This window comes from Advenella faeciporci (genome assembly GCF_014652395.1).
GTDB classification, from domain to species: Bacteria; Pseudomonadota; Gammaproteobacteria; order Burkholderiales; family Burkholderiaceae_B; genus Advenella; species Advenella faeciporci.
Genome location: NZ_BMYS01000006.1, coordinates 1 through 57,671, shown reverse-complemented (window position 1 = coordinate 57,671; position 57,671 = coordinate 1). Strand labels below are relative to the sequence as shown.

52 protein-coding genes, 1 tRNA gene and 1 riboswitch (1 of these 54 running past the window's edge) are annotated in these 57,671 nt (G+C 49.5%); of the genes, 31 read left to right on the top strand and 22 right to left on the bottom strand.

Going from position 1 to position 57,671, the window contains the following annotated elements; all coding sequences use genetic code 11:
• From IE074_RS06020 to IE074_RS06005, 4 genes are all read left to right on the top strand, one after another.
• Window positions 1-654, top strand: the 3' portion of a protein-coding gene (locus IE074_RS06020) for a helix-turn-helix domain-containing protein (RefSeq protein ID WP_189384534.1). Its footprint begins 120 nt before the window's first position; the window shows 654 of its 774 coding nt (coding positions 121-774); its start codon lies off the left edge, out of view; it ends in the stop codon at window positions 652-654.
• A gap of 69 nt (window positions 655-723) precedes the next feature.
• Window positions 724-1,797: a uroporphyrinogen decarboxylase gene (gene hemE / locus IE074_RS06015; RefSeq protein WP_189384596.1), complete on the top strand. Its 1,074-nt coding sequence runs from the start codon at window positions 724-726 to the stop codon at window positions 1,795-1,797.
• A gap of 280 nt (window positions 1,798-2,077) precedes the next feature.
• Entirely contained in the window at window positions 2,078-4,144 is a 2,067-nt protein-coding gene (locus IE074_RS06010; protein ID WP_229793907.1) for a primosomal protein N', read from the top strand.
• The gene (locus tag IE074_RS06005) at window positions 4,141-6,222 is read left to right on the top strand and encodes a UvrD-helicase domain-containing protein (protein WP_189384533.1); all 2,082 of its coding nucleotides are present in this window, start codon (window positions 4,141-4,143) and stop codon (window positions 6,220-6,222) included. The genes IE074_RS06010 and IE074_RS06005 overlap by 4 nt, the downstream gene beginning before the upstream one ends.
• 148 nt (window positions 6,223-6,370) lie before the next feature.
• Here the strand turns inward: IE074_RS06005 and IE074_RS06000 are convergent, their stop codons facing one another.
• Window positions 6,371-6,907 (bottom strand): c-type cytochrome, encoded by a 537-nt coding sequence (locus tag IE074_RS06000; RefSeq protein ID WP_189384532.1) that lies wholly within the window; start codon window positions 6,905-6,907, stop codon window positions 6,371-6,373.
• 300 nt (window positions 6,908-7,207) lie between these two features.
• Between IE074_RS06000 and IE074_RS05995 the strand changes: the two genes are divergently transcribed.
• The 9 genes from IE074_RS05995 (at window position 7,208) to mnmM (ending at window position 15,682) form a co-directional block, all read left to right on the top strand.
• Window positions 7,208-7,282, top strand: a tRNA-Arg gene (locus IE074_RS05995).
• A gap of 418 nt (window positions 7,283-7,700) precedes the next feature.
• Window positions 7,701-8,768: a linear amide C-N hydrolase gene (locus IE074_RS05990; RefSeq protein WP_189384531.1), complete on the top strand. Its 1,068-nt coding sequence runs from the start codon at window positions 7,701-7,703 to the stop codon at window positions 8,766-8,768.
• 29 nt (window positions 8,769-8,797) lie between these two features.
• Complete coding sequence (locus tag IE074_RS05985) at window positions 8,798-9,559, top strand: hypothetical protein (RefSeq protein ID WP_189384530.1); 762 nt, start codon at window positions 8,798-8,800, stop codon at window positions 9,557-9,559.
• 67 nt (window positions 9,560-9,626) lie between these two features.
• Window positions 9,627-10,622, top strand: coding sequence for a linear amide C-N hydrolase (locus IE074_RS05980; RefSeq protein ID WP_189384529.1), 996 nt, complete (start codon window positions 9,627-9,629; stop codon window positions 10,620-10,622).
• A gap of 368 nt (window positions 10,623-10,990) precedes the next feature.
• Window positions 10,991-12,019 carry a 2-keto-3-deoxygluconate permease gene (locus IE074_RS05975; protein ID WP_189384528.1) on the top strand — a complete coding sequence of 343 codons (1,029 nt, stop codon included), beginning with the start codon at window positions 10,991-10,993 and terminating at the stop codon, window positions 12,017-12,019.
• Window positions 12,016-13,233 (top strand): four-carbon acid sugar kinase family protein, encoded by a 1,218-nt coding sequence (locus IE074_RS05970; RefSeq protein ID WP_189384527.1) that lies wholly within the window; start codon window positions 12,016-12,018, stop codon window positions 13,231-13,233. The genes IE074_RS05975 and IE074_RS05970 overlap by 4 nt, the downstream gene beginning before the upstream one ends.
• Window positions 13,230-14,270 carry a 4-hydroxythreonine-4-phosphate dehydrogenase PdxA gene (pdxA, locus tag IE074_RS05965; protein ID WP_189384526.1) on the top strand — a complete coding sequence of 347 codons (1,041 nt, stop codon included), beginning with the start codon at window positions 13,230-13,232 and terminating at the stop codon, window positions 14,268-14,270. The genes IE074_RS05970 and pdxA overlap by 4 nt, the downstream gene beginning before the upstream one ends.
• 19 nt (window positions 14,271-14,289) lie before the next feature.
• Window positions 14,290-15,075 carry a GntR family transcriptional regulator gene (locus IE074_RS05960; RefSeq protein WP_189384525.1) on the top strand — a complete coding sequence of 262 codons (786 nt, stop codon included), beginning with the start codon at window positions 14,290-14,292 and terminating at the stop codon, window positions 15,073-15,075.
• Window positions 15,076-15,109: 34 nt separating this feature from the next.
• Window positions 15,110-15,682, top strand: a complete 573-nt coding sequence (mnmM, locus tag IE074_RS05955) for a tRNA 5-(aminomethyl)-2-thiouridylate-methyltransferase MnmM (RefSeq protein ID WP_189384524.1) — start codon at window positions 15,110-15,112, stop codon at window positions 15,680-15,682.
• Window positions 15,683-15,730: 48 nt separating this feature from the next.
• On the opposite strand, the gene IE074_RS05950 is transcribed toward mnmM, so the two are convergent.
• The 9 genes from IE074_RS05950 to IE074_RS05910 all read right to left on the bottom strand — a co-directional run bounded on the left by IE074_RS05950 (window position 15,731) and on the right by IE074_RS05910 (window position 26,328).
• The gene (locus tag IE074_RS05950) at window positions 15,731-16,519 is read right to left on the bottom strand and encodes a citryl-CoA lyase (protein ID WP_189384523.1); all 789 of its coding nucleotides are present in this window, start codon (window positions 16,517-16,519) and stop codon (window positions 15,731-15,733) included.
• 40 nt (window positions 16,520-16,559) lie between these two features.
• Window positions 16,560-17,549, bottom strand: a complete 990-nt coding sequence (locus IE074_RS05945) for an NAD(P)H-dependent flavin oxidoreductase (protein WP_189384522.1) — start codon at window positions 17,547-17,549, stop codon at window positions 16,560-16,562.
• Window positions 17,550-17,614: 65 nt separating this feature from the next.
• The gene (locus IE074_RS05940; RefSeq protein ID WP_189384521.1) at window positions 17,615-18,583 is read right to left on the bottom strand and encodes a Bug family tripartite tricarboxylate transporter substrate binding protein; all 969 of its coding nucleotides are present in this window, start codon (window positions 18,581-18,583) and stop codon (window positions 17,615-17,617) included.
• Window positions 18,584-18,603: 20 nt separating this feature from the next.
• Complete coding sequence (locus IE074_RS05935; protein WP_189384520.1) at window positions 18,604-19,308, bottom strand: alpha/beta fold hydrolase; 705 nt, start codon at window positions 19,306-19,308, stop codon at window positions 18,604-18,606.
• A complete protein-coding gene (locus IE074_RS05930) occupies window positions 19,305-21,053 on the bottom strand; it encodes a class I adenylate-forming enzyme family protein (protein WP_189384519.1) in 1,749 nt (582 codons plus the stop codon). Before IE074_RS05930 ends, IE074_RS05935 begins: the two co-directional genes overlap by 4 nt.
• 16 nt (window positions 21,054-21,069) lie before the next feature.
• Window positions 21,070-22,533: a carotenoid oxygenase family protein gene (locus IE074_RS05925; protein ID WP_189384518.1), complete on the bottom strand. Its 1,464-nt coding sequence runs from the start codon at window positions 22,531-22,533 to the stop codon at window positions 21,070-21,072.
• A gap of 39 nt (window positions 22,534-22,572) precedes the next feature.
• On the bottom strand, window positions 22,573-24,285 hold the full coding sequence (paaN, locus tag IE074_RS05920; RefSeq protein ID WP_189384517.1) for a phenylacetic acid degradation protein PaaN: 1,713 nt from the start codon (window positions 24,283-24,285) through the stop codon (window positions 22,573-22,575).
• A gap of 16 nt (window positions 24,286-24,301) precedes the next feature.
• Window positions 24,302-25,864 carry an AMP-binding protein gene (locus tag IE074_RS05915; RefSeq protein ID WP_189384516.1) on the bottom strand — a complete coding sequence of 521 codons (1,563 nt, stop codon included), beginning with the start codon at window positions 25,862-25,864 and terminating at the stop codon, window positions 24,302-24,304.
• Window positions 25,861-26,328 carry a PaaI family thioesterase gene (locus IE074_RS05910; protein ID WP_189384515.1) on the bottom strand — a complete coding sequence of 156 codons (468 nt, stop codon included), beginning with the start codon at window positions 26,326-26,328 and terminating at the stop codon, window positions 25,861-25,863. The genes IE074_RS05915 and IE074_RS05910 overlap by 4 nt, the downstream gene beginning before the upstream one ends.
• An 85-nt stretch (window positions 26,329-26,413) precedes the next feature.
• Between IE074_RS05910 and IE074_RS05905 the strand changes: the two genes are divergently transcribed.
• Window positions 26,414-27,232 (top strand): IclR family transcriptional regulator, encoded by an 819-nt coding sequence (locus tag IE074_RS05905; RefSeq protein WP_189384514.1) that lies wholly within the window; start codon window positions 26,414-26,416, stop codon window positions 27,230-27,232.
• A gap of 168 nt (window positions 27,233-27,400) precedes the next feature.
• Here the strand turns inward: IE074_RS05905 and IE074_RS05900 are convergent, their stop codons facing one another.
• Window positions 27,401-27,775, bottom strand: coding sequence for a hypothetical protein (locus tag IE074_RS05900; RefSeq protein WP_189384513.1), 375 nt, complete (start codon window positions 27,773-27,775; stop codon window positions 27,401-27,403).
• 486 nt (window positions 27,776-28,261) lie between these two features.
• Here IE074_RS05900 and IE074_RS05895 point away from each other — a divergent pair, with 486 nt between their 5' ends.
• The gene (locus IE074_RS05895; protein ID WP_229793906.1) at window positions 28,262-29,155 is read left to right on the top strand and encodes an SMP-30/gluconolactonase/LRE family protein; all 894 of its coding nucleotides are present in this window, start codon (window positions 28,262-28,264) and stop codon (window positions 29,153-29,155) included.
• Here IE074_RS05895 and IE074_RS05890 read toward each other — a convergent pair whose 3' ends face one another.
• Complete coding sequence (locus IE074_RS05890; RefSeq protein WP_189384512.1) at window positions 29,156-30,091, bottom strand: LysR family transcriptional regulator; 936 nt, start codon at window positions 30,089-30,091, stop codon at window positions 29,156-29,158. It abuts the gene before it with no gap.
• 192 nt (window positions 30,092-30,283) lie between these two features.
• On the opposite strand from IE074_RS05890, the gene IE074_RS05885 reads away from it, so the two are divergent.
• The 9 genes from IE074_RS05885 to IE074_RS05845 all read left to right on the top strand — a co-directional run bounded on the left by IE074_RS05885 (window position 30,284) and on the right by IE074_RS05845 (window position 40,163).
• Window positions 30,284-31,345, top strand: coding sequence for an LLM class flavin-dependent oxidoreductase (locus IE074_RS05885; protein WP_189384511.1), 1,062 nt, complete (start codon window positions 30,284-30,286; stop codon window positions 31,343-31,345).
• Between the two features lie 30 nt (window positions 31,346-31,375).
• Window positions 31,376-32,170 (top strand): flavin reductase family protein, encoded by a 795-nt coding sequence (locus tag IE074_RS05880; RefSeq protein ID WP_189384510.1) that lies wholly within the window; start codon window positions 31,376-31,378, stop codon window positions 32,168-32,170.
• A gap of 108 nt (window positions 32,171-32,278) precedes the next feature.
• Entirely contained in the window at window positions 32,279-33,049 is a 771-nt protein-coding gene (locus IE074_RS05875) for an enoyl-CoA hydratase/isomerase family protein (protein WP_189384509.1), read from the top strand.
• Window positions 33,050-33,052: 3 nt separating this feature from the next.
• A complete protein-coding gene (locus IE074_RS05870) occupies window positions 33,053-35,185 on the top strand; it encodes an acetate--CoA ligase family protein (RefSeq protein WP_189384508.1) in 2,133 nt (710 codons plus the stop codon).
• 17 nt (window positions 35,186-35,202) lie between these two features.
• Window positions 35,203-36,405, top strand: coding sequence for an acyl-CoA dehydrogenase family protein (locus IE074_RS05865; RefSeq protein ID WP_189384507.1), 1,203 nt, complete (start codon window positions 35,203-35,205; stop codon window positions 36,403-36,405).
• Window positions 36,406-36,407: 2 nt separating this feature from the next.
• Window positions 36,408-37,367, top strand: coding sequence for an acyl-CoA dehydrogenase family protein (locus IE074_RS05860; RefSeq protein ID WP_189384506.1), 960 nt, complete (start codon window positions 36,408-36,410; stop codon window positions 37,365-37,367).
• Between the two features lie 9 nt (window positions 37,368-37,376).
• Window positions 37,377-38,135, top strand: coding sequence for an SDR family NAD(P)-dependent oxidoreductase (locus tag IE074_RS05855; protein WP_189384593.1), 759 nt, complete (start codon window positions 37,377-37,379; stop codon window positions 38,133-38,135).
• Window positions 38,136-38,149: 14 nt separating this feature from the next.
• Entirely contained in the window at window positions 38,150-39,388 is a 1,239-nt protein-coding gene (locus IE074_RS05850; RefSeq protein ID WP_189384505.1) for an SDR family NAD(P)-dependent oxidoreductase, read from the top strand.
• Window positions 39,389-39,434: 46 nt separating this feature from the next.
• Entirely contained in the window at window positions 39,435-40,163 is a 729-nt protein-coding gene (locus IE074_RS05845; protein WP_189384504.1) for a carboxymuconolactone decarboxylase family protein, read from the top strand.
• Window positions 40,164-40,233: 70 nt separating this feature from the next.
• Here IE074_RS05845 and IE074_RS05840 read toward each other — a convergent pair whose 3' ends face one another.
• Complete coding sequence (locus IE074_RS05840; protein ID WP_189384503.1) at window positions 40,234-41,214, bottom strand: Bug family tripartite tricarboxylate transporter substrate binding protein; 981 nt, start codon at window positions 41,212-41,214, stop codon at window positions 40,234-40,236.
• A 268-nt stretch (window positions 41,215-41,482) separates the two neighbouring features.
• Here IE074_RS05840 and IE074_RS05835 point away from each other — a divergent pair, with 268 nt between their 5' ends.
• Window positions 41,483-42,280 (top strand): SDR family NAD(P)-dependent oxidoreductase, encoded by a 798-nt coding sequence (locus tag IE074_RS05835; protein WP_189384502.1) that lies wholly within the window; start codon window positions 41,483-41,485, stop codon window positions 42,278-42,280.
• A 239-nt stretch (window positions 42,281-42,519) separates the two neighbouring features.
• On the opposite strand, the gene IE074_RS05830 is transcribed toward IE074_RS05835, so the two are convergent.
• The 5 genes from IE074_RS05830 to IE074_RS15105 all read right to left on the bottom strand — a co-directional run bounded on the left by IE074_RS05830 (window position 42,520) and on the right by IE074_RS15105 (window position 47,015).
• Window positions 42,520-43,746, bottom strand: coding sequence for a porin (locus tag IE074_RS05830; protein WP_189384501.1), 1,227 nt, complete (start codon window positions 43,744-43,746; stop codon window positions 42,520-42,522).
• Window positions 43,747-44,093: 347 nt separating this feature from the next.
• Window positions 44,094-45,062, bottom strand: a complete 969-nt coding sequence (locus IE074_RS05825; protein WP_189384500.1) for a Bug family tripartite tricarboxylate transporter substrate binding protein — start codon at window positions 45,060-45,062, stop codon at window positions 44,094-44,096.
• Window positions 45,063-45,441: 379 nt separating this feature from the next.
• Window positions 45,442-45,579: a hypothetical protein gene (locus tag IE074_RS05820; protein WP_189384499.1), complete on the bottom strand. Its 138-nt coding sequence runs from the start codon at window positions 45,577-45,579 to the stop codon at window positions 45,442-45,444.
• A gap of 33 nt (window positions 45,580-45,612) precedes the next feature.
• Window positions 45,613-46,710 carry a sigma-54 interaction domain-containing protein gene (locus IE074_RS05815; RefSeq protein ID WP_308429749.1) on the bottom strand — a complete coding sequence of 366 codons (1,098 nt, stop codon included), beginning with the start codon at window positions 46,708-46,710 and terminating at the stop codon, window positions 45,613-45,615.
• The gene (locus IE074_RS15105) at window positions 46,668-47,015 is read right to left on the bottom strand and encodes a XylR N-terminal domain-containing protein (RefSeq protein ID WP_308429748.1); all 348 of its coding nucleotides are present in this window, start codon (window positions 47,013-47,015) and stop codon (window positions 46,668-46,670) included. Before IE074_RS15105 ends, IE074_RS05815 begins: the two co-directional genes overlap by 43 nt.
• Window positions 47,016-47,102: 87 nt before the next feature.
• Between IE074_RS15105 and IE074_RS05810 the strand changes: the two genes are divergently transcribed.
• Complete coding sequence (locus IE074_RS05810) at window positions 47,103-47,996, top strand: SphA family protein (protein WP_189384498.1); 894 nt, start codon at window positions 47,103-47,105, stop codon at window positions 47,994-47,996.
• Window positions 47,997-48,196: 200 nt separating this feature from the next.
• Here the strand turns inward: IE074_RS05810 and gshA are convergent, their stop codons facing one another.
• Window positions 48,197-49,750, bottom strand: coding sequence for a glutamate--cysteine ligase (gene gshA / locus IE074_RS05805; protein WP_189384497.1), 1,554 nt, complete (start codon window positions 49,748-49,750; stop codon window positions 48,197-48,199).
• Window positions 49,751-49,845: 95 nt separating this feature from the next.
• Here gshA and IE074_RS05800 point away from each other — a divergent pair, with 95 nt between their 5' ends.
• The 4 genes from IE074_RS05800 to IE074_RS05785 all read left to right on the top strand — a co-directional run bounded on the left by IE074_RS05800 (window position 49,846) and on the right by IE074_RS05785 (window position 53,591).
• Window positions 49,846-50,355: a hypothetical protein gene (locus IE074_RS05800; RefSeq protein WP_189384496.1), complete on the top strand. Its 510-nt coding sequence runs from the start codon at window positions 49,846-49,848 to the stop codon at window positions 50,353-50,355.
• A gap of 39 nt (window positions 50,356-50,394) precedes the next feature.
• Window positions 50,395-50,473, top strand: a riboswitch (SAM riboswitch).
• Entirely contained in the window at window positions 50,463-51,647 is a 1,185-nt protein-coding gene (gene metX / locus IE074_RS05795; RefSeq protein ID WP_189384495.1) for a homoserine O-succinyltransferase MetX, read from the top strand. It overlaps the preceding riboswitch by 11 nt.
• Window positions 51,644-52,276 (top strand): methionine biosynthesis protein MetW, encoded by a 633-nt coding sequence (gene metW / locus IE074_RS05790; protein ID WP_189384494.1) that lies wholly within the window; start codon window positions 51,644-51,646, stop codon window positions 52,274-52,276. Before metX ends, metW begins: the two co-directional genes overlap by 4 nt.
• 61 nt (window positions 52,277-52,337) lie before the next feature.
• A complete protein-coding gene (locus IE074_RS05785) occupies window positions 52,338-53,591 on the top strand; it encodes an AmpG family muropeptide MFS transporter (protein ID WP_189384493.1) in 1,254 nt (417 codons plus the stop codon).
• Here the strand turns inward: IE074_RS05785 and IE074_RS05780 are convergent.
• The 3 genes from IE074_RS05780 to IE074_RS05770 all read right to left on the bottom strand — a co-directional run bounded on the left by IE074_RS05780 (window position 53,588) and on the right by IE074_RS05770 (window position 56,122).
• Complete coding sequence (locus IE074_RS05780; RefSeq protein WP_189384492.1) at window positions 53,588-54,373, bottom strand: exodeoxyribonuclease III; 786 nt, start codon at window positions 54,371-54,373, stop codon at window positions 53,588-53,590. The two genes, IE074_RS05785 and IE074_RS05780, sit on opposite strands and share 4 nt — an antisense overlap.
• Window positions 54,374-54,391: 18 nt before the next feature.
• Complete coding sequence (locus IE074_RS05775) at window positions 54,392-55,249, bottom strand: DMT family transporter (RefSeq protein ID WP_373297780.1); 858 nt, start codon at window positions 55,247-55,249, stop codon at window positions 54,392-54,394.
• 78 nt (window positions 55,250-55,327) lie between these two features.
• On the bottom strand, window positions 55,328-56,122 hold the full coding sequence (locus IE074_RS05770; RefSeq protein WP_189384490.1) for a DODA-type extradiol aromatic ring-opening family dioxygenase: 795 nt from the start codon (window positions 56,120-56,122) through the stop codon (window positions 55,328-55,330).
• Window positions 56,123-56,525: 403 nt separating this feature from the next.
• On the opposite strand from IE074_RS05770, the gene pyrE reads away from it, so the two are divergent.
• The gene (pyrE, locus tag IE074_RS05765) at window positions 56,526-57,194 is read left to right on the top strand and encodes an orotate phosphoribosyltransferase (protein ID WP_189384489.1); all 669 of its coding nucleotides are present in this window, start codon (window positions 56,526-56,528) and stop codon (window positions 57,192-57,194) included.
• Window positions 57,195-57,671 lie beyond the last annotated feature (477 nt).

Genomic DNA, 57,671 nt, shown 5'->3' with positions numbered 1-57,671 from the left:
ATGGAAGAAAGCTGCCCGTCTGACAGTTCTTCTTTGCCATGGCAATGTCAGGATGCTTATCCGGATCTCTCGGTGTTGACCAACCTGTCACAAAGGCTGCAGCGCTTTGATGTGATTTTGCTCCCGGTTTCCCGGGATTCTCTGGTATGGACCAGAATGCTGCTGCAGCAAACACCACTCTCCCTGTTACGTCCGGTGATGGCGTTAACGAAAGAAATACATCCTGTGGCCATGTATGATCTGGTTTGTCTTGGGGTGGCAGATTTTGCTTTTGCACCCGATAACATCGACGAATTAAGAGTTCGCCTGCTCATGCTTTTGCGGCACGAACAGGAAAGGCAATTGTTTGACGGCTCAACAACGCCAGTGTTGCAGGACAAGGCCCGTGAAGCGTCCAAAGTCTCCCGGTCTGCTACACCTGTTTTGGAAACCGACGCCTGTTGCAGGGAGCTTGTCAGTCAGGCTCACTCCTACAAAGAGGCCAAGTCCAGGCTGGTTGCTCAATTTGAAAAGACTTATATTACGACTGCCCTGTTCAAATGCGGTGGCAATATTGCCATGGCTGCCAGGGTCTCCAACAAGCATCGAAGGGCATTTTGGGCATTAATGCAGAAGCACGGCATCAAGGCAGAGCAATTCAAAGATATGCTCTAGTTCGCCACTGCCGCCCTGTAAGTGCCTGAATCAGTTAAAATCTTGGATTCATCATTAAAAGGGATTGCTGTGGTTGCCGCTACATTACAAAACGATACTTTCCTTCGCGCCTTGCAGCGTCAGCCGGTTTCTTATACACCGGTCTGGCTCATGAGGCAGGCAGGCCGTTACCTGGCCGAATACAAACAAACCAGAAGTACCGCAGGTTCTTTTCTGGGGCTTGCCAAAAATCCGGATTTTGCGACAGAGGTCACCATTCAGCCCCTGGACCGCTTTCCGCTAGATGCGGCCATTCTGTTTTCAGATATCCTGATGATTCCTGATGCAATGGGGCTGGGGCTTGATTTCGTTAACGGTGAGGGGCCACGTTTTGCGCGTCCCTTGCGTACGGAAGACGAGATCAACAAGCTGGCCGTTCCGGACATGAACGAGTTGCGTTATGTGTTTGATGCGGTTTCCCAAATCAGAAGCACCCTTAATGGCCGCGCCCCACTTATCGGGTTTGCGGGCAGTCCCTGGACGGTTGGCTGTTATATGGTGGAGGGTCAAAGCTCTGCCGATTACCGTACCATCAAAACCATGCTGTATACGCAGCCGGAATTGTTGCACAAAATTCTGGATATTACCGCTCAAACCACCACCCAGTACCTGAACGAACAAATCAGGGCGGGAGCCCAGGCCGTGATGATTTTTGACAGCTGGGGCGGTGCCTTGGCCGATGGCCTGTACCAGCAGTTTTCCCTGGCTTACATGAAGCAGGTGTGCGATGGCTTGTTGCGCGAATACAATGGCCAGAAAATCCCGGTTATTGTCTTTACCAAAGGTGGTGGCTTGTGGCTTGAAGATATTGTAACCACTGGCTGCGATGCGATGGGCCTGGACTGGACGGTTAACCTTGGCAAGGCCCGTGCCCGGGTTAACGATGCGGTCGCCTTGCAAGGCAATCTTGACCCAATGAGCCTGTTTGGTTCCGAAGCATCGGTGCGTCAGGAAGTGCGTCGGGTGATTGATGATTTTGGTCCGGTTGGAAAGGGCGGTCATGTCTTCAATCTGGGGCATGGTATTTCCCAGTTTACCAATCCGGAAAGGGTGGCTGCCCTGGTGGATGAAGTACATACCTATAGCCGGAAAATGCACGGTTAATTGAAGTTGTGCACAGTTTTAATAAAGGGTAATATTTGCCCTTTATTAAAACAAAATATAGAAATTCAAATTAAGTTGTTGATATTGCTAAGAAAAATAAGATTTTTTCAGGCTTTTTCGAAGAATTTATATTGACTGTCATCTTTTCAACAAATTATCAATATACTTTTCCCCAAAGTTATCCACAGCCTGGGGGCGGGTAACCAGTACCAATCTCAGCGCCTCTCGTCGGTATTGAAACTATCCTATCATTTGTCAGGCAATTTTCAGGAAGCAGGGTTTGAAACATAATCAATGGATTCGTGTTGCTTTGGATGTTCCTTTGGCAGGCCCATTCGATTATCGTGTGCCTGAATCCCTTCAGGCCATCAAGGGGCAACGGGTGCTGGTACCTTTTGGCAGGCGGGAGCTGGTTGGTATAGTACTGGAAACCATAGAAAGTCCTTCTTACCCCGAAGACCAGGTCAAGGACATCTTGATGGTGTTTGATGATTTATCCCCATTGCCGCAGGATTGGCTTGATTTTGGCCTGTTTGCCGCCTCGTATTATCATCGTCCTGTTGGTGAGGTCCTCTTGCCAGCCATGCCTTCTGCACTTAGAAAGCCCGGTTCTTATACCGGCAAGTTGTCCAAGGGAGGGCCGGTTGCCCGGCTTGATCGCAGAAAGAAAACAGCCATCGCGCTTGCGCCACCTGAAGACAACACGCATGTGCTTAATGAAGAGCAACAGGAAGCCGTGGATGCGGTGCTGGCCATTAAAGGATTCAAAACCGTCCTGCTGCATGGCGTTACAGGTAGCGGTAAAACCGAAGTCTATCTGCATTTGGCGCTGGATGTCCTGACTAAAGGTAAACAGGTGTTGTTTCTGGTGCCCGAAATCAACCTCACCCCGCAGTTTGAGCAGGCTTTGCTGGCCCGCTTCCAGCAGGTGGTTGGCCTGGATGGCATTGCGGTATTGCATAGCGGGCTGGCAGAAGGCGAGCGCCTGAAAGCCTGGGTCGCCATACAGCGCGGACAGGCCAGGATTGTGCTGGGAACCCGGATGGCTATCTTTGCACCCTTGCAGCAGGCCGGCCTGATTATTGTGGATGAAGAGCATGATGCTTCTTACAAGCAACAAGAGGGTTTGCGATATTCGGCACGGGATCTGGCCATATGGCGTGCGCATCAGCTGGATATTCCCGTGGTACTGGGTTCAGCCACGCCGTCACTGGAAAGCTGGCAGCATGCCAATGTTGGCAGGTATCTTAAATTAACCCTGGCAAAGCGTGCCAAAACCACGTATATGCCCGCCATTAAACTGGTTGACACCAAACAGATCAAGCTTGAACAGGGGTTTGCACCGGTGGTCTTGCACGCCATCCGGGAGCGGCTGGAACGGGGTGAACAATCCCTGGTGTTCCTTAACCGGCGTGGTTATGCTCCTGTCATTCATTGCGCCTCATGCGGCTGGATGAGCCAATGTCCGCGCTGTTCGGTTTATACGGTGCTGCACCGCATGCCCGGGCATGGCAATGTCTTGCAATGTCATCATTGCGGTTATTACGGCAGGGTGCCGGTCAAATGCCCCGATTGTGGCAATCAGGATCTGGAGATGCTGGGCAGGGGCACCCAGCGGGTTGAAGAGTATCTGCAGGCGGCTTTCCCGCAAGCCTGTGTAGAGCGGATTGATGCCGACAGCACCCGTTTGAAGGGGAGTGCCCGCAAACTGTTTGACCGGGTGCACTCTGGGGAAATTGATATCCTGGTTGGCACGCAAATGGTGGCAAAGGGGCATGATTTTCGCAAGCTTGGCCTCGTGTGTGTGCTTAATGCCGATGCCATGCTGTTTTCTTCCGATTTCAGGGCCCCTGAAAAATTGTTCGCCCAGCTTGCCCAGGTTTCGGGCAGGGCGGGCAGGCATGTGGCGGGCGGTGAAGTACTGATTCAAACCGCCTATCCCGAACAGGCGGTTTATCAGGCCCTGATACGACATGATTATGATACTTTTGCCAATGCCAGCCTTGAAGAGCGTAAAATCACCCATCTGCCTCCTTTTTCTCACCAGGTGCTTATTAGCGCCCAGGCCAAAACCGTGAATCAGGCCATGCAGTTTTTACTTGAGACCAGGCAGTTGCTGGCATCGCAGCCACAATTGAGCGGTTTTCAGGCCGCCATCAATATGTATGATCCCGTACCCTTGCGGATTGTTAGGGTGGCGCATGTAGAAAGGGCGCAGTTGTTGGTGGAGTCGGCATCACGACCCGTATTGCAGGCATTTCTTGGGCATTGGCTGCCATTGGTGCAGGAAATTGGCAAGCGCCACCGTATTCGTTACTTTACCGAAGTGGATCCACTTGAAATATGAGTACAACAAATCTTGATGGCCTGAACGCCTCCCAGCGCGAGGCTGTTTTGTACCTGGACGGACCCTGTCTGGTCTTGGCGGGTGCGGGAAGTGGCAAAACAAGTGTGATTACCCAAAAAATCGCCTACCTGATCAATACCTGCGGCTATGATGCCAAAGGCGTTGTGGCGCTGACGTTTACCAACAAGGCTGCCAGGGAAATGGCCGAGAGGATTAAAACCCTGATTGACCGCAAACTCATGAAAGGGTTGATTATCAGCACCTTTCATTCGCTGGGTGTCCGGTTCTTGCGGGAAGAGGCTTCGCACGCGGGCCTGAAACCGCAGTTTTCCATTCTGGATGCCAATGACACCTACGGTATTGTGCAGGAAATGCTGTCTACGACCGACAAGGGGCGGATTCGCATGGTGCAGCAAAAAATATCGCTCTGGAAAAATGATCTGGTTACCCCGGATATGGCCGAAAGAGTTGCGCAAACCCCTGACGAGGTGGACGCCGCGTTGGTGTATCGCAGTTATGATGCCACCCTCAAGGCATACCAGTCGGTGGATTTTGATGATCTGGTGCGCTTGCCGGCCCAATTGATGATGCAGAATGCCGAGGTGCGCGAGCGTTGGCAAAAGCGCATCAAATACCTGCTGGTGGATGAGTACCAGGATACCAATGTTTGCCAATATGAGTGGGTGAAGCAATTAACCGGTTTCCGGAATATGTTTACCGCCGTGGGTGATGATGATCAGGCCATTTATGCCTGGCGTGGTGCGACCATCGAGAACCTGGCCAAGCTGACCAAAGACTATAAAAACCTGAAACTGATCAAGCTCGAACAAAACTATCGCTCGGTGGAAACGGTGCTGAACGCGGCTAACCAGGTTATTTCAAAAAACCCCAACCTGTTTGGTAAAAAACTCTGGTCCAATTTGGGCAGGGGAGAGCCGATCCAGGTTATTTCAATGGATAACGAAGAGGCGGAAGCCGAGTCGGTGGGTATGCGCATATCGGCCTCGCGCTTTGAGCGTAATGCCCGGTGGAAGGATTATGCCGTCCTTTACCGCGGCAATCACCAGGCGCGGATTATCGAGCAGACATTCAGGCAGTTGCGTATTCCCTATACCATTTCGGGTGGACAAAGTTTTTTTGACAAGGCCGAGGTGCGTGATGTGCTGTCTTATTTGCGCCTGATTGCCAATGAGGAAGATGATCCTGCCTTTATTCGGGCGGTTACCACGCCCAGGCGGGGGGTTGGGCAGGCTACCCTGACTGCATTGGGTGAGCATGCGGCAGAAAAGAAATGCTCGCTTTTTGAAGCGGTTTTCGATGAGGAACTGGATACTAAAATTGCCAGCCGGCAGCTTGAACCCTTGCGTGTCTTTGCCAAATTCATCCAGACCATCCAGTGGCGCGCCAGCAAAGGCAAGGCAGACCCGGTCCAGGCCGTGCAACCCGCATCGGCCGATGTGTTGCTGGATGATATTCTCAAATACATGAATTATGAACACTACCTGTATGAAACCCAGGAAGAACGCGCGGCGGAAAACCGTTGGTTGAATGTGCTGGAGCTGGTGGACTGGCTCAAGCGCAAGGCGCAGGAGGACGGTCTTGACCTGATGCAGCTGGTGCAGCATATTGCCCTTATTACCATGCTGGAACGCAGCGAGGAAGAAGAAGAGCCGGATGCCGTCAAGCTAACCACCATTCACGCTTCCAAGGGGCTGGAGTATCCTTATGTGCACATGGTGGGCGTGGAAGAGGGCCTGTTGCCCCATATGGGCAAGGATGATGAATATGGCGATGCCAATAAAGACGCTGAGGCGCTGGATGTGCGTATCCAGGAAGAACGCAGGTTAATGTATGTTGGCATTACGCGTGCACAGTTCCACTTGACTCTGACCTGGTGTAAAAAACGTCGCCGGGCGCGTGAAGACCTGATTCGTGAACCATCCCGGTTTATCAGTGAAATGGGGCTGGAAAGTGGCAGGCAACTGCTGCAGGATCCATACCAGGGTATGAGTCCCAAGGAAAGGCTGGTGAAATTAAAAGAAATGCTGCAGAAAAAAGCCGGAGCCGCACAGGGCTAAGCGGTATCCGCAGCCAGTTTCAACGCTAGTAACTATCCTGGTAAACCTTGGATGCTTACTTCGTAAGTGATGTGTTTTGGGCAGGCAATAAAAAGCCTTCGGTGTAGCCGAAGGCTTTTGTGCAGTGGAAAGCTGCCAGAGCAGACTGTTACTGTGCAGCGGGTGCTTCGGGTTCAGTTAAAGAACCGCCTGATTTGTTCACCATGTATACAACCGCACGTTTTACTTCGATATCATCCAGGGAAGTATCGCCACCTTTGGCAGGCATGGCGTTGAATCCTTCCAGTGAATGCTTGAAAAGCGTGTCTTCACCTTGAGCGATGCGTGGTGCCCAAGCCGCGCTGTCACCTATTTTGGGGGCACCGGCCACACCGGCGTCATGACAGGCCATGCACAGCTTGTTGTACAGGGCCTCACCGGTCAGCAGCTGTTTGGGACCAGTCTCTTCTGCTTCGGCTACGATGGTAACGTTGTACAAGGCTACTGGCGCGATGCGGGCGGCAATGGCTTCATGAGACATGGCATCTGAGCCGTAACCAATCCTGGGTGTTGTGTCTACCAGTCTTACCAGCAGGATGATCGCGATGACAGGCACCAGGAATGACAACCCCACGACAGCAATAAGCTGCTTGGGTGATTTGATGGGACTTGTGTGTTCTTCGTTCTGTACGGTTTGTTCGCTCATGGATAAAATCCTAAGGTTTTTTGTTTGCGCAAATACGGGTGGGTAATGAAAACCGGTCATTCAGTAGGGTTAATCACATTATACTTACTAAAGGTACACGGTAGATTATAGTGATGAATTATAGCGACACTCTCTGAGTTTTGTATGAATTCCAGCGTTATACCCCCTTAAAATGCCATTTTTGCGTAATTTTTATGTGCAAACGCCTGTTTTTTATAAGCCGTTTTATCTTTTAAACAGAAAACTTATTAAACAGTAGCGGCGATTAATATTAATGAGGTACAATCACCGGTTATGTCAGTCTCCGTAGTTCAATGGATAGAATAAGAGTTTCCGAAGCTCTTGATACAGGTTCGATTCCTGTCGGAGACGCCAGATGAATGCTAAATGAAGCTTATACTGCTTGGTGGCAGTACCGAAGAAAGCCCTTACTTTCCTATGAAAGCAGGGGCTTTTTTTATATCGTTGAATAAAATACAGCCGTAAAAAAATCCCTGTATTTTTAATGCCCAACAGTCAGATCGGTTGTAAATTCACATTGACATATATCAAGAATTACAGTAAAAAACCGATACAATTTAAGCGCGTTGAAAACGGTTCACGCCAATAGATTTACCTTGTCAAGAAAACTGAACCCGGTGATGGGAATAAGTTTCGTGCAGTATACATATCTGTTCTTAATATCAGCCACGTTCAGTGATGTAAACCACGAGGTCAGGGTATGCTTTATTCTGAACAGAACCCCCTGGTTTCATAAAACAGTTACGCCCTCTATATTTAAAGGATAGTTAGCATGTCTTTATTCACCAACGCTTTACGAAAAACCGCCGCGACAGCGCTTGTGGCAACCATGCTCGTGGGAACCACCGCATTGGCTTGCACCCGATTGGTCTATCATGGCGTTGATAATCAGGTTCTTACCGCCCGCTCAATGGACTGGAGCGTTGATGTGGAAACCAATCTGTGGGTTTTCCCCCGGGGCATGGAAAGAAATGGCCAGGCCGGTGAGAACTCCCTTCGCTGGACCTCAAAATATGGCAGCGTGATTTCATCGGGTTATGACATTTCAACCACAGACGGCATGAATGAAGCCGGCCTGGTTGCCAACTTGCTGTGGCTGGTTGAGTCCAGTTACCCTGAGTTTAAGGAAGGCTCCGCACCGGGTCTGAGCATTGCTGCCTGGGGACAATATATTCTGGATAACTTTGCAACGGTCCAGGAGGCGGTTGACGCACTGCGCAAGCAGCCTTATACAATCGTCTCACGTGACGTACCGGGACAAAACAGGTTGGCCACGCTGCATTTGGCCATATCCGACGCCAGTGGTGATAGTGCCATTGTGGAATATATTGATGGCAAGGCGGTGATTCATCACAGTCGTGAATACCAGGTTCTGACCAACTCACCAACGTTTGAGCGTCAGCTTGCATTGCATTCGTATTGGACCGATATTGGTGGTACCGTCATGCTGCCAGGTACCAACCGTGCCGCTGACCGCTTTACGCGCGCAGCTTTCTATGTTAATGCCATTCCTCGTGAAGAAGACGCGCGCAAGACCATTGCCAGCGTGTTCAGCGTTATTCGCAACGTGTCTGTGCCCTTTGGCATCAGTACTCCTGATCAGCCCAATATTTCCTCAACCCGCTGGCGTACCGTGGCTGACCAGAAGCGCATGCTGTATTTTTTTGAGAGCGCATTGACGCCCAACGTTTTCTGGGTTGAGCTTAACAACATTGATTTTTCTGAAAAAACAGGCAAAGTCAAAAAACTGGATCTGGGTCCAAATCAGGCTAATACTTTCTCAGGTGTAGTCAATGATAAATTCGAGGAATCCAAACCCTTCGAATTTTTGGGTCTTTGATACCTGGTCATATTCAAAAGGATGCAGGAATGCTTCAGTCCCATCTCTGGCGCTCATGGCCAACGCTTCGGGCGGGTATTTCTGCCCTGGCCTGTTGCCTGGTTTCATCAGTGGCCTTCGCACAGAATGCCGGTTGGCAAGGGCAAATTACCCCCTATGTCTGGGCAACCGGCGTGGAGGGCAATATCACGCCTTTTTCGGGAGCGCCTGCTATTTCATACGAGCGCTCTTTTTCAGACACATTGAAAGATCTGGATGCCGCATTCTTTATTAATGGTTTTGCCAGAAAAGAACGTTTCGTGGTTACCGGAGACTTGCTATATGCCAGCCTTTCCAGAAAAGGACAGGTTTTTCCAGGTATTTCGGCCAATGGCAAGCTGCGCATGGCTGCCCTTACCCTCAACGGAGGGTATCGGGCTATTGATGATTCAGTGGTGACCCTGGATGTCATGGCGGGTGCGAGGGTCTGGCGTACCCGGGCTTCAGTCAGCGTTCCGGTCATTGGTGAGCAGAAATCCAGTATCCAGACTTTTGTTGATCCGGTGGTTGCATTACGCGCCAATTTCAGTTTGAGTCCTGACTGGTCCATTCTGGCGTATGGTGATATTGGTGGTTTGGGTGCCGGATCAGAGCTAACCAGGCAATTTGCCTTAAGTGCCAATTATCAAGTGAATGATAATATTTATGTATCAACCGGATATCGTTATCTTGACCTGGATTACAAGCGGAACGGGATGCGACTTGATACAAACTTGACGGGACCGTTTCTTGGGCTGACCTGGAAATTCTAAGGCAGATCTACGCGCAAGCCAGCTTTTGCTGGCCTTTTCATTACTTTTAAGTGGGATAACAATAGTTATGGCATGTACACGAGTGGTTTATTTGGGTGAAGAGCAACAGATTGTTACCGCTCGCTCAATGGACTGGAAAATGGATGTGGGCACCAATCTGTGGGCATTGCCCCGTGGGGTGAAACGCCAAGGGCAGGCAGGCGCAAACTCTCTTGCCTGGGAGTCCAGGTATGGCAGTCTGGTTGCCACGGGTTATGATATTGCCACCACTGACGGGCTTAATGAAAAAGGCCTGGCTGTTAACCTGTTGTGGCTGGTCGAATCAGAATACCCGACACTTACTCCAGAAAGCAAACCAGGTTTGAACATTTCCCTGTGGGCGCAATACATGCTGGATAGTTTCGCCACGGTCGCTGAAGCAGTCAAGGCACTGGAAAAAGAACCCTTTACCCTGGTGTCCGATCAGGTTCCGGGGCAGGGCCGTCTGGCAACTTTGCATCTTTCATTGTCGGATGCCTCTGGAGACAGCGCCATTATTGAATATATTGGTGGCAAGCAGGTGATTCACCATGACCGGAAATACCAGGTCATGACCAACTCGCCCGTATTTAATGATCAGCTGGCGCTTGACGCTTACTGGAAACAAATTGGCGGCACCGTGATGTTACCGGGTACTAACCGGGCTGCGGACCGTTTTGTGCGTGCTTCGTTTTATGTGGATGCCATCCCGCAAAAAGCACCTATTGCCGAATCCTTGGCCAGTATGTTTGGGGTCATCCGGAATGTTTCGGTTCCTTATGGTATTGCTTCTGAAACAGAGCCGAATATATCGTCAACACGCTGGCGAACCGTGGTTGATCACAAACATTTGAATTATTTCTTTGAATCAGCTTTCAGTCCCAACACATTCTGGGTAGACCTGAAAAAAATCGATTTTGGCCTGGATCCATCCAAAGCCCTGAAGCTGGATTTGGGGCCCATGGCAAGCAAGACGTATGCGGGTGAGGTTTCTTCATCTTTTGTGGAAACCGAGCCATTTGCCTTTTTATCGGCGGGATCCTGATGTTGATGATGGGCTGAAAGGCCCTCTACGCTAACCACTGTGAGCCCCAAAAAGCTGGACACGCTGCCTGCTTTTTGGGGTTTTTTAATGCTGATACTGACACAGTATCTAATATTTTTTTAAGCGTTTCCTCTTATAAGTCGTGTGCTATTTAATTTTATTGAATCGATAAGTCATTGGTTTAACAAATTAAATTTGTTATTGACAATTTTATGACAAAGTAGAATAATGCCACCCTGTACGTACAACTTGTGCGTACAGGTATTGGGATTCAGCAAGCCATGGGTGGCCAGTCATGAGCGATTGGGTTTCATATATATTCACCAAGTAAATTCATATTCTTAAACCAAGTGAGGCTGGGTCGGTAAATGACACAAGAGCGTTCCATATTTCCTATGTTCAAGACAATGCTTAAGATCCCCGGAGGATTGATGCTTGTCCCCCTGATTTTGGGTTCCATTCTTGGCACCTTTGCACCCGAGGCGTTGGGTATTGGCAGTTTTACAACGGCCTTGTTTAAAAACAGTGCATTGCCATTTATTGCCTTGCTGATTTTTGCCACGGGCACCCAGGTTAATATGCGTACCGGTGGCCCAATTCTGGCCACGGCAGGCACGATTCTTTTTTGTAAAACCATTATTCCGGCAAGCCTGATTGTATTGCTGGGTTCTTTTGTAGGTCTTGATGGTATTTTGGGGGTGTCCATTCTTGCCATGCTGGCAGCCTTTGACAACAGCAATGGTGGCCTGTGGCTGGCCTATACCGGGCAGTATGGTGACAATCGTGATCGCGGTGCATATGTGGCCAGTGCCGTTAACGATGGCCCCTTCTTCAGCTTGTTGTTCCTGGGCGCATCCGGTCTGGCTGATATTCCCGTGATTGCGCTGGTGGCTGCCCTGGTACCGTTCATTCTGGGGGTGATTGTGGGTAACCTGGATGTGCAGTGGCGTAAAACGCTGGAGCCGGTGCCAAATATCGTGATTCCATTCTTCGCCTTTTCCCTGGGCACCGGTATTAACCTGAGTGCGATTGTCAGCGGTGGCATGACCGGTATTGTTCTGGGTTTCCTGATCAGTCCCATCACCGGATTCCTGGTTTATTTGGGCTACAAGTATATTTTAAGAAGGGGTGGAAAAAGCGGGATTGGATTTGCTGCGGGTACCACCGCAGGCAATGCGATTGCAACACCGGCCATTGTGGCAGCTGCCGATCCGCGTTTCCTGGTTTATGTTGAAACAGCGACCGCACAGGTTGCCGCATGTGTGTTGATCAGTTCTATTATGGCTCCCGTGCTGGCTTCCTGGTTCCTGAAAAGATCCGGTGAATTGAAATCGGTAGAGGATGCTGCCGTCATTGCTGGTGATAGCCTGGCAACAGACGGTGTCGTTAAATTATGAAACCTGAAATAGCGATCATCGCCGATGACCTGACCGGGGCGGGTGATTCAGCCGTGCAGTTTGTGCGTTGCGGCTGGGAAACCCAGTTGTATGTCGGGGGTTCCAAAGAAGCCTTTTCCCAGCCTGGGATTCATGCTGATGTCGTGTCAATCAACAGTAACAGCCGGGGCTTGACGCCAGAGGCAGCCGCCCGTGCGGTTGCCAGCGAAATAAGGACGCTCAAGGCATACGGGGTGCGTCACTTATTCAAAAAAGTCGATTCCACCTTGCGTGGCCCGTTTTTGGCAGAGATTGAAGCCGCCAGGCAGTATTGGCATGACAATGCGATGGCGGTGGTTTGTCCCGCTTTTCCGGCAACCGGCAGAACGGTTGAAGCGGGCGTGTTGCTGGTCAATGGGGTTCCTGTAACAGAAACATCGGCGGGCAGCGATCCGGTTACGCCCGTCACGCAAAGTCATATTCCCAGCTTGCTTGGCTGCTCCCTGATCAGTCCGCAGGAAAGCGATACGGCTGAAACACTGGCTGAAAAAATCCGTCAAGGTGGTCATACGGTGGTGGTGGACGCTGTGACCAACCAGGATCTGAAACGTCTGGCCAGGGCCATTGTGCTGTTGGGTGAACAGGCGTTGCCGGTAGGAGCCGGTGGACTGGCCATGGCCATGGCGGCTGCCTGGGCCTATCGTATGGATCAGGAAGGGATTGTGCTGGCCGTCGTGACCTCCCAGCATAGCGCTACCCGCAGGCAAGTGCGGGTATTGCAGGAAAGGGGGGGCCTGGTCATGTTGCCCTCGCTTGAGGTCTTGAATAATCAGGCGCTCTTTAATGACTGGAAAAGCCAGGCGCTGGAAAACTGCCGACAGGTTATGCGGACCGGCCGGCATATCGTGGCACTTCTGGCGCCCGAGGGCCAGTATCCCGGTTTGTCTCCGGAAATGGTGGCATGGCGGCTTGCGCAGTTTGCGCAGGAGATTGTCAACACGTTTAATGTCAAGGGAATCATCGGGACCGGTGGTGATGGCGCGGAACAAGTCATGAAAGCCTTGCAGGCAACGGGTATTCGCCTGATTGATGAGGTTTCTGGCGGTGTGCCGTTGGGCACCCTGATTGGTGGCGATTATGCCGGTATGCCCATTGTAACGAAAGCCGGTGGTTTTGGCACCGAAGACATATTGATTCAGGCGGCAGAAAACCTGATGGAAAGGAAATTTAAATGAGTGAAAAAAGATTGCCTGTGTTGGCCGTAACCGTTGGTGATGTGGCCGGTATTGGCCCTGAAATTACGGCAAAGATGTTGCTGAATCACCCCGAACTCAGGCAGAAAGCAAAATTTGTGGTGATTGGTGATGTGGCTGCCTTGTGTAAGGCGGTGGCAGGTTTGAATGAGGATACCGGCAAGGTGCGGGAAATCCAGACACCGGCACAGGCCAGTAATGAAGCGGGAACCATAGAGGTGATTCAGGTGGGGCCGTCACTGGAAGAGGTTGAGTTGGGTAAGCTGGATGCCCGGGCCGGAGCCGGTTCGGCCCTGTTTGTGATGAAAGCCTGCGATTTGGCCCGCAAGGGTGAAGTCGATGGTATTGTGACTGCGCCTCTTAACAAGGCAGCCATGCACCTGGGTGGATACAAGTGGCCTGGTCATACCGAGTTGCTGGCCCATGAGTTTGGGGTAAAAAACTATTCACTGGTGCTGTCTGCCGGTGATCTGTATGTGTTTCATGCAACCACTCACGTTTCCCTGCGTCAGGCCATTGAAGACACCAATCCCAAGCGCATGGATGACATCCTTGAGCTGGTTCATGCCTTTGCCAAGGCCCTGAACCGTCAGGATGAGCCAATTGCCGTGGCCGGTTTGAATCCTCATGCCGGAGAAAACAATATTTTTGGTACCGAGGATAGCGCCATTCTGACACCTGCCATTGAAAAGGCAAGGGCGGCAGGCATTAACGCAGTGGGTCCGATACCTGCCGATGCACTTTGGCCCCAGGCCGTGCGTGGCAAGTGGAAATTTCTGGTTGCCTGTTATCATGACCAGGGTCATGCTCCATTCAAGGCGGTTTATGGGGATGATGGCGTGAATATTACGGTGGGTTTGCCGGTGGTGCGTGTTTCGGTTGATCACGGCACGGCATTTGATATTGCCGGTAAAAATCTGGCACGCGAAGACAGCCTGATACTGGCTGCAGAACGTGCCGCCAGCCTGTCCCTGGGCTGGTCAACCGTTTGGGAGGCCGCCTCCCGCACCGAGGCTTAAATCAATTACCGGAGGAATCGTGCTGTATCTGGAAAAAATTTCAGAAGAAAACAAAGGCAAAAATGCGTTATACAAGCAGGTGGCACAAAGCCTGAAACAGGCCATTGCCAATAACCAGTTGCCGCCAGGCAGCGCGATCCCCAGCGAGAATGCATTGAGCGCACATTTTAATGTTGCCCGCAGTGTCGTGCGCCAGGCTTTGGCAATTCTTGTTGAGGACGGTTTTATCCTTAAACAGGCGGGTCGCACTTCGGTGGTTGCACCCCGCGTCAAACACCGGCGCAATTTGCAAAACTCCCTCAGCCTTCATTCCCAACTTGAAGACAAGGGAGTGATGCTGAGAACCGAAGTGTTGCATTTGGGAAAAGGCGTGTTTCCCGATGCGGTGGCCGGGTTTTATGGGGCCCTGGAAGGGGTCTTGCTTGAGCGGCTTCGTTATATCAATGAAGAGCCCATTTCCTATGTGCAAACATGGCTGCCCATTGAATTTAACACTTTGACGGTGGCGGATCTTACCAATAATTCGTTGCATCAACAGCTGTATAAACAGTTCAAGCGTAAACCTGAACAGGGCAGAAACCAGATTCAGATTGTAGCTGCAGATAAAAAACTGGCGGCCTACCTGCAGGTTAAAAACAAAAGCCCCTTATTGCAATTGCAGGCCAGTTACTACGACCAGCACGGTTTGCCAATGGAGTGGTTTACAGCCTGGCACCGTGAAGACAAAGTTGTGTTTGATATTGCCGTTGATGCTTCTTTGGAAAACAAGATTCAGGTGAAAAATTTTCAGCGCGTGCTAAAGTAATCACTTTTCAATCATTAAAGTTATTTCGCCTGCCATGACCCAGTTAGTGCCTGTTCTTTCATTTGCCCATCAGCTCTTAAGACAGGCGGTGCAGCCTGGCGATGTCGCGGTTGATGCCACCATGGGTAACGGACATGATACGATGGTGCTGGCCCAATGTGTGGGGGCCGGTGGCAAGGTCTATGCGTTTGATGTGCAGGAGCAGGCTTTGCAAAAAACACGGCGCCGCTTGCAGACGGCGGGTCTTGATGAGCAGGTAGTATTGATTGGCGAAGGCCATCAGCACATGAATAGGCATGTGTGGAAGCGATTGTCTGCAGTGGTGTTTAATCTGGGTTATTTGCCGGGTGGCAATAAAGCACTTACCACCCAACGGGATACTACCTTGGCAGCCGTTACCCAGGGCTTGGGTTTGTTAAAGCCGTACGGTTTATTATTACTGGTTATTTATCCCGGTCATGAGGCGGGCAGGATAGAGCAGGAAGCCATCGAGGTTTTTGTTAATGGACTGGATCAGCAACATTTTCAGGTGTTACGCTATCAGTTCACCAATCAGAAGAATAACCCACCTTATTTGCTGGCAATAGAAAAAGTGTCTACCAGTTAAAGGTGGGTCAGGATTTTTTAATATCTTGCGCTTTTCACTATTTACCCATTAGCGCGAAGGGGCAATATTACGTTTGTCCTGTGCCAATACAAGGTCCCATATCTGTTGCCCAATAGAGTTATGTTTTTCTTCGTACAAATGCGCTACTAATCCTCCGGCACGTCCTACCAGCATCAGACCTCGGGCAATCATTGGATCAAGACCCATATCACAGATAATTGCACCAACGGCACCAACGGCATTAATAGGGAGTTTTTTATTGCGATCAAGAAAAAACACTTCCTGAACTGTTTGCATTAATTGCCAATGTTTGCCGTAGTAACCGAGTTCTTTGGAGAGCTGCTCAAGGACTGGAACACGGGGATCACCATTAATATGAATAGGGTGGCCGATTCCATAAATAGCTTGATTTTTATCACGGCTGGTTTGAATAAGTTGACGGGCACATTGCATTAGCGTGTCCCGATCAGGAGCGTCAGGCAGGTCTTTAGCCGCAGAAGCAAGCATTTGCGCACAATTTTGTGTCGTACCCAGAAAAACACTGCCGGCTCCCAATAAACCGGCAGCAATAGCCGCCTGAGGTGCTTCCGGAGCCCCCAGGTAGGTAAGACGGGCGGACATGGCACTGGGTGTCAAGCCATGGTCGCAGGCTGTGACCAAAATATGATTGACCATTTTTTTTTCGTTGTCATTAGGGATTTTACCAAAAATGGTAAACAGCATCATTTCAACAAAATCAAGTTTACCGAGTAAATCATCAGTTAAATTTTTACCCCTGACTGTAATGGCCTCGGGTGTTGTGTAACCTATTTCTGTTTTAAGTGGTTTATCCTGCATTCAGTGTTTCTCCATTGATGTATTAGGAATATATTGTGGTTCAGGCTTGTACGCAGGGTGGTAAAAACATGGCTGTTTTGTTTATCATCTCATCACAAGCCTGGTGAAACTCTTGTTCCAGGCGGTCAACCACATCCGATACGGGTTCTATGTGATGAATGGAGCCCAGTCCTTGACCTGCCGCCCAGATGGATTTCCAGCGTCGGGTATCAATTTGCTGGCTGCTGTCATAGTTGCGGCTTGGTGCCGTATCAAGCGTAGTCAGATCCAGGCCATTTTGTTCCAAAGAAGGCTTAAGCCAGCTGGCTGGGGTACCCGTTATCCGATCAGATACCACAAGATCATCAATCGTACTGCGGACAATCATTTCTTTATAGGCATCTGAGGCCATGCTTTCCACGGTGGGTATGAATCGGGTACCCATGTATACAAAGTCAGCGCCAGCAGCCAAGCTGCCTGCAACTCCTTGGCCATTTGTAATACCACCACCAATAATAATGTAACCGTTAAAGAACTGTTTGATGGCACTGACAAAGGCAAATGGAGACAGAAAACCGGTATGACCTCCGGCACCAGAAGAAATGCAGGCGAGACCATCTGCACCAGCGTCAGCTGCTTTCATGGCCAGTTTCAGATTAATGACATCCGCAATGACGATGCCGCCATAAGAGTGGACGATTTCAATGACTGGTTTTGGACTACCTAAGGCAGTTACAACAATAGGAGGTTGATATTTTTCAAGTAAAGCCAAATCGCCAGGTAATCTTGTATTGGATGAGTGAGTGATGACATTTGCACACCAGGGGCCAACCGGAAGATCGGGGTGTTCATGTTTGAATTCTCTCAGTGCGTTGGATATTTGTGCCATCCAGCTATCAAGCTGTTCAAGGGGCCGGGCATTGGTAGTGGGAAAACAACCAACAATGCCACTTTTACAGGCAGCAACAACCAGATCAACTCCTGAAACCAGGAACATCGGAGCTGCAAATACGGGCAGGCGTAAAGATTCAAATGGCGTAAACGTTTTCATAGTAAAAATTAATCCTGTGTGAGTTTGCAGGGAGAATAGGAGAGTCTGGCTGGATTGACTATTGATTAATTTACTTTGAATCCTGTTTCTTTTACTATTGCTCCCCATCGTTTGGATTCAGAAAGAATAAATTCATTTGTTTTTTCTGGAGAGGAGGCAATTGATTGGAAATCAATATCTTTCAAACGTTGGGTGATGGCAGGTTGCGACATGGCTTCATTAAAACGCTGGCTTAATTGCTTAATGACCATATCATCGGTATTGGCTGGCACAAGTAGTGCTGTCCACATCATAAATGTCAGATCAGGTAAGCCTTGCTCTTTGAAGGTCGCTACATCAGGTAGGGCAGAGTCACGGTTTTCACCAGAGGTGGCAATGATTTTCAATAAACCTTCTTTGTAAAAAGCTTCAAGGTTTAAGCGTTGGGCAAATAAAGAGGTTAACCGTCCTCCCACCAGATCCTGAACATATCGGGAGCCACCAGTGTAAGGTATATTAACCAGTTGTATGCCGGTTGCCTTATTCAGGATAAAACCGGCAAAATGTGATGGGTTGCCGGTTGAAAAAGAACCATAGTTGGCCTGATCAGGATGACTATTAATCCATTCAACAAATTCTTTGACATTTGTAGCCGGGACTTCTTTGTTAATTGCCATTAACATGGGAGCAGCAACAAAGCCGGTAATGGCCTTAAAGTCTTTGTCTGCTGAGTAGGGCAGCTTATCAAACGTATATGGATTAATACTTAACATACCACTACTGCCCATAAGAATCGTTTTACCATTGGGCTGTGCACGGGCAACATGCTGGGCGGCAATAGCACCGCCTGCTCCTGGTTTGTTTTCAATAATAATGAGTTCATTAAAAAGTTTGTTATATTCTTCTGCAACCACTCGCATGGCGGTATCCAGAACACTGCCAGATGAGTAAGGAACGACTACGGTAATAGAGTCGTTCCGGGCAAATACAGATGCTGAATGGGAAAATAACGTGATACCAAACGCTAAAACAGCCATTTTTTTTGTGAATTTCATTGTTGTCTCCAGTATTTTTTTTAAAAAAACTTATTTATTTGTTTTGCAATAGTCAATGGTTTTTCAAGAGGGACCATATGACCAACACCCTCAATTAAAATGGGACTGTCACACGCGAATAGCTTGGAAATTTCCTGGCTGCATTCAGGAGGGTTGATTTTGTCTTCCGCTCCGCATAATAAGGTGACAGGTACCTTGTTATGTGCCAGTGTGTCACGGCAAACAGTACGTTCGGCAATGGCTATATTCTGGCGTAATGCAACGTCCTGGCCCATGGACAACATTTTTTCTTTCATGTTGTCCAGTTGATTTGTTTTGTGGGAAAAAGATTCAGCAATCAGGAAGGGGGCAAGGCGATTTAAAAAACCGGTGAAGTCCTGCTGGATAGCTGTCATGGATTTTTTACGGATTTGTGCACTTTTTTCAGTTTCAGTATTTAAAGACGAACCTATTAAAACTGCCGCTTTTAGTGTTCTATGCGGACGGCCAAGCATTTCAAGTGCAACATAACTTCCCATCGAAAAACCGCACAGTACGATATTGTCTTCTTGATTCAGGTCACCAATAGCTTGCCAAGCATCGTCAGCCATGTCTGTAATGGAAGTTTGGCTGCTTACATCCAGTATCCGTACTTCAATACACGGGTCAATATGAGCCTTGACTTCATCCCAAATAGAGGCAGGGTTCATCAGGCCGGGAATGAGCAATACAACATTTTTCGTCATGCTATTACCTTGTCTTTTTTCAGTTGTGTGAGCGCTTCTTCCCGCAGTCGGTGCTTGATAAGTTTGCCGACCGGATTGCGAGGTAACTCGTTCATTAAAAGTAGATATTCAGGGATTTTAAAGTTGGCGATTTCTTTTTCTTCTTTCATGAAGCGTTGTAATGCCTTGAAATCTAATGTGTCATTACGAGGCACTATGCAAGCGCATGCTTTCTCGCCCAGAATGTCATCGGGTATGCTTACTATGCCGACCTCCAGTACATCATCGTAACCACTGATAATGCTTTCAATTTCTTGTGTGGATATGTTCATGCCTCCTCGAATAACCAGGTCTTTGCATCGACCGACATATTGGTAGTATTGATTACGGTCACCGGCAATTTGGAAAAGGTCCCCAAGCTTGTAATATCCTTCATCGTCAAAAGCGTTGCGAGTCATGGCGTCATTTTTGTAATAACAACTAAAAATGTTGGGGCCTTTATAGTGCATTTCTCCCGGACGGTTGGGCTCGGTAATAAGCTCGCCCGTTACGGTATCTACAAGTTTTGTCTGGATTTTTTTTGTTGTGGAAACATGCCATTCAAAACCTTCCACACCGGCACGCGGGAAGTATTTTGCCCGTAATATCGGATCGGGTATGTCACGATAACCACTGGTGAAACCAGCCCCTTCATTAGAACCGAAATGATTGATAATCTGCACATTGAATTTTTCTTTAAAAGTGCGGACAATCCAGTCGGGTAAAGGGGCTGAACCAGAGCCCAGGGTTTTTAAAATATTAAAATCAATGCCGGCTAACAGGCTTTCGTTTTTAAGAAGCTTGCTTAAAATAGTGGGAGCAACCAGGGTATATTGAATTTTTTCATCCCTGATTTGTTGCAGGAACACTTCAAGATCAAAAGGATTGTGCTGTACAACGGTTGCACACAGTTGCAGCCATGACATGAATGATAATGAAATGCCGGCCATATTGACTAAAGGAAACGGGTTTAAAATTCGGCTATGGCGCGCTAGTTCTGGACCTTCAGTCATGGAGGGAGTAATAACCAACCATTCGTTATGGCTGCGTGGTATACCTTTGGGAAATGCTTCCGTGCCTGAAGTCCAGCAAATTGTGAATACATCATTGGCGGTAACAGGGTTTGCCCGGACAACATTATGCAGATTGTTTTGTTGCGTTGCATTTAGTCCGAGTTTCATGTGCTTTTGTACGTCGACGACGAAAGGAGAATCCACAGCTCCCCAGGAAAAGACAGTACGTAAAGCAGCTACCTTGTTCTCACAAAAATCGGTAAATAAGTGTGTTGCATTGTAGGCGTGATTGACTGTGCCGATTCTGCTGCAACAGATGGCACCCACAGCGTTGCTTATTTCGAGTATTTGCCGCAGTTCATGGGCACGGTATTGTGCAGGCACCGGAGAGACGATAACACCTAGTCGAGCACATGCCAGATAGACAAGGAATTGTTCTATGCAGTTAGGCAGTTGCATTACCAGTACATCATCTTTGCGAATGCCATTTTCAATTAGAATAGCGGCGAATGTCTCGGATTCTCTGGCAAGGTCGCTCCAGGTAAGTCGACGGGCAGGGCCATCCATAAACGTATCGCGATTACTGGCGTCAATAACAGCAATTGCATGTGGATTTTCAGCACAATTTTTTTGGAATATATCCCAGATGGTGGTTGTGCCCCACCATCCTTTTTCTGTATATTCAGAAATTTTTTCGTCGCTTACCAATATCATGGTGAGATCCCCCTTTTTAATATCCGCGTTTCATCCGTTCAGCACTGACCCAGGTCGCATGGAAGCCATGAGGGACTCGTTGTGGTAAACGAATGCGTGTTATTGGTCCTTTGGTAATGTCTTTTGCATCAAAAACACAGACAAAAGAGGCTTCCAGCGTCATGTCGTACATGAAGCCCACCAGATAGCCGTCATCTTCTTCTACCCAATTATCTTTAGGAGCGAAGGGCATCTCACTGAACCATTTATCCATCCCTTCGTGGTAACTGGTTGCGGTTCCTGTCAACAAGTCTTGTTTTACCAGTCCGCAAAAACGAGGGTCTTCCCGTTGCAGGCAGCGTGCCATTAATACGTTCCAGGTATAGCGGGTTTTATAGCCTTGCATCCATGAGTTGATGACCGGAAACTCTTGATTGAAAATATCATCAAGAATACGTTCTTTGGTTTCTCCGGTACGCAAGTTGAAGCGCCATTCATAGAACATGAAGTCATGCTCGTGTGTTGCTACCAGTTTTGCAAAGCGTTCTGCTTCAATATTGCCATCCAGATCACGGGGCAAGCGAAAAGGTGTTCCGGTCATGACAATTTCTGTGCCGCCCTGTCCGTCATCCTCTTCCCAAGCATTGGAAACGTGATACATATAGGCTGGTTTGGCCTCAAACCACCTTACTTGCTCCGGGCTTCCATGACGAGGGACGATCCCAAAGCGAGAGGGCATATCGGCATAAAATTTTAGTTTGTGACGGCCAGATGCAAAGGCATCCATATCGTAGAATAGCGGCAGGTCATGGACAATACTGTAGTTCTCGGAAAAGGCCATGTCGTGTGGCAAGCGAGGACCAGGAAGCTCAATCGGGAAGAGCGTTTTCAGCTCTCCTTCCTTGCTGAGAACACCATAATGCATGTAGGGTGCTTCTTTTCCATAGGCAAAGAATAAAAACTCACCGGTTCGTTCATCAACTTTGGAGTGTGCTGATATTTGCAGGTTTTTTAGACGTTCGTCATTAGATACAGGGCCGATGGTAGACATGTCTTTGGGATTAACCAGATAGGGCATACCACCAAGCCACCACATTGAAATGAAATTGCCAGCAAAGTATTTGACATCCGTATTTGAGGTGTTTTTCATTGGCATATCAGGGCGCTCTTTACGAGGTGATTCTTTTATGCCTTTCCATAAAGCCTTGCCAGCGGCTATTTCTTCTTGCAGACCTTCGGTCATGACCCAGCGGTTTTGGTAAAACGCTTTTCCATTTTCAAATTTGACGGCATGCAGCATACCGTCACCGTCGAACCAGTGATATCTGCCTTCCGCTTTATAGTAGCGGTTTGGGCCATTGCGGACATGTATGCCATTCAGGTCTTTCGGGATTTCTCCCTGAATATCTGTTAACTCAATCGTCAGCTCTTCGTTAACTGGAGCAAATCCCCCTTGCAACGTTCGGACTTCATGTGTAGGAGTAGGTGTCAATGTATCCATGTTTATCTCTCTATGAAAATAAGTTGATTTTTAACTTGTTTAATTGGCAGAAGGCATGACGGGGCGTCTGGATTGGGTGATGCGATAACGACCGGCAATAAAAGAGGCGTCTGTTAGTGATGCATTGCCCGCAGGATTCAGACCGGTAACGTGATAGTCACTGTATGCTGCAGCGAAGTTAAGTGGCATTGGGCCGGTCAGGTTGATGGTAAGTTGGGCGCCAGCACGTGCATATTTCTGTTCACATAAATGGATGAAGGCTTCGTCTTGGGAGTAAACAAATGCAGTCAGTCCACCAAACTCATGGACATCAGTTGTGGCTTGTTCAAGTGCGTCATTTTCATCTTCACATGCAATAATAAAACTGATAGGGCCAAAACGTTCCTGGGTATACATGTCGCGTTCCGTTTTCTCAAGCTGAATCATGAGTGGTGTCGCTGTGCGTGCATGGGGGTATTCCGGGTGCAAGTAAGATTGGCTTTCCAGAATCACGGTGCCTCGTTTGTTGCCTTCTTCACTGAGCTGTTTTAATAGTGAAATCGTGTCATCTGATTGGATAACGGAAAGAATCATGGCGGCCCGTTTGGGGTTTTGTGAAATTGCCTGTATGGCGATAGCCAGTTTTTGTGCAACTTCCTGAAGAGGTACTATGCCATCAGGAGTTTGAACACCCGCTTTGGGAATATAGATATTTTGCGGACTGGTGCACATTTGCGCACTGAACATGCAAAGTGTTGTGGCAAGACTGCGCACGACAGCATCCAAATCGTTGGTGGAAGCTAGAATAACTGTATTGCAGCCAGCCGTTTCCGTATAACAAATGGCAGGATGGGCATTTTCTTCGACCCATTTGCCAAAACGCACGCTACCGGTGAAGTCTACAATGGCTGTTTTGGGATGTTTGATAATATCTTTGCCGATGGGGTGTTCAGCTGTATCCAGTGCCAGGCAAACCAGGTCAGGATTGAAACCATGTTCGGCCAGTACTTGGCGGAAAACATTAACAACGATAGCCATTGGCAGAATGGTGGCAGGATGGGCTTTGACAATAACGGCATTGCCGGTTGCCAGACTTGCCATCATAGAGGGCAGGGCATTCCAGGTAGGAAAACTGGCACAAGAAAAACAGACACTAATTCCTTTAGGTATTAAGCGATAGTGTTTTTCCATTGATATGGTGCTTGAGCCAAAAGAACGTGACCAGTACGCTTTTTGTGTGACTGATTTCATCGATTGATAGGCATAAACAAGCGCTTCAATGCCCCGGTCAAGTGCATTGACGCCTGATCCGGTATATGACATATTAAAACTTTGTCCCGTTGTATGCATGACAGCATAGGTCAAGGTAAATATATGTTGTTTGTACAGTTGCTCAATAACTTCCAGTAAAATTCCTGTACGGGTTTCAATCGAAGTGTTTGACCAGGCTGTCATTGCCTGCTCTGCCGCTTTGAATAATGTGTCCAGCTCAGAAAGCGGATAGCGTACCCCCAGCGCCTGTTTGGTGTAAGGTGATATCTCATTGCCCAGGTATCCGGCAGCGGTACCCGGCTGGTTTATGGAAAAATTTCCGTTCAGGTAGCTATTGAAATTTTCCAGTCCTTTTTGTTTTGCCGTCTCGCTATCGGGATAGCTTGCCGGAGATTCCGCAAAAGGGCTCCAGTGATGTCGTTCCAGACAAGCCTGTTGAGCTTGCTGGAAAAGATCCTGGTGCTTTGTAAAAAGATCTATAAATTCATAAAGTTTATTCATTTTCGTTTCACTCGTTTTATATAGTTGAATATGAAGCACGAAGCGATTTCTTATCAATTTTGCCAAGGCTGGTGAGCGGGAGTGTGCTGACAAACTGAATTGATTTTGGTGAACAGATTGAGCCTTTTTTTTCTTTTACAAAATCAATGAGCTCTTTCTGGTTATATTCTTTGCTGTCTTTTGTCACAATAATGGCCTTGACCGCTTCACCCCATTTGTCATCAGGTATGCCAATAACAGCAGCCTGTTCAACAGCCGGGTGGCTTGTAAGAACATCTTCAATCTCTCTTGGGTAAACATTAAAACCACCAGTGATAATCATGTCTTTCTTGCGATCAACAATGAAAAAATTGCCTTGGCTATCCTGGCGGGCCATGTCGCCGGAGTGGAGCCAGCCATCAATAATAGTGGAATCGGTGAGTTCCTGATTGTCCAGATAACCTGACATAATGAGCTCGCCACGAACACAAATTTCACCTACTTGGCCAGGCTCCACTTCTTTGCCTGATTCGTTCAGTAGCGCTACATTGAGGTTGGGAAAGGGACGACCAGCAGATTGTAAAATATTTGGTGTATCACTGAAATGTGCCGAATTATTAAGAATCAAAATGGTATTGGGTGCTTCAGTTTGGCCATATGTTTGTACTAGTGAATTTCCAAAATAGCTCATTGCTTCGCGAATTCTTTCTGGCATCATGGGGGCAGCACCATAAACAAGTGCCCGCAGGCTGGACAGATCTGCGGTTTTTATTTGTTTGTCGTTAAGCAACGCATACAGCATTGTCGGGACCACGAAGGTGTGCTGTATTTTTTCGGTCGCTACGACATTAAACCAAGTTTCGGTACTAAATTTTCGATGTAAATAGACGGTTCCCCCTCTGAATAGGGTAGGGTAAATAAATGAACCGGCACCGTGCGATATGGGAGCCATGCATAATGTACGTACACCAACCGGCCATTCCAAACCCTGTAACCATAATTTGGTATTGGTGAGCATGGAGCGATTGCTTAACATAACCCCTTTGGATTGCCCTGAAGTTCCTCCTGTAAAGGCCAGGCGTATGATGGTTTCGGCATCTCCTTTTGCTTCAAGACGGTTTGGGGGCTGGATCGACTGACTTAAGGTATGCAAACATGGAAAAGACATTTTTTCATCATGACTGAACCAGCGCGAGGGTAAATCCAGCATTTTTTTGAGCTGCATGGCTCTTTCAGCATAATGTGATTCCGTCACAATACAGGCGGGTTGGCACATTTTTATTAAGGATGCGTGGTCATCCAGACCAGCCATCGGGTGTAATGTAACAGAGCGTGCGCCCATTATATAAGCAGCAGCCATGACACAGAACATACCTATACTGTTGCCAGCTAGTTGAGCAATGACGTCACCTTGGTGAATATTTTGTTTTTCCAGAAAACAAATAAGCCTTTGGATACGCTGCTTCAATTCAGCATAGGTGACACTTTCATTTTCATCAACTAAAGCACAATGGTCCGAGTAGGTTTCAAAAGCATCCAGCATCATATCGCCAAGACGCTTTTGCTGAAGCAGTTTTTCCATGGAAAGTGGGGGGGTCATGGCAATGTCTCCGCGGGTACTGATAATGGTTGATTGTGTTGATGAGTGCTAATTAATTTTTTAAATGTTGCCATTGCTTGTGTAACAATCGTGCCATCTGTATTGGTGATTTCAGCCGAGCAAAAGGCTAAATGTTTGGTTTGCCGAATGACGTTTGCCTCTACTTTCAGTACGTTTCCTGCGGCAGCAATATAGTGTGCCGTCATGCTGGTTGTCACGACAGGCGTTATTTTTTCATTGGCGTACCCTGCGGAATAACCCATTACAACATCCAGGAGGGTGCTTAAGGCGCCACCGTGTGCAATGCCTATGCCATTGGCATGTAATAAAGAATTGAATTTCCAGGTCAGGATTGCGTGACCGGGGCGAACAGAGACTTGTTCTATGCCCATATGCTTAAGAAATGTCGGAAAGTGGTAATCCTTTACAGTTCTTCCAAGATCCAAATCAAAAAGATGTCCCAACTCATTCCCCCTATAAGTGTTTTTCTATCATTAGTAACAGTGTATACTGAAAAAAACACTTAAACAACACAAATGGTATCAACATATGGACCTTTCATTGAATAAATCACAAATAGGTGTGCAAACGGTAGGACGAGCCATGCAACTTGTCCGGTTTCTTTCTAGCAGGAATAAAGAAGGAGCAAGATTGACTGATATTGTTGAATATAGTGGCTTAAGTAAACCTACCGTTTATCGTTTGATTAAAGAATTAATGGCTTGCGGTATGGTGATGCAGGCGGCAAATAGACGTTATCACTTAGGGCATTTTGCTTATGAATTGGGATTGGTTGCCGCCAGCAATTTCAATTTGAGGGATATTTGTGAGCCGTCATTGAATCGATTGGCAGAGATTACCGGAGATACGGTATTTTTAACGGTGCGTAGTGGTGATGACTCATTTTGTCTTGATCGTAAAACAGGGCATTTTCCGGTTAAGGTGTTTTCCCTTGAAATTGGTCACCGGCAACCATTGGGGGTGGGGGCGGCTGGCTTGGCTTTACTAAGCCAAATTCCAGAAAATGAAATGAAGATAATTATTCAAAATAATGAAAGGTTTTTAGGAAGTTATGGCGGAATGAACGGTGAGAATTTGTTGCGTTTAGCACAAAACGCTCGGAAAGCGGGTTATTCTTTTTTATCCGATTTTGCGATTCCTGGCGTATCGGGCATTGGTATGGCGGTAGTCGACATGATGGGGTATCCGGTACTGTCCCTAAGTGTGACAACTATTTCCAGCCGCATGACCTTATCACATCAAAATGAGGCCCGTAATGCTTTACAAAAGGAGGTGGTTCATTTGCGTAATTTATTGTGCAGACAGAATCCGCTTTTACTTAATAAAAAACAATCTACGTGCGTGTAATATGCACAAAGACAGTAGAGGATTAAGTTGTGTATTTTGATAAAACCCAGCATTAGCAATGTAATTCTAAGGCTTGTTTGAATTGAGGCAAAGGGACTCCATCGACCCTGTTTGCCAATCAGAGTAACAACCATCTTCTCTGCTGGCAGTCAAGGCGCCGTAGGGTGCTTACAGATGTGAGAGGGTTTCCTGCGCAGATTGCGTGACGTGTTCCTTAAAGGCTGACCTGGCCCTGATTAGGTAATCATCGTTGAAGCTGGCAACATTTTTATTATTGCAGCCATCCTTGACTTGGCTGATGACATAGCTGCCCTTGGCGCAATGCCTGAGAATCAGCAAGTCATATTGCAAGGCGCTATGGGGATTGTAATGCTTGAAGATTTGCGGCAAGCCTTCCTTCAGGCCTTTTTCGCTAAGCCAGCCAGAGCGGGAATAAAATGCGGGGTTGGCCTCTTTCTGGCAAGGTAGCGCCAGGTTTATATAGAAAGGATTATCTTTGTGAACGCGGTCATCAAAGTTTCTGTACAAATAGGCAGTTTCCATGGGACACCCATATAAATCAAAATGTTATGCGGGCATTATCCTTTGCTTATGTTAAGAAACAGTGACAGTTTCTGTATGGAAATGTTTTTGTTGCAGGTCTTTCTTTGCTGCCTGTCGTGGTGTAGAGCTGGCTATATCAAACTCTTTGGCATAAGCTATTAATTCAAAGAAAGTAAAATAGTTCTGCACCAATATGGGATAACAATTGATTTAAATTAATTATATGATTGTTTCTTCAAAAAAATGAACAGACGAAAATAACTTATTGCCATATTTTTGACAAGAAATTGCCGTAGCTGATTATACATTAGCGATTTGTTTTTGTATTTAGTTACATAATGGTGTTCTTGAGGAACGTAGATGCGCAGTTTTATTGCTATAGCAATGTTGTTTGACGGTCCGCTAAGGAACATCGTTCCAACATCACTGGGCGTGGACTCTCTGAGAGAGTTGATTAACCAAGACTAAATTTTTTAAGCTTGAAATATGACGATTAATATTGAATCATTGGGTTCGGTTCGTGCGCAGCTGGGTGAATGCCCAATATGGGATGTGGGGAATCGCCAGTTATGCTTTATGGATTGCCGGGGTGGTTATATTTACCGGCTTGATCCGGCAACAGGTCAGATAATTCAAGCTTATCGTGTACCTGCTCCTGCCGGATCATTTGCCTTGAATGTAGATGGCCGTTTTTTGGTAGCCTTGAAAGAGGAAATGGTATTGTTTGATCCGGTTTCAGGTGAGATTGAATGCATTGCCAGAATTGATGATACACACTCAAATCTGCGTCTGAATGATGGTGAAGCCATGCCAGATGGCAGTTTTGTAGTTGGAACCATGCATGTTCCTCGGGAAGAAGGGCAGTACCCATTGGGAGGACTTTACCGGCTTGCTCCAGATGGTTCTTTTGAACAACAGGACAAGGGGTTTGGTGTGACTAATGGTCCATGTGTAAGCCCTTTGAATGGGCGTCTTTATGTAAGTGATAGCAGTGTGCAAACTATTTATTCTTATGAAATCACGCCTTTGGGTAAATTAACTGATCAACGTATTTTTATCAATACGGGAAAATATGGCTCCGGCCCTGATGGTTGTTGTTTTGATAGGTTAGGGGGGTTATGGATGGCATTAGTACGAGAAGGGGCAATAGCACGATTTGAAGCGGATGGTACATTAACACATAAAATTAAAATGCCAGTGTCACATCCTTCCTCATTGTGTTTTGGTGGTGATAATCTGGATGAGTTGTTTGTAACAAGCATTAGTGATAGCGGTCGTTTGCGGGCTGATGGCCCGTTCGATGGTGCCGTTTTGCGTATTCGTGGTATTGGGATACAGGGGTTTGCACCGGCTAAAACCCGTATTGGTATGTCAGTGTAGTTAACTCCCCAATTGCCTGTAAGCCAGAAAACGGCGTTCTTTGCCAGAAACCTCTTCTGCTACAAAATCCAGAAAAGCACGGATTTTGGCTGGAATGATCGGCGTGTCCTGAATCGTCGCATAAATCCCGTCCTCAAAAGAGGAGTTGGTTAAACGAAACTCCGGTAAAAGCCTAACCAGCCGACCTTGGGCAATATCGTTGGCTACCGTATAGTCATCCAGCAGGGCGATGCCTTCGCCTAGCCGTGCCAGTTCTAGCAAGGCAATGCCATTATTACTGATATGCCTTGGATTCAGAGTGGCTTCTTCAGTGCCATTGTCGGACAAATACCAGCATATATAACGTTCTCCGGGTTTTTGATAACACAGACAGGCATGATTGCTTAGCTGGGCTGGCGTAATGAGTTCTGGCATTGTTGCGATATAGTCCGGTGCGGCAACGAGATAACGCTCACTTTTGAATAGAATGCGGCGTTTGAGTCCGGCCTCTACGGGTGGGCTGATGCGAAAATCAATATCAATCTGTTGCTGGCGTAAATCGGCATGGGTTTCTGACAGAAGAAGCTCAATCTTTATATCGGGATACAGATTACGGAAGCGTGCAACAAGTGGTGTCAGTACACCCACTCCGAACATGACCCGGGAGTGAACCCGTAACAAACCCTGTGGTGAAGAACTAATGGCGGTAATGCTGTTGTGAGCGTGATTGATGCTCCACAGGATGCCTTCCAATTGGTGGGCATACTCCTGGCCAGCCTCGGTCAGCATCACCTGACGGGTTGAACGTAACAGCAGTTTTACGTTGAGCTCCTGTTCCAGTTCGGTAATCAGGCGGGACACAGACGTGGCTGACACTGCAAATTGGCGTGCGGTTTCGGTAAAACTGCCGTTGCGGGACACCGACAGAAAAAATTCCATTGCTTTAAGACGATCCATGATTACTCCAAAAAATGCAGGATAGACAATCTATTTTTGCTCATTCAGCAGGTTTTTGATTGTAATTTAATATTGGTTTTGGATTGCTGCAAAATATGCAGTTCAGATAATATATTTTTGGTTATTCCATATGGTTTTGATTGTAATTAATATTGATCCATGTCAATCAATACACAGAAAAAAGGATTTCCCATGGATTTCGGAGTATTTATTCTTGCTCAACAACGTGGCTATCACCAGACTTCCAGCCAGGTCATCAGTAATTCAGTTGAACAGACCATCATGGCAGAACAGGCAGGATTCAGTAATGCCTGGTATGCAGAGCATCACTTTAACAACTATTCATTATCTCCTTCCCCGTTAATGATGGTGGCGCACTGTGCCGGTGTGACCAAAAAAATTCGTCTGGGTACTGGCGTTTGTATTTTGCCGCTGTATCATCCGGCCCGTTTTTTGGCTGAAGTTGGTTTTGTAGATACGATTTCCAATGGTCGTCTTGATCTGGGTATTGGTTCCGGTTACCAGGCTTTTGAGTTTGAGCGTTTTGGGGTCAAAATGGAAGACGCCTTCAAAATTTATAACGAATTCCTGGATATTATTCCTATGGGCCTGCAGCAGAAATCTTTCGAATATCAGGGAGAATTTCTGTCTATTCCACCAAGCTCTATTGCGGTGCGCTGTGAACAGCAGCCAATGCCACCTGTCTGGGTCACTTCGGGCAACCCGGTTGCGCTTGGTCGCGGTGTACGTGAAAACCACAATCTTTTCGTGACCGCTTTGCTGAATGGTAACGATGCCATCAGGCAATTGCGTAGCCGTCTTGAGCAAGTGGCCCAAGACAATGGCCGTGATCTGGATCGTGATGTCAAATTCGGTTTCCTGCGCTGTGGCTATGCCACTGATAACAACGCTGAAATTGATTCCTATCTGGATTGCGCCCGCTTCCAGCGCCGTATTTCAGAAAGCCTGAAATACCGTCGTGCCCAGTCTGAAGATGGTTACATGATTAAGGAAGTTCCTTCAGAAAAAGACGTGACGCTGGATGAGTTGCGCAAGAACCTGCCAGTCGGTTCAGTCAACGAGGTGATTGACAAATTGCTGGAAGAAATCAGCATTCTGAAACCAAAACACATTGCCTTGCAAACCCAGCTGGGTGATTTCGATCAAAAGACCATGCTTAAACAAATTGAACTCTGGGGTGACAAAATCATTCCGGCCATTCAGAAAGAACTGAGCCTGACGGCTGTTGCCTAAGGCACCGGGTTGAAACCCAAGGAGACAATCATGCGTATTCATCTCACCAATGCCGGTGCCATTACCGTTATTGAAGCTTCAAATTTCCGTCAACTTGATGTGTTGATTGACCCTCAGTCTTCCGAGAAGCTGGAGCAGGCCATTGCCAAAATCGGCAGCAGGGATGGTGAAAACCATATCCGTCTGTCACCCGCAGTATTGCGCTTTCTGTCATGCAAAGCGGGAGAGGCGCAATGGGAAGCCGGTTTTACGGCAATGATCGAGTATGCCGCAAAGGCGGGCTGGGTTGATGAAAAGGGTAATGTGCGTGCCCATATCGTCCGCAATGAGAGTGATGAGGTGGTATCTCAAGTTGAGTTCAAAGCGGCCATGCGTGCCTTGCCTGCAGGTGTCAGCGCGGTGACGACAGGTAGTGGTGATGAAGTGGCCGGACTGATCGTGTCAAGCCTGACGTCGATTTCTGCCGAGCCGCCGCTGGTGGGTTTCTTTATTAATGAAAGCGCATCGATTGTTCCGGCCTTATTGGCGAATGGCCGTTTTGTTGCCAATGTACTGGGTGAGGAGCATCGTGAGGTGATGTCTGCCTTCCTGTGTGAAAAGCAGGGGCGTGCCCGTTTCTCCAAGGGTAACTGGGGCAGTGGTTTGCATGCGCAACCCGTTTTGAATGATGCCTTGGCCAGTGTTGAATGCGACATTGTCAATACCCAGGCCTTGGGTACACACCGCATGATCGTGGGAAAAATACGCCGCTCTGCCAGTCGTCATGCAAGCCCCATGGTCAATTTCAATGCCGGCATGCATCGACTGGAGGCACTGCCTGCCTGATTTATAAATATTGCCAGCCTTACCCTGGTATCCGGGGCACACATTTCTGTGGCCCCTGTCTGGGGTATAAGGCTTAATTATCAAGATAATAAACAAGACAAAATCATCATGACTGAAAAATTTGTTCATATTGAAGTATCCGGCTACGTTGCGCTGGTGACAATGGATCGCAAACCCGTCAATGCGCTCAGTCGCGAAATGCGGCGCCAGCTGGTTGCCACCTTTGATGAAATATCGGCAAGAGAAGATGTGCGCTGTGCGGTTTTAACGGCCACCGGATCGGTATTCTGCGCGGGTGCAGATCTGAAAGATCGTCCGAATGAGGATATTCCAGGCGATTTTCTGGAACACAATCGTATTACGCGTGAAACGGGCAATGCCATCCGTGAGTGCGCCAAACCGGTGATTGCCGCAGTAAACGGTGCGGCTTTGGGAGCGGGGCTGGGTCTGGCCGCTGCCTGCGATATTTTATATGCCTCTGAAAATGCGACCTTTGGCATGCCTGAAATTAACGTTGGCCTGGCGGGCGGAGCATCAATGCTGCGTACGCTTTTTGGCCGTTCAACCTTGCGTCGCATGTTTTATACCGGACAGCGTTTGACGGCGTATGATCTGCTGCGCCGGAATGTGATTGAAGAGGTGCTTAAACCCGAAGAATTACTGCCCGTTACCATGAAGCTTGCCCGTGAGATTGCCTCCAAAGCACCTTTGGCGACTATTTACGCCAAACGGGCGGCCAATATGGTTGATGTCATGCCGCAGCGTGATGCATATCGTTTCGAGCAGGAATATACGATGATGTTGGCTAAAACCGAGGATGCACGTGAAGCCCGTATGGCTTTTCTGGAAAAACGCGCACCTGTGTTTAAGGGGCGTTAATCCATGGATACACTTGTTAAGCAACAGCCAGGTGCTGGCATGGATGTTTTTTTCTCGGCCAATGCCGTTGCCGTAATTGGTGCGTCAGACGACGTGACTAAAATTGGCGGGCGTCCTATACAGTTTTTGCTGAAGTATGGTTATAAGGGGCAGGTTTATCCGATTAACCCCCGTGGCGGCATGATCCAGGGCTTGCAGGCTTATACGTCCATTGGCGAATTGCCGGGCAGGGCAGATATGGCCGTGCTGGCTGTACCCGCATCAGCAACCGTTCAAGCTTTAAAAGATTGCGCCGCAGGTGGTGTTCGCGCTGTGGTGGTCCTGTCTTCCGGTTTTGCCGAAGCAGGAGAAGAGGGCGCACGGCTACAGGCCGAGCTGCTTGCTATTGCACGCAAAAACGGGATTCGTTTGTTGGGCCCTAACTGCCTGGGCACTATTAGTGTGGCTCAGGGGGTGATTGCTTCCTTTTCCATTATTCTTGAACAAAGCATGCCGCCTGCCGGTCATGTGGGTATTGTGTCCCAGTCCGGTAATGTGGGCAGCTATGCGGTACAGAATATTGCCCGCCGTGGCCTAGGGCTGAGCCATTTTATTGCGACTGGTAATGAAGCGGATATTGATGTCGCTGACGGTATTGCCGCACTTGCCAATGACCCTCAGACTCACCTTATTTTATGCTGCATGGAAACCTGCCGTGATGCCGACAGGTTAACTTATGCGTTAGAACTGGCTAGAAAAAATAACAAACCAGTTGTTGTGCTGAAAATCGGTTCCACCGAACAGGGGCAGGCTGCCGCTGCTTCACATACGGGGGCGCTGGCCAGTTCCGATGCGGTGATTGATGCGGTTTTCCGTCGTTATGGTGCATTACGGGTTCATTCCATTGAGGCGTTGCTGGATATTGCACATGCCGCTTCCCTGCTCTTGCCCGGTAAATTGCCCAAAGGCGACCGCATCACCGTGGTGGCGGCTTCGGGTGGCTTTGGCATTATGATGGCGGATGCAACCGTTAAGGCAGGCCTGACGCTTGCTACATTGACTGAGCAGGCCAAAGCCAAAATAAAGGCGGTGCTGCCGTTGGCTGGCACGAATAATCCGGTAGATGCAACCGCCCAGGTTTCATCTCGCCCCGATGTGTTGTACGGCATGTTGTCTGCCCTGATGGAAGACCCGTCATCAGATGTCACTCAGGTCTTTTTATCGCTTTCCCTGTATAACACGCGTTTGCGTGGTGTTTACATGGAAGCATTACAAAAGATTCGTGCCAATTACCCTGAGCGTTTGCTGGTGGTTACCAGCCAGGGGCCAGCCGATGCCGTGAAAGAAATTAATGAGCTGGGTATTCCGGTTTTCCCCAGTATTGACGCAACCGCGCAAGGGCTGGCCGGTCTGGTTCAGATGGGGCATCTTTCAAATGTGGGTGAGGGTATACCTTACCAGGGCGTGATTGAATCACTTGATCGCAATGCGTTCCGTAACGAATATACCGCCAAGCGGGCGCTGGCGACCGCCGGTATCCCGGTGCTGGATGAAGTGGTGGTCACTTCGGCAGACCAGGCGGGACAGGAAGCCAGCCGAATCGGTTTTCCGGTTGTGCTCAAGATTGTTTCCGAAGATATTCAGCACAAGACGGAAATTGGCGGTGTGATGTTGAATCTTGGCAATGAGGCCAGTGTCCGGTCTGCTTATGAACAGATTATGCAGTCCGCCAGAAAGCATGCGCCGAATGCAAGGCTTGATGGGGTATTGGTGACACCGATGGTCCAGGGGGGGGCCGAGCTGATTATGGGTATTTCAAAAGACCCGGTTTTTGGCCCGGTGGTAATGGTAGGTACAGGTGGCATTTATGCAGAGGTTTTGCAAGATGTTGCGCTACAGGCAGCACCGGTTTCCGAGTCTGAAGCACTTGACATGATTCGTTCTCTCAAGCTGTTTCCCATTCTGGATGGTGCTCGCGGGCAGCCAAAGGCTGATGTTAAGGCTGCGGCCAGCACACTGGCAAAACTGTCACACTTCGCCTGCCGTTACGCCAATGATGTGGCGGAAATTGATATGAATCCGGTTCTTGTCCGCCCTGAAGGACAGGGGGCAATTGTGCTTGATGCGCTTCTGATTCCGACAAATAACGTTGTATGACACTATTAAGGTCAAGTATGGATTTTTATTCTAAACCTGTTATTCCCAATCCAGCTACCTCACCGGATGCTTATCGCAAGCATGCCCGGGAATGGCTTACAAATAATGTTCCGACTCATATGCTGGCCGACAGTCTGGATTATCGTGCGCCAACGCTGCAAGAGTCCAGTGACTGGGAGGCAGCCATGTATCGGGCTGGCCTGGCCGGCATGACCTGGCCCAAAACGTATGGTGGCCATGGTCTTGGTTTACGTGAACACTTGGCGGTGAACAAGGAAATTGGTGCTTTGGCCATGCCTGAAAGTGTCAGCTCCATTGGTAAAGAGTTGGCTGGTCCAATTATTATGACGGTGGGTACGGAGGCGCAGAAGCAGACGTTTTTGCCTGCTATTTTGCAAATGAAAAATTATTGGTGCCAGGGTTTTTCAGAGCCGGATGCCGGGTCGGATCTGGTTCGACTGCGTACCAGGGCCATACAAGAGGGCGACAGCTGGCGCATTAATGGCCAGAAAATCTGGACCAGCGGGGCGGCCAAGGCGCATTATTGTTTGTTATTGACCCGCACCGGGACTGTAGCCGACAAGCATCGCGGTTTATTGATGTTTGCGGTTCCCATGGACACGCCAGGCATCAGGGTCGTGCCGATTCGTTCCATTGATAACAAGGAATCCTTTGCCGAAGTGTTCTTTGATGATGTGGTGGTACCTGACAGTGCCCGTCTGGGTGCGCCTGATGAAGGCTGGGGGGCCGCGATTCGTGTGTTATCAATAGAGCGGGCGACTAACCGGATGTACCGGGCCTGGCGTTTTGAGTGTGAATTGCGTCAACTGGTTCAGGCGAGCCTGTCAGACAGGGAGCTGTCACTAAGGCTCAAGGAAAGTTACTATCAGCGTCGCATCGGTCAGGTGCTAAGTGAAATTGATGCGCTCAAAGGCTTGGTGGAAAAGTCGGTTGATCAACTCATGGCGGGAGATGCGATTGGTGCGCGTGGCTCGTTGACCAAACTGTACTGGTCCGAGTGTCACCAGGCTTTCATGGCCTTGGCGCAGGAAATTGTGTCCCAGGTGGGGCCGTCTTCCAGCGCGCTGGCGCAGCGTGCCCGACAGCATTTCACGACAGCTTATCTGTTCTCGCATGCCGAGACGATTTACGCCGGCACAACGGAAGTGCAACTGGATATTATCGCCCAACGTATTATGCAATTGCCAAAGGATATTTAATCATGAGTTCTCAAGAAGAGAGTTTGCGGCCAGAGGAGTTCGCAGAAGCAGCAGGAGCGGCGGTAGCTGATACGCAGGGTCGCGGTTTTCGTGAGGCGGCTGCCGTGCTGGCCACATCGGGTCTGTTTGGTGTTTGTGCCAGCGAAGAAAGTGGCGGACTTGGCCTGGATCTGGCGTTTGGCGTTGCGGTATGTGAGGCCGCCGGTAAATTGCAATTGCATTTTCCGCTGGTGGAACAGATGGTGCTGGCAAGTGCATTTACCGATACGGAGATTGCCGGGGCACTGGTTTCTGGTGACAAGGTAGCCACGATCGCCTGGCAGGGTGGCTTGTCAGATAAGTTTGTGACGCATGTTGCTTATGGGGGTGATTGCGACTGGGTTTTGGTGGCCGATGAGCAAGGCGCCAGCCTGATTGAGCTGGCATCGGTATCCGTGCAGGCCAATGACACGCTGGACCCTGATTTTCCCCATTATGACATCAACCTGGACAATGCCATTGTCAAGGCCCGTTTGTCAGCAACGCAATACGCCACGTTGCAGGAGCATGCACAGATGCTATACAGCGGCTTCATTAATGGTTTGAGTGCGCAAGCCTTGCAACGGGCGGTGGACTATATGTCTACACGTGTGCAGTTCGGGCGTCCGTTATCGGCTAAACAGGTGGTTCGGCATACGCTGGCACGCATGCGGTTGCTGCATGAAACCTCAACTGCCGCATTGTTCAGGGCCTTGCGCAAGAATGAGTTTAGTGAGGTACGCAGTATTGGCCCGGCTTTTTCCGGAGCCATTGCCAATGCGGTTTTTATTATTGAAAAGGCCATCCATCTGCATGGTGGCATGGGGTTTACCTGGGAACTGCCATTGCATTACTCCCTTCGGGAAGTGCGCAAGATAGAAGCCGCTTTTAATAATGGGCACAGGCTTGAAATGCTGGGTGCACAGTTTATCGCAACGGTATAAGGAAATATGATGCAACAGGATATGGCGGGCCGCGTGGCCCTGATTACCGGTGCCGGTAACGGAATCGGAAAAGAAACAGCAATGCAAATGGCAGCCCGTGGCGCTATTGTGGCTGTTAATGATCTTAAAGAAGAGTTTGTCAGTGCCGTTGTTGACGAGATTACGGCAGCCGGGGGCAAAGCGTTTGGCGTTGTGCAGAACATGTCAAGCCGTGAAGGCGTGGTTGCTGCCGTACAGCAGGCCTATCAGCACATGGGCAGACTGGATATTCTGGTGAACAATGCAGCCTGGGTAAGATATCAGGCTATTCCCGATATCATGCCCGAAACGGTGGATCGCATGATTGATATCGGTTTCAAGGCCATCATCTGGGGGCTTCAGGCAGCCGTAGAGGTGATGGATGAAGAGCGTGGCGGGGTTATTGTCAATGTGGCCTCAACGGCAGCGTTGCGCTCTACCCTGAACTCGGTAGTGTACTCCGGTATTAAATCCGGTGTGCTGGGGATTACCCGTGCAGCCGCTGCCGAGCTGGGTGTGCGCAATATTCGTGTCAATGCGGTATGTCCTTCAGCAGTGCCTACCGAGGGTACCCAACGCAACCGTAATGCCGAGCGTGATGCCAATCGTATTGCCCGCACGCCAATGGGACGGTTGGGTACGGTTGCTGACATTGCCAGGGGCATCTGCTTTATGGCCAGTGATGAGGCCGGTTTTATTTCCGCCCAGGCCTTGGTGGTTGATGGCGGCGTGACTTTCACCAATATTTAACGGGTGACCAGGGCATGCCAACTATTCTGATTACAGGAGCAGCCTCCGGTATTGGCAGGGCTACGGCGGTATTGTTTGCCAGCCGTGGCTGGCAATGTGTGCTGGTGGACCGTAATGCCGAGGCCTTGGCGGCATTGCTGCCAACGTTACCAACCAGTGAGGGACGAACTCATTTGAGTCGTGAGCTTGATCTGACCAATCCTGCTGATATTCAGGTTTTGTCTGACCTGGCTTTGTCGCTGGATGCCATTATTAATAATGCGGGGATGTCGGATACCAGCGGTTTGTCTCTTGTCGATCAGGATAGTACTCAGTTTGAGCGTTTGCTGGCACTGAACCTGCAGGCACCGGCTTGTGTGGTTGAAGCCTTGGCAGCACAGCTGGTGCCGGGTGCCCGTGTGGTGAATGTGGCTTCGGGGGCAGGTTTGCACGCCATACCTCTGCGTGGGGCGTATAGTGCCACGAAAGCCGGTTTGATTGCACAAACCCGGGTACTGGCAAAGGTACGGCCCGATTTATGCGTCAGCGTGCTTTGTCCGGGTTTTGTGCGGACCGAGCTGGTGGCCGAGCTGATTGCTATCGGGCGTTTGAACCCTGCCGATGCGGTCGCTAAAATCCCCTTGGGCCGCATGGCTGAACCACAGGAACTGGCAGAGGCGCTGTTCTTTTTGGCTTCTGCCGGTGCCGGGCCGCTTTCCGGTGAACGAATCAGTTTTGACGGAGGCTCTTCCGTTTTTGGTGGCAGCAAGGCTTTTTTGCCAGCGACCCATGCCACCATGCCGTTTGATATGGCGGTATCTTTTCAGCTGACGGCCTGCCCTGACAAGGCATGGGAAACCGCATTGAATAGTGGGCAAACGGGAGAGGATAAGGCCGGGTACGCTGCAACCATTGATTTTTCTGCCCTTGCGGCCAAAGAAGGGCAGGTGCTTCAGGCGGTACATCAGGCGGCGGTAAGATATGGCAAGGAAAATGGGGCAGGCAGCAGTTTGACCCTGTTATTACCCGCCGGAGATCAGGATGAGACATCTTGGCCAAACAGCGGGGATCTGGCCGCCGCACGTATGTTGGTGGCAACACTGGCTTGTGAGCTGGGGCCGCAAGCGATGCGTATCAACGCCATTGAAGCAGATGCCAATGTTCAGCCAGATATACTGGCCCCCTTGCTGCAATTTGCAGGTGGAGCAAAGGCCCAGTTCTTGACAGGACAAACCATCCGGGCTCGTTCTTCATCGGGCTTATCTAACATCTAAACATAGCGCTTAAGAAAATACCCATTTTATCGAGACAGCTGAAACCATGAATGACTATACGCCAGAGCAAGCGCAGATCAAAGATTACTTTATGACTGAACGGGGTTATTGGCGCCCCTGGACTGAAACGGTTTTGCGGCATAACCCGCAGTTTTTGCAACATTATGCCTCTTATGCGGGGTATCCGGCGCGTACCGGGCCGCTGTCGCAACGTATGATAGAGCTGATTTACATTGCCCTGGATGCCTCTGCTACACACCTGTTTGCGGCCGGTTTGCGCACGCATTTGGATTTTGCCCGTAAGCTGGGTGTAACGCCAGTCGCGGTTTTTGATGTGTTGCATCTGGTGGCCTGTCAGGGACTGAGTCATGTTTATGATGCGGCGGGTATTCTGGCTGATGAACTTGGTCTTGATGCGGCAGAGTCAATGTCCGAAGAACAGCGTACACGCGTGCAACGGCATTTTCATGAAGTGCCGCCTTTTATGGCGCAACTGGCCAGGCTGGATTCAGCTTATCTTGATGTGGTTCTTGATTTCCTGGAGGGTGGCGGATCAGACCCGTCTATGGGGCTGGTGCCTGAGGAGCGCATTTTGGTTGAGATTGCCCTGGCAGCCTGTTTTACCGGGTTCAATGCCAATATGTTGCGTGTACGGATTCGCGGCGCTTTAAATATGGGGGTAACGCAGGCTGAAATCTTGCAGGCTATACAGCTGGGTGCGCATTTATCCATCCATGGTACGGCATTGGGTGCGACGATATTAGAAGAAAGTTGATTTTTTCAACTTGGTGATTTGTATTGATTGTAAGGGCAGCAGGTTTGCATAGAAACCTGCTGCCTTTTTCTTAGTCGAGCTTGATATTCAATGCGGTAATGATATCGCCCCAGGTTTTGGAGTGGGCTTCAATCAACTCTCCAAATGCCTGTGAACTGATCATGCGTGCTTCCGCTCCTTCAGCCCTGAACCTTTCCTGTATCTCTGGTGAAGCCAGCGCCTCGTTGACCGTCTTGTTCAGTATTTCGACGATATGGTCAGGCGTTCCGGCCGGTGCCAGTAAACCATACCAGGAATAGGCCAGCATTTCCGGGGTGCCTGACTCATGGAAGGTAGGGACAGAGGGGGCGGTTTCCTGGCGTTCTTCAGAAGCCAGGGCAATAGCTTTTAACCGGCCTGCCTGAAGGTGTGGCAGTGAGGTTGAAAGGGCATCAAAGAACAGGTCAACATGGCCCGCAACCAAGTCTGACAGGGCCAGGGAAGCACCTCTGTAAGGGACGTCAATAATATTAACATCAGTGGCCGAGCGGAACATCGACAAGACCAGATGGGTTGACGAACCGTTGCCTAGCGTGGCGGTTGAGAGCTTGCCGGGATGGGTTTGCGCATAGCTGACGAGTTCCTGGACATTATTGGCAGGAACCGAGGGGTTGGCGACCAGCACGAAAGGGGTCAGGCCAGCCAGTGCCACGGGTTTGAAGTCGGCAAGTTTATAAGGAAGCTTGCTGAATAGGTGAGGATTGCTTGACAGGGTGGTTGTGACCGCCATAAGCAGGGTGTAGCCATCGGGTTTGGCGCGGGCAACCGATTCGGCACCAATAATGGTGGATGCGCCCGGTTTGTTTTCCACGATGACTGGCTGTTTCAATTGGTCGGACAGTTTCTGGGAAAGAAGGCGGGCCAGGATATCGGTAAAGCCGCCTGGTGCATAAGGTACGACGATTTTAATGGGTTTGTCGGGATAATTGCTGGTTGTTTGCGCATGTAAAGGCGTTACGGCCAAAGCCAGTATTGAGGTGGCAAAAAGGATCGTGCTTCGGAAAAGCTTCATGTACAGTCTCGCTCCAGTTGAATGTTGGATTGTCAGTGAAAAATTTGTTTTTTTTGTAAGTTGTCATTTGATAACAACCTGTTGTTTATACCTGATAGCGGCTGTTCTGATAAGGTGAAATGAATGCAGAACAATACTGCAAATACAGGAGAGGTTCTGTTCCCTGCCGGAAGATATCATCATACAGGGGCAGTCTTCTGAATGCATGCAGGTGCAGGCTACCCCATCAAACAATCAATATGGACTGGATATAAAGGAAGGATTTGGGATGAATGATCAATGGCTGGGGATTGCGGGGCGGGTTGTTGCTGTTACTGGTGCAAATGGCGGTATTGGGCGGGCAACGGTACGGGCGCTTCTTGAGAACGGTGCGCACGTTGCCATGCTGGACCGTGAGGCATTGTCAACAGAGGAAGTGACTGAACTGCGAGCTGATACAAACGGGCAGTGTATTTCACTGGCGTGTGATGTGGCTGTGGATGAGCAGGTTGAGGCTGCCGCAGAGGCGGTGAGCAGGCAGTTGGGTGACTGCTTTGCACTGGTTAACAATGCGGCGGTGTCTGTGCCGGAGCATCTGGATATGATCGACATGGCAGACTGGAGCCGACAGATTAATATAAACCTGAACGGTTACTTGCGTTGCGCCCGTGCTTTCGGTCAATCCATGCGGGCCCATGGTGCTGGTTCCATTGTGCATGTCGCTTCAATTGCCGGTTCCAATCCCCAGCCTTTCAGTGGTGCGTACAGCAGTACAAAAGCGGCTATTCTTATGTTGTCGCGACAATTAGCCTTTGAGTGGGGGCCGCATGGCATACGCAATAATGTGATCAGTCCCGGGCTGACCCGTACCCCGCTTACCGAGCCTTATTATGCTGATTCGCAAATGCGTGAGCAGCGGGAAAATGCCGTTCCCTTGCGTCGCATTGGTGTTCCTGAAGATATTGCCAATGTGGCGATATTTCTTGTGAGCGACCGTTCTTCTTATATGAATGGTGCTGAAATGGTGGTGGATGGCGGTTTCACACAATCACTGATGAGTCATATTTCCCGGCCACGGCGTGCCTGATTTGCCATCCAGAGCCATTTTGTAAAAAAAACCCTTGGCATTAACATGCCAAGGGCAAATATCTACGAAAATAATAAAAAAACCAAAGGTTCCATACAGGCTTTGTCAGGCAACTGAATGTCTTGAGTGAACGAAAGCGCAATGGCTTCATTCACTCCAGTGGCCTACCCCCTTGTTGTTACGGTTGTAGCGGTTTCATTAACTACGAAACCGCCGCTGTGCTTGCAATAGGCCAGCCCTTAGAAGCGATGCTGCAGGCCAACGCCAATCAGGGATGTTCTTAGCTTGGCTTTCGGGTTAACCGCACTGTCGTCAAACTTCAGGCGACCGGTACCATAAGAAGCCATGGCATAAACCAGGCTGCGCTTGGACAGGCTGTATTCATACCCCAGACTGAAGATGCTCAGGCGGCCTTTAACCCCATCGAATCCATGATCATTGTTCTTGGTGGCGCTGCCCTGGTATGAAAACAGGATTTTGCCCGCCTCACCCACTGGTGCCGTTAAGCCTACCGTCCAGGCTTGCTGGCGGTAACCATTGGTTTGTGAGTACGTCAGGCCATCGGCACGCATACCACGGGTAAAGGGCGTAAACAGACTATTTAAACCGATACTGCTGGCCCCCATTTCCGCGGCGACACCATTTGCATTGCCAACAGCACCACGCACCTGGCCATAACCCAGATCCAGTTTCACCACATCGAAATCATAGGTGCCAAACAGGTTCCACATATGAACCGTGCCTTTATGCTTCTCTGTTCCTGTCACTGTCACGTTTTTTTTATCGGTACGGAAACGGTCATAAGACACGCCAATGGCCAGGGGGCCATTGTTGTAGCTACCACCCGCCGTAATCCAGTTGGAGGCCTGCTTGGTTTCGGTTTCAATACCGTTCCAGTCCATTTCCTTTTTGTTGGTATCGCCTGAATAACCAAGACCAAACTTGAAGCCTGAAAAAACCGGGCTTGAGTATTTAATGGCATTATCCATACGGGCAAAAGTGGAAGCACCAAATGCGCCAAAAAGCTGGCCGGCCTGCTGGTAGCCCACATTGAAAGGACCTTTGGTACCGATTGTTTCAACGGCAATGCTGTATTGGCGCCCTAATGTGAGTGAGCCCCAGCTTTCACTGCTTAAACCGAAATAAGCCTGACGACCAAACAAGCGTCCTCCCTGAAGCGCATTTCCGTTACTGACATCAAAACCGTTTTCCAGCAGGAAAATGGCCTTGGTGCCATTGCCCAGGTCCTCACTGCCTCTGAGACCCCAGCGGTTGCCGTTACGGACCCCATTGAATTTTGCCATGCCGAAATCACGGTTTTCGATCCGGTTATCGCCCTGTGTTACTTTGTTTTTTTGATAACCAATACCGGCATCTACCAGACCATAAAGTGTGACAGAGCTGTTGGCATAGGCAGCACCCGAAAAGCCGGCAAGAAGTGCCGTGGCAAGCAAGGTTTTTTTCATTAAGAATGTCTCCTGATAAAAATTAATTGGTTTTATAAAAGTGGTACAGCAACATCGAAAGGATGTATTCAGTTAATAATTTTTTTGTGAGGTTGATAGCGGTAAGTGAAAAATCGGGTTCATATGGCCTTACACGCTCGGCTTGACAATAGTCAAAAATCAAAAGAATCAAAATATAAATTAATAAAGTTTAATTTTGAATTAATATTTACCCTTCGTCATAATTTGAAATCATGGAAATGCCTTGATGTTCCACCTTGTTGGAATTTCATGAATAAATATATTTTAAATTTAAATATTTTTGTTGTGTTGTTGAATTGATACACATCAGCATCCACAGAATATATTCAGTTAATAACGATCTTGTTTTCGCTGATGATTTTGCCCCAGTGATCCCGGTCATTCTGTAGCTGTGTGTTCAGCATTTCAGGGCCACCCGCTTTTTCAATCTGGCCATTCTCTGTCAAGATTCGCTGAAAGGCTTCCGTTTTGACTGTCTTTATGGCCGCAGCGGCTATATCTTCTATGTCTTTTTTGGGAGTGCCTTTTGGTGCAAGCAGACCGGTCCAATAGGACGTTTTCAGTTCCGGATAACCCAGTTCTGTAATGGATGGAATATCAGGCAGGGTGGGGTCACGTTGATCGGTCGTTAGGGTCAGGATTTTCAGCTCTTTCGAGTTCTGGATCATTGGAATGGGGGTGGCATAGTTCATGTCACCACGGCCTGCCATCAGGTCCAGGAGGGCTGAGTGATTATTTTTGTAGGCAACTGCTGTCAAGGGGACATCGAATGTCTTGGAAACGAGCAGGCCAAATAAATCAGTCACGCTGCCAGGACCCAGCGTGCCATACAGCAGTGGCTGGTTTTTCTGTTTGGCATAGGTAATCAGCTCATCAATAGAATTGATGCCCATGGCGGTTGGAACAGTAATGGTTAAGGGGCCGTCAAACAGCATGGCAACAGAATCAAAATGGTCGAAGTTGTATGCCAGGGCAGGGCGCAGCATAATGTTCAGGGATACCGGGCCAGTACCACCTAAAAACAGGGTGGTTCCATCCGGGCGCGCGCGGGCAACATAAGAAGCTCCAATAATGCCGTTGGCACCGGGTTTGTTTTCTACAATGATGTGCCGGTTTAGTTCCTTACCCATTCCTTCAGCCAGCAGACGGGCAAAGTTGTCATTGGTGCCACCAGCAGAATAAGGGACAACGATGGTAATGGGTCTGTTGTTGTCTTGTGCATAAGCGGGTTGGGCCATGGCAATCATGGTTCCCATGACAGCGGTGATAAAACTGCGGCGGCTAATCTTGCGCATTGGTGCTCCTCCAAGAATTATTGTGCAATTTGGCGACAAATTTTTTTTATTTGTCTATGTTTTATTTGAGGAAACAATCATATATTTGATTTGGATCAATTATTATCCTGCAGGATTGCAGAACTGTTTTACTTGTTGGCAAGTAGTTCTGTGGATAGGCAGTGTTTTTGTTCTGCTTCAGCTTTTTGAAAGCCTGCAATTATCTGTAAAATAGCTGTATTTATAAAAGCTTGATTTAAGCATTGCAAGACAGGTTTGTGATAGGTCAATTCCGGTATCTTTCCTATCTCGCTTAGAGATACTTGGGTGATTAGAAAGCCCATGCAAACTAATGATAAGAAAGAAATTCGGGATGATACTGTGTGATGGAGTAATTGGATCATCGTATCCAATCAAAATCCTGAAGCGTGCCCGCTTTAAAGCGTTTTGTTGAAAGCATCGCCTGTTCAGGCAGGTGATTAACGAATTTGAACTGTTCAACAAGCCGGTTCGCATGCGTCTTGCGGTATTCTTGCATGGCATGACCGGCCTTGCCCGCTCAGGGCCTGACTTAAGCTTGCTTGTGCTGTTTGATGCGATAACTGAGCTGTGGGCGTGTCATGCCCAGCATGCGTGCCGCAGCAGCAAGATTGCCATTGTTGCGTTGTACGGCTGTTTGCAATAATTTGCTTTCTAATGACATCAGCGACAGGTTTTTTTGTTGCATCATGTCAAGGCAGTTTTCTATTTCATCTGGTTGGGTGGATGGGGTTGGGACAAGTTTGCCCTTGGCGTCAATGGAGCAGCCAACTTCTTCACTCCATTGCGGAAACAAGGTTTCGGCATCAATTAACTCATTGTTTGCGACCAGAATGAGGCTGCGTTGTATCAGGTTTTCAAGTTCACGAACGTTGCCGGGCCAATGGTAGTGGCGCAGGGCCGCCAATGCACGGTCACTCAGGCCAGCGACCCGCTTGCCATGCACAGTGGCATATTTCTGTAATAAATAATTGGCCAGCAGTTCAATATCGTCAGGACGTTCACGCAAGGCAGGGATATGTACAGGGTAAACATTCAGGCGATAAAACAGGTCGCGACGAAAGCGCCCCTCTTCGACCGCCTTTTCCAGGTTCACGTTGGTGGCGGCAACCACCCGGACATCGACTTTTTGGGTTTCGGTGCTGCCCAGCCGCTCGATTTCACCCGTTTGCAGTACCCGTAATAATTTGGCCTGGGCGTCCATGGGCAATTCGCCAAGTTCATCAAGCATCAGTGTGCCGCCATGTGCCCGTTCGAAGCGGCCGATACGGGTCGTGCTGGAACCGGTATAAGCGCCTTTTTCAGCGCCAAACAATTCGCTTTCGATCAGGTCTGTCGGCAGCGCAGCACAATTGATGGCAATAAAGGATTTGCTGGCACGTGGGCTCATGGCGTGCAGGGCGCGGGCGAATCTTTCCTTGCCAACACCGGTTTCTCCGGTAAGAACGACAGAGGCTTGGGTTGGAGCGACTTTTTCCAGCAGTTCCATCGTCCGTTTGAAAGCGGGAGATTTGCCTAGCAGGAAACCCTGTTCATCAGCCGGTTGCAGGTGCGTTTTCAAGACCTCAATCTGGGCGTGCAGCTCGTTCAGTTGCAGCAGCATGGAGTCGGGGGCATAATCGGTCTCCATATTCTTGCCATCGGGCCATTCATGTAGCAGACGCCCTTCAACCAGACAGGAGGCATGGCCACAAGCGACGCATTGGGTTTCCTTAAACAGGATTTTGCGTTGAAAAAAATGGCACGCATCATGAGCCGACGGGTTCGGGTTGGGCCAATAGCGGTGATCAGCTCATGACGCAACGAATTGAGGGAAGCGGCATGAATCAGCAGCATTCGTTGATCGGCTAGCCAGATCCGTCCGTCCTCGGAGGAAAAGTGCAGCAGTTTGCGAAGATCTTCGTCTGATGGAAAGGGAGGAACTTGGGAGAGCATGCAAAATAGTAGATAAAAATAAAAACAGCGTATGGAATCAGCCGGTGCTGGTATAAAAATTGACAAAAAGCAGAAAGAGAACAATACATGATTAATAAATATGTTAAATCGGTCATTTTGGGTGTGACAGGGTCGCTGGCGATGACGGCAGCGGTTGCTGGCGGACATTATGTTCCGGGTGTGGAAGGTATTCGGGGCCCTTCATTACCTCCGGCCGGACTATATTACCTTGGCTATGCCGTTCATTATGATATTGACAACTTCCGTACGCCCGGAACCAAAGACAGGTTACCTGGCAAGAATGATGGCAGCGTGTCAGCTTTGGTCAATCGTCTGGTTTGGGTGACAGAGCAGAAGTTTCTGGGCGCTGATTATGGCATGGAGGCCATTGTTCCCATTATTAATACCAAGCTTGATATTGGCGCGGCGGGTGTGTCCGACAGTCATGCCGGGGTAGGCGATATTTACGTAGGGCCTTTGGTGCTGGGCTGGCATGGCAAGCAATGGGACGCGGTTGCCGCGGCCGGCTTGTGGCTTGATAATGGTAGTACCCGTCATGCGGCATCTCCCGGTCACGGTTACCGAAGCCTGATGCTGACGGCTGGCGGCACTTATCACTTTGATGAGGCAAAAACGGTATCGGCGTCGGCCCTGATGCGTTTTGAACGAAACAGCAAAGATGATAACGGCTTCCGGCTCGGTAACCAGATCACGCTTGAGTGGGGTTTGGGTAAAGACTTCAGTAAAGTACAGGCCGGCCTGGTAGGTTACAGCCAGTGGCAGGTGAGCAATGATAAAGGGTTTGGTGCCACTACGCATCATGCCAGCCGTCATGCCGTGGGTGCCGAGCTGGTTTATCCGGTGCCATCGGCAGGCATGCTGCTGAAAGGCGCTTTCTACAAAGAGGTTTATGCCCGGGCGGGTACGGGGGCGCTGCCTAAAGGTACCTTGTTCCGTCTTTCTTTGGTAAAAGCTTTTTAATTGAATAACATGCTTGTGTCCGGCTATGACAGTGGCACCGGATTATTTTTTTGAAAACGGGACACCCGGTATCGTCATGCAGGTACCGGGTGATGCCGCGATTGATGCCACTATGGGAAACGTGTTTTGCAGTGTCAAAAGAAGAATAAGCGGAATTTTGGCAGGGGCGGCGGCAATGACATGCCGCCGGGCAGGGTTTGTCAGGCAGGGCTTTTCAGGGACGCGTTGTAATGCGCTACATATTCTTCAAACGATTCGGTATCAGATGCTTCAATTTCTTTCTGCCCAAGGATTGAGTCCTGAACCATCGCTTTGAGTTTCTGGTCTGTTTCAACAGAGAGTTCACGCAAGCGCAGCGCATCCGAATGCTCCTGGCTTTTCAGTAGTGTGTAATCTTGCAGGCTTACACCACTTTCCCTGAGTTCATCCAGCAGGCGGGCAGAGGGTGTCAGATTGGGGTTGTCCAGTTTTTGCCGTTGCAATTCAACCGCAGCACTGTATTGCGTTGTACTGTAAGCAATATCCAGTTCTTTGGCGTAAACATGAACCTGATCCAGGATGTCATGCCCCCAGTCGTTGACAGAAATGCTGATGTCTTCTTTATTGAGTGTTAAACCAGGGTCGCGGCCCCGCTTGACGACCTGGGCAAAGTTTTTGTGGCTTTGTGCACAATGACCGTTATTGGGGAATAACGGGCTGTCACTGATGGTACAGAAAAGCAGGAAAGCATCCATGAAATGGCTGGTGGATGCCGAAATGCCGATCGGTTCGAAAGGGTCGATATCAAGACAGCGGATTTCAACATACTGTACGCCGCGATTCATTAAGGCGGTAACCGGACGCTCTGTGCGGGAGGTCGTGCGTTTGGGGCGGATACTGGAGTAGAACTCATTTTCTATTTGCAGTACATTGGTGTTCAGCTGGATCCACTCTCCATCACGGTGAGTGCCAATGGCTTCATATTCTGGCCAAGGCTGGGTAACCGCGTTATACATTTTGCGTATAAAGGAGTCCAGATCGTTATAACATAGTGTCAATGCGGATTGTGCGTCGTTCTGATAACCCAGGTCGCTCATGCGCAGGCTGGTGGCGTAGGGCAAATAGAAAGTATCATGATCAAAGGTTTGCAATTCGTGTGGCATGTCTGCCAGGAACGACTTTGAAACGGCTGGCGAAGCGCCAAACAGATACATCAGAATCCAGGAATAACGGGTAAAATTGCGGATTAAGGCAAGATAGCCATCGGATTGCTGTTCCTGGCGGGTGTCACCCTTGAAGTCCAGTAAAGACCACAATTCGGAAGGCATTGAAAAGTTGTAATGCAGGCCGGCAATACATTGCATTTTCTTGCCGTAGCGTTCGGCCAGCCCCCTGCGGTATACGTGCTTGAGCATGCCGGTATTGGAGGTGCCATACGTTGCAATCGGGATATCTTTTTCGGGTGGCAAAATGGCAGGCATGGATTGCATCCAGAGGCTTTCATTGCGGTTTTGCTGCATGACAAACTGGTGAATTTCGGTGAGTTCCTGTAACAGGGATTCGACCGTTGTATGCGTGCCCGTGATTAGTTCCAGCAAAGCCTCGGAGTAATCGGTTGTAATATGGGGGTGGGTAAGTGCCGAGCCCAAGGCAAGCGGATGGGGCTTGCTGGACAGATGGCCATTCCGGTCTATACGTAAGCCTTCCCGCTCAATGCCACGCATGGTTCGGGTTAATATGTCACGATGTTGTTGTAGTTGAGTGATTCGCTGCACAAAAGATCCTGAATCGTCTGACGAAAGTAAGATTTTAAGGGAGAAGCGGCCTAATAGGTCTGAAAATTATTGTTTAGAATATTTTTATCGTCAAAATGAATCTAATTATCCGTTTGTTACTGCTACTGCCCCTTGTGTTTCTGTGCGCCTGTTCGCCCGAGTATGACTGGCGCAGCGTGAATACCGCAGAAGGAAACCTGACGGCCCTGTTCCCGGCCCGGCCGGTAGAACACACCAGGCAAGTCGAGCTCGATGGTGAAAAAATGCCGTTTACCATGCAGATTGCCACAGTCAGCGATGAAGTGTATGCCATTGGATATCGTGTTTTTCCAGTGGAAATGGTGGCGGAGAAAGCAAAAATCGAGCAAAAAGGCAGGGCGCTCATGGCTTCGGTTTACCAAACCATGGGCGAACCCATGCCGGAACCGGCGCCGGCGTTTGGGGATGTATTCAGTTTTTCCAAAGAGGTCAATGGCAAGGTTTTCAATGTGCATGTCAAAATACTGGCAGCCAATGGCATCATCGTTCAGGCTTATGTTGCGGCAGACAACCAGGCACCGGCCCAACAGGTCAGACAGTTTCTGGATGGGGTGAAAATCAACTAAATGCCTGTCGCGTGCTGTCGAAGATGTTAGAATCATGTTTTAAAGTTTTGCGCCGATTTGCTTGATCTGCTTGCGGGCGCTTCAAAAATCCAGCTAAAGAGGTCCTTATGGCCGAATCTATTCCCGAAAAAAAATTGTCTGAATCCGTTGGTGTTGTGAGTCCGGTTTACCTGGATTTCCAGGAGCCCCTGCCTTTGGCAAGCGGGCAAGTCCTTGAAAACTATACCCTTGCCATTGAAACCTATGGCACCCTCAATGCAGATGCTTCCAATGCCGTGCTGGTGTGTCATGCCCTGAATGCGTCGCACCATGTTGCCGGCGTCTCGGCCAGTGATCCCAATGATATTGGCTGGTGGGACAATATGGTGGGGCCAGGCAAACCGGTAGACACCAATGTTTTCTTTGTCATTGGCATCAATAACCTGGGGTCCTGTTTCGGCTCCTCGGGTCCTGCCTCAATCAATCCACAAACCGGCCGGCCCTGGGGGGCTGCGTTTCCGGTACTTACCGTTGAAGACTGGGTACGGGCGCAGGCCAGGGTGGCCGATCATTTTGGCATCAAACGCTTTGCCGCTGTGATGGGTGGTTCACTGGGCGGCATGCAGGCCTTAAGCTGGGCAATCCAGTGCCCCGAGCGGGTGGCTCATTGCGTGGTCATTGCCAGTACCTGCAGTCTGTCGGCACAGAATATCGCTTTCAATGAAGTGGCCCGGCGCGCCATTATTACCGATCCCGAATTTTACGGTGGTGACTATTACGCCCATAACACCGTTCCCAAACGGGGTTTGTCGGTCGCCCGCATGATTGGTCATATCACGTATTTGTCCGATGATGACATGGCTGAAAAATTTGGCCGTGCCCAGCGCAATCCTACCGAAGACGGCCGATTCCGTTATGGTTACGATGTCGAATTTGAAGTTGAATCTTACCTTCGCTATCAGGGTGAGAAGTTTTCCGGTTATTTTGATGCGAATACTTATTTGCTGATTACCCGGGCACTGGATTATTTTGATCCGGCCCGCCGTCATGGCGGCGACTTAAGCAAGGCACTGGCCAATGTCCAGGCCGACTTTCTCACGGTTTCCTTTACCACAGACTGGCGTTTCCCGCCCGAGCGTTCCCGTGAGCTGGTACGTGCCCTGCTTAAAAACCAAAGCAAAGTCACTTATGCCGAAATTGATGCCCCACACGGACATGATGCCTTTTTGCTGACTGACCCCAGATATCACGCTGTTGTCAGGGCCTATTACGAGCGCATTGTGCGAGCCCTTGACCTGGAGGTAACAGCATGAATAAAAAATCCGTATTAAGGCCAAATCAGGGAAAAATCCGTCCCGACCTGATCCGCATTGCCAGCTGGATCAGGGAAGAAACCCGTGTACTTGACTTGGGTTGTGGTGATGGTGCCTTGCTGGCCCATGTCCAGAATAACAAGGGAGTGACCGGTGTTGGCGTTGAGATTGAGGACGAACATGTCATTACCTGTGTACGCAAAGGGGTAGAGGTCATTCAGCAAAACCTGGAAGATGGCCTGGCCATGTTTGACGACCGGCAGTTTGACACGGTAGTACTGTCACAAACGTTGCAGGCCATGAAAAACACCGAGGATATCCTGCGCGAAATGTCACGGGTGGCGCGTTACGGTATAGTGTCGTTTCCCAACTTCGGGCACTGGACTCATGGCTGGTCCATTCTTAACGGACGCATGCCGGTAACCGGACAAATGCCTTATCAGTGGTATAACACGCCCAATATTCATTTATGCACATTGCATGATTTTGAAGCGCTGGCCGCCCAGCTGGGCATTAAAATACTGGATCGCGCCACGTTTAACGAGGATCGTGAAATTTCTTTCATGCCAAGCTGGCGCAGTACGCTGGCAGTGTATCATTTCGAGTCGGCCCCCCTGGTGAAGGAGTAAGGCGCTGTTTATCAGTCTTTTTTTCCTTTAGCCAAATACATTACCCGGTCAATCAAGGAGCATGCCTATTTTCAACTATATCCAACCCTATCTGAGCCGCCGGGTTTATCCTTTGTTGTTGCTGGGGGTGGCCAGTGGCTTGCCGCTGGCGCTTACCGGCGGAACCCTGCAGGCCTGGGCAACAGTTGAGAATGTATCGCTAAAGGAAATTGGCTTCCTGACTCTGGTGGGGGCGGCTTATACGTTCAAATTTTTGTGGGCACCGTTCATAGACCGTTTTGTGCCCCCTTTTATGGGGCGGCGGCGTGGCTGGATGGCGATTGCGCAAATAGCCCTGGGTATTGCCATTGGGTGCATGAGTCTGTTCAGCCCGTCTGAAAACCTGTTTGTCCTGGCCCTGTTGGCCACGGCGGTGGCATTTTTGTCGGCGACCCAGGATATTGCCTTTGATGCTTACAGTGCCGAAGTGCTCCAGCCTGAAGAACGGGCGGCGGGGGCAGCCATCCGTACCCTGGGCTATCGCATCGGGATGATTGTTTCCGGTGGCCTGGCACTGGTGATTGCTTCGGTCTGGCTGGGTTGGGCCAATATGTATCTGCTTATGGGCCTGCTCATGTTCGGGTTCGCCGTGCTGACCTGGCTGGCCCCCGAACCCGACTCCGCACGCATACAACCCCCACGCAATATTTATGATGCCTTCACGGTGCCATTCAGGGAATTTTTTTCACGCCCTGAAGCCTGGTCCATTCTGGCCCTGATCGTGTTTTATAAACTGGGTGACGCCTTTGCCGGCGCCCTGTCAACCACATTCCTGATTCGTGGGGCCGGTTTTCCGCCCGAGGTGGTGGGTTCGGTGAACAAGATTCTGGCGGTTATTGCCACTATTGCCGGCGCCCTGGTAGGGGGTTCCATCATGGGCAAGCTGGGTCTGTACCGTTCCCTGATGTTTTTTGGGATAATGCAGGCGGTCTCCAACCTGGCGTATTGGGTGGTGGCCATTACGCCGCAAAGTATCCCCGTGATGGCGCTGGCTGTTGGGCTGGAAAACCTGTGTGGTGGCCTGGGAACCGCGGCTTTTGTTGCCCTGTTAATGGCCTTGTGTCACCAGCAGTTCACGGCTACCCAGTTTGCCTTGCTCTCGGCCCTGTCTTCGGTAGGACGGGTGTTTTTGGCCGGGCCGCTAACCCCACCGCTGGTGGAGTCGTTTGGCTGGCCCGGGTTCTTTGTGTTTACGGTATTTATCGCTTTGCCCGGTTTGCTGTTGTTGTGGTACCGGCGCAAGGAGCTGAGCCGGCTGGACCAGCCGCAAACTTAAAGGCTTACGTCATAGTCGATGGTTAATGGTGCGTGGTCCGAGAAACGTTCGTCTTTATAAATAGAGGTGGCGACGGCTTTGTCGGCAATGCCCGGGGTTGCAATTTGATAATCAATCCGCCACCCCACGTTTTTGGCCCAGGCCTGGCCACGGTTGCTCCACCAGGTGTATTGGTCGGGTTCGGGGTTCAGTTTTCTGAACACATCCACAAAACCCCGGCGGTCAAAGACTTCTGAAATCCAGGCACGCTCTTCAGGTGTAAAGCCCGAGTTCTTCAGGTTTCCTTTCCAGTTTTTCAGGTCAATTTCCTTGTGCGCGATATTCCAGTCACCGCAAATGATGTAGTTGTGACCGGTTTTTTCATGGTCTTCCATCATGGCATCAATCCAGGGACCGAATTTATCCAGGAAACGGAATTTGGCCGCTTGCCGTTCTTCGCTGCTGGAGCCTGAAGGCAGGTAAGCGCTTACTACGGTCAGGTTATCCCAGCGTGCACGGATCAGACGGCCTTCTGCATCAAATTCGTCACAGCCCATGCCGGTTGCCACCGGCACATCCTGGCGGGTGTAAATGCCGACACCGCTATAGCCTTTTTTTTCTGCGTGGCAAAAAAAACCGCGGTAATCAAGCGGGTTGCGCAGTTCGTCAACCAGGTCCGGGTCACTGACCTTGATTTCCTGCAGGCAGACAATATCGGCATTATGCTTTTCCAGCCAGGGAATAAGTCCTTTCTTGGCGGCGGAACGAATGCCATTGACATTGATGGAGGTAACGCGTAACAAAATGAATTCCTTTATGAATCAGTGTTTTGAATCTGTGTTTTTAGGGAACACGGCTGCCGTTATTATAAGGGCCCCACCGATGACCATGCGCAGGGTGGGTTCCTCTGCAAACAGTATCCAGGCGACAACGATAGCATATACCGGTTCAAGAGCAATAATCAGTCCTGTTGTGCGGGCGGTTAAAGCGCGCAGGCTGAATACGAACAGGTAATGGGACAGGGCCGTGCAGAAAATGCCAAGAACCGCCAGCCAGCCATAATCTTTGGGCGCCAGCATGCCGATATCGCCAAAAACAAAGGGCAGGGTAAGTGCCGCAACCAGCAGGTTTTGCCAGAAAGCCACTTGCACCGGGTCCAGGTTGACGGCACTTTTACGGTTGATGACAGCCAGCACGGCAAAGGAAAGGCCGGAAACAACTCCCCATGCCAGGCCAATGGTAGAGGCACTGGCGGGATCGGCCGAAGGGGTTACCAGCAAGAGTCCAAGCAGTACCAGCAGCAGTAAAAAGCTTTCCCTTTTGCCAATCGTTTCTTTCAGGAAGATACACTCAAGCAGGGTAATGAATGCCGGAAAGCTGGCAAAACCCAGGGTGGCCAAGGCTACCCCGCCAGTCTTGATGGCAATGAAAAAAGTCACCCAGTGAATGGTTAGCGACAGGCCTGCCATGAACAGCGTTCTGAGCGTGCGCCGGTTAATGTTCCTGGTAACCGAGATGCGCAGGAAAAATGCCACCAGAGCCAGGGTCAGGGCGGCAAACAAGGCCCGTCCAAAGGTAATTAGGGTGGGGGTACCGTCTATCAGGGCACCCAGCACACCGGTCAGGCCGAATAAAAATGCGGCAAAGTGGGCAGCGGCAAGACCCAGGCGTTGGGGAATCATAGGTAAATGTTCAATACATAAAAACAAACCGTCATTGTCTGTATGACGGTTTGTTTTGGCAAGGGCTATTGGCGTTTAGCCAAATTTAAAGCTGGTGGCAGTAATACCACCAAATGCGTTTGTTTCATGATAAACACAGGTGGCGGCATCATCACCGGCCGAACCAACCGCCACCATTAATGGAACCAGGTGGTCTTCCTGCGCATGGGCCAGGCGGGCGGCGGGGGCTTGTTCCCATTGCTCCATGGCACGGCTGCGTGCTTCCCGGGTTTTGCCCAGAATGGCGTCCTGTAACCACTGATCAAACTTTGCCGAGGGGGCTGAACCGGCCGGGCCCAACAGGCGCAGGTTATGGTAGCTTAAGCCGCTGCCTATAATCAGGACCCCTTCATCGCGCAAGGCGGCCAGTGCCTGACCCATGCGGATATGATAAGCCGGGTCATAATTGCGGTTAATAGAGACCTGCACCACCGGAATGTCGGCCTCGGGAAATGAAACGGCCAAAGGCACGAACGCACCATGGTCAAAACCGCGATCCAGGTCAATGCGGGTTTCAAAGCCGGCATCAGTCAACATGCCTTGTACCCGGGCGGCTAAAGCCGGGTCACCAGGAGCATTGTAGTGAACATGATAAGTATGTTCGGGGAAGCCGTAATAATCATAAAGCATGCCCGGCTTTTCACTGCCCATGATCAGGATTTCACTGCCAATCCAGTGGGCGGAAACCATCAGGATGGCTTTGGGTTTTTCCGGCAGCTCGGCAGGCAGTCGCTCAAGAGATTCACGCAATGCCTTGTATTGCTCATCCCATTCCCGGATATAAGGCCAGGGACCGCCACCGTGCGAGATAAAATAGCAGGGCATTTTCATATGAATTCCTTAAAGAGAAATAGTTGGCAGCCGGACGTTTTTTGTGGGTCTTTCATGAGGCTGAATTGTTTGTGGCAATAAAAATCCGGCTCCGTATTGGAGTGCTTGCTGATTCAGTCAAGACATTCTAATCAGGATTCAGGCGGAAAGAAACCGGTTTGGTGCAAATATACTGTTCCATTATTGGAATAATAGGAGCGTTGATCTTTGGCTGTGCCCTTACCCGTTTGCCGCCATCATTCGGTTAACCGGTCTGGGTTTCCTTGAACATGCCCGGATCGTGCATGGATGGGTGGATTATTTTCTTTTCGGAAAAAATAGCCAAATAAAAGTGGAGGACCCGTATGAATATTGCTAAGATGACAGAATTATTTTATTCATCAGTTTTTGTGCAAGGTTAATTATGTCATCTCGGAATCGTCTTGATTTTGTTCGTTTTTCATTGGGTCAGGGTGTTTTGAAATTTGGCCAGTTTAAAGTCAAGTCTGGTCGCCTCAGTCCTTATTTTTTCAATGCCGGCCTGTTTGATTCAGGAAAATCGGTAGGTGAACTGGCCCGGTTCTATGCCCAGGCACTGGTTGATTCCGGAGTCGAGTTTGATATGTTGTTTGGCCCAGCTTATAAGGGCATTTCTCTGGCAACGGCAACTTCTATCGCCCTGGCCAATCATCCTGGCTTGAACGGGCGTGATGTCCCATTTGCCTTTAACCGCAAAGAAGCCAAGGATCATGGTGAGGGCGGGGTATTGGTGGGTGCGCCGCTGCAGGGCAAAGTGGTTATTATTGACGACGTGATTACCGCAGGTACGTCGGTGCGCGAATCGGTGGACATTATTCGCAAGGCTGGCGCAACCCCCGCCGCGGTGCTTATTGCGTTGGATCGCATGGAACGCGCCGGCCCTGATGAAGCCCTGTCTGCCCACTCTGCCGTACAGGATGTTTCGCAAACCTATGGTATTCCTGTAGTTAGCATTGCTTCTTTAAACGATATCATGCAATTGTTGAATGAAGACCCGCAGTTTGCCGAACACAAGGATGCGGTGGCTGCCTATCGCGCAAAATATGGCGTGTAACTAACTTGCTGCTTTGAGGAGGCATCTTGTGGCTTAGGGCAACCACCCTCTGGTTTGGGGAGGCATCTCGTGGTTCCAGCAACCACCCTCTGGTTTGGGGAGGCATCTCGTGGTTCCAGCAACCACCCCGTCAGGCTTCGCCTGCCACCCCTCCACGGGAGGGGAATTGTTTGAATTCTTTGTCATGATTAAAAAGGTTTAGAAAATTCCCCTCCCGTGGAGGGGTGGCGCGAAGCGCCGGGGTGGTTGCTGGAACCACGATGTAATTCTTCGAAGCGGAGGATTTCTTGTTCCCACGCTCTGCGTGGGAACAAGAACAAGAAGACAAGGACAAGAAGTTTAGCGCATTAACTCGTTCCCATGCTCTGAACTGACCCCCAAAAGTTGGACACCCATTCAACTTTTAGGGGTTTTTCAATGGAAAAATATGATGTGCAATTCAAAGTCAAATTAGTAAAGGAGTATCTGTTCGGCGAT

Coding starts and splice junctions, on each gene's coding strand:
- IE074_RS06005 (WP_189384533.1), top strand. CDS start 4,141: ATGAGTACAACAAATCTTGATGGCCTGAACGCCTCCCAGCGCGAGGCT.
- IE074_RS06000 (WP_189384532.1), bottom strand. CDS start 6,907: ATGAGCGAACAAACCGTACAGAACGAAGAACACACAAGTCCCATCAAA.
- IE074_RS05990 (WP_189384531.1), top strand. CDS start 7,701: ATGTCTTTATTCACCAACGCTTTACGAAAAACCGCCGCGACAGCGCTT.
- IE074_RS05985 (WP_189384530.1), top strand. CDS start 8,798: ATGCTTCAGTCCCATCTCTGGCGCTCATGGCCAACGCTTCGGGCGGGT.
- IE074_RS05980 (WP_189384529.1), top strand. CDS start 9,627: ATGGCATGTACACGAGTGGTTTATTTGGGTGAAGAGCAACAGATTGTT.
- IE074_RS05975 (WP_189384528.1), top strand. CDS start 10,991: ATGACACAAGAGCGTTCCATATTTCCTATGTTCAAGACAATGCTTAAG.
- IE074_RS05970 (WP_189384527.1), top strand. CDS start 12,016: ATGAAACCTGAAATAGCGATCATCGCCGATGACCTGACCGGGGCGGGT.
- pdxA (WP_189384526.1), top strand. CDS start 13,230: ATGAGTGAAAAAAGATTGCCTGTGTTGGCCGTAACCGTTGGTGATGTG.
- mnmM (WP_189384524.1), top strand. CDS start 15,110: ATGACCCAGTTAGTGCCTGTTCTTTCATTTGCCCATCAGCTCTTAAGA.
- IE074_RS05950 (WP_189384523.1), bottom strand. CDS start 16,519: ATGCAGGATAAACCACTTAAAACAGAAATAGGTTACACAACACCCGAG.
- IE074_RS05945 (WP_189384522.1), bottom strand. CDS start 17,549: ATGAAAACGTTTACGCCATTTGAATCTTTACGCCTGCCCGTATTTGCA.
- IE074_RS05940 (WP_189384521.1), bottom strand. CDS start 18,583: ATGAAATTCACAAAAAAAATGGCTGTTTTAGCGTTTGGTATCACGTTA.
- IE074_RS05935 (WP_189384520.1), bottom strand. CDS start 19,308: ATGACGAAAAATGTTGTATTGCTCATTCCCGGCCTGATGAACCCTGCC.
- IE074_RS05930 (WP_189384519.1), bottom strand. CDS start 21,053: ATGATATTGGTAAGCGACGAAAAAATTTCTGAATATACAGAAAAAGGA.
- IE074_RS05925 (WP_189384518.1), bottom strand. CDS start 22,533: ATGGATACATTGACACCTACTCCTACACATGAAGTCCGAACGTTGCAA.
- paaN (WP_189384517.1), bottom strand. CDS start 24,285: ATGAATAAACTTTATGAATTTATAGATCTTTTTACAAAGCACCAGGAT.
- IE074_RS05915 (WP_189384516.1), bottom strand. CDS start 25,864: ATGACCCCCCCACTTTCCATGGAAAAACTGCTTCAGCAAAAGCGTCTT.
- IE074_RS05905 (WP_189384514.1), top strand. CDS start 26,414: ATGGACCTTTCATTGAATAAATCACAAATAGGTGTGCAAACGGTAGGA.
- IE074_RS05900 (WP_189384513.1), bottom strand. CDS start 27,775: ATGGAAACTGCCTATTTGTACAGAAACTTTGATGACCGCGTTCACAAA.
- IE074_RS05895 (WP_229793906.1), top strand. CDS start 28,262: ATGACGATTAATATTGAATCATTGGGTTCGGTTCGTGCGCAGCTGGGT.
- IE074_RS05890 (WP_189384512.1), bottom strand. CDS start 30,091: ATGGATCGTCTTAAAGCAATGGAATTTTTTCTGTCGGTGTCCCGCAAC.
- IE074_RS05885 (WP_189384511.1), top strand. CDS start 30,284: ATGGATTTCGGAGTATTTATTCTTGCTCAACAACGTGGCTATCACCAG.
- IE074_RS05880 (WP_189384510.1), top strand. CDS start 31,376: ATGCGTATTCATCTCACCAATGCCGGTGCCATTACCGTTATTGAAGCT.
- IE074_RS05875 (WP_189384509.1), top strand. CDS start 32,279: ATGACTGAAAAATTTGTTCATATTGAAGTATCCGGCTACGTTGCGCTG.
- IE074_RS05870 (WP_189384508.1), top strand. CDS start 33,053: ATGGATACACTTGTTAAGCAACAGCCAGGTGCTGGCATGGATGTTTTT.
- IE074_RS05865 (WP_189384507.1), top strand. CDS start 35,203: ATGGATTTTTATTCTAAACCTGTTATTCCCAATCCAGCTACCTCACCG.
- IE074_RS05860 (WP_189384506.1), top strand. CDS start 36,408: ATGAGTTCTCAAGAAGAGAGTTTGCGGCCAGAGGAGTTCGCAGAAGCA.
- IE074_RS05855 (WP_189384593.1), top strand. CDS start 37,377: ATGCAACAGGATATGGCGGGCCGCGTGGCCCTGATTACCGGTGCCGGT.
- IE074_RS05850 (WP_189384505.1), top strand. CDS start 38,150: ATGCCAACTATTCTGATTACAGGAGCAGCCTCCGGTATTGGCAGGGCT.
- IE074_RS05845 (WP_189384504.1), top strand. CDS start 39,435: ATGAATGACTATACGCCAGAGCAAGCGCAGATCAAAGATTACTTTATG.
- IE074_RS05840 (WP_189384503.1), bottom strand. CDS start 41,214: ATGAAGCTTTTCCGAAGCACGATCCTTTTTGCCACCTCAATACTGGCT.
- IE074_RS05835 (WP_189384502.1), top strand. CDS start 41,483: ATGAATGATCAATGGCTGGGGATTGCGGGGCGGGTTGTTGCTGTTACT.
- IE074_RS05830 (WP_189384501.1), bottom strand. CDS start 43,746: ATGAAAAAAACCTTGCTTGCCACGGCACTTCTTGCCGGCTTTTCGGGT.
- IE074_RS05825 (WP_189384500.1), bottom strand. CDS start 45,062: ATGCGCAAGATTAGCCGCCGCAGTTTTATCACCGCTGTCATGGGAACC.
- IE074_RS05820 (WP_189384499.1), bottom strand. CDS start 45,579: ATGCAAGAATACCGCAAGACGCATGCGAACCGGCTTGTTGAACAGTTC.
- IE074_RS05815 (WP_308429749.1), bottom strand. CDS start 46,710: ATGGAGACCGATTATGCCCCCGACTCCATGCTGCTGCAACTGAACGAG.
- IE074_RS15105 (WP_308429748.1), bottom strand. CDS start 47,015: ATGCTCTCCCAAGTTCCTCCCTTTCCATCAGACGAAGATCTTCGCAAA.
- IE074_RS05810 (WP_189384498.1), top strand. CDS start 47,103: ATGATTAATAAATATGTTAAATCGGTCATTTTGGGTGTGACAGGGTCG.
- IE074_RS05800 (WP_189384496.1), top strand. CDS start 49,846: ATGAATCTAATTATCCGTTTGTTACTGCTACTGCCCCTTGTGTTTCTG.
- metX (WP_189384495.1), top strand. CDS start 50,463: ATGGCCGAATCTATTCCCGAAAAAAAATTGTCTGAATCCGTTGGTGTT.
- metW (WP_189384494.1), top strand. CDS start 51,644: ATGAATAAAAAATCCGTATTAAGGCCAAATCAGGGAAAAATCCGTCCC.
- IE074_RS05785 (WP_189384493.1), top strand. CDS start 52,338: ATGCCTATTTTCAACTATATCCAACCCTATCTGAGCCGCCGGGTTTAT.
- IE074_RS05770 (WP_189384490.1), bottom strand. CDS start 56,122: ATGAAAATGCCCTGCTATTTTATCTCGCACGGTGGCGGTCCCTGGCCT.
- pyrE (WP_189384489.1), top strand. CDS start 56,526: ATGTCATCTCGGAATCGTCTTGATTTTGTTCGTTTTTCATTGGGTCAG.